Here is a 56,209-nt window from a genome sequence, read left to right as displayed (position 1 = left end):
TTGCGTCGGCTTCAAGGTCGCCGCGTTGATGGCGGAGAGCAGGGCGGTCGCGGCGATCACCAGCGCGAATTGCGAATAGATGCGCCCGGTCAGTCCGGCGAGGAACGAAGCCGGCAGGAACACCGAGATCAGCACCAGCGTGATGCCGACGATCGGCGCGAACAGCTGGTCCATCGCGCGGATCGCGGCGTCGTGGCCGTTCATGCCCTGCTCGATGTTGTGGGCGGCGCCCTCGACCACGACGATGGCGTCGTCGACCACGATGCCGATCGCGAGCACGATCGCGAACAGCGTCGACATGTTGATGGTGAAGCCGAGCGCCGCCATCGCGGCGAAGGCGCCGATGATGGTCACGGGCACGGTCGTCGCCGGCACCAGCATCGCGCGCCAGTCCTGCAGGAAGATGAGGATCACGACCAGCACCAGCAGGCCGGCCTCGATCAAGGTCATGTAGACCTCGTGCACCGAGGCCTCGACGAACTTGGTGGTGTCGAACGGCGTGTCGTACTTGATGCCTTCGGGGAAGCGCTTGGCGAGCTCCGCCATCTTCTTCTCGACGGCCTGCTCGACCTGCAGCGCGTTGGCGCCCGGCGACTGGAACACGCCGATGCCGACCGCGGGTTGCTTGTTGAGCGAGAAGATTTGGCTGTAGGTCTGCGCGCCGAGTTCGACCCAGCCGACGTCGCGCACCCGCGTGACGTCGCCGCTCGTGCCCGTCTTGACGATGATGTTCTCGAACTGGCCGGAATCGTCGAGCCGTCCGTTGACGTTCAGCGTGTACTGGAACGCTTGTCCCGGCGGCGTCGGCGGCGCGCCGACCTGACCGGCGGCGACCTGCTGGCTCTGCTGCTGGATTGCCTGGATCACGTCCTGCGGCACCAGGCCACGCACCTGCAGCTTGTTGGGATCGAGCCAGATCCGCATCGAGTATTGCCCGGCGCCGAATACGGTGACGTTGCCGACGCCGGGCAGGCGCGAGAGCTCGTCGCGGATGTTGATGGTGGCGTAGTTGCTCAAGTAGAGGCTGTCGTATCGCGAATCGGGCGAGGTCAGCGTCACGAACAACAGGATCGAGGTCGACCGCTTCTGCACGGTGACGCCCTGGTTCTGCACCGCTTGCGGCAATTGCGACAATGCGCTGGAGACGCGGTTCTGCACCAGCACCTGCGCGAAGTTGAGGTCGGTGCCGATCTTGAAGGTCACGGTCAGCGTGTAGGTGCCGTCGGAGCCGCTGTAGGACTGCATGTAGAGCATGTCCTCGACGCCGTTGACCTGCTGCTCGATCGGCAGCGCCACGGTGTCGATCACGGTCTTGGCGCTGGCGCCGGGATAGCGCGTGGTGACCTGCACGGTCGGCGGCACCACGTCGGGGTATTGCGCGATGGCGAGATTGAACAGCGCGACGCCGCCGATCAGGATCATCAGCAGCGCAATGACGTTCGAGAGGACCGGCCGCTCGATGAAGAACCGTGAGATCATGGCTGGCAGCCCCTACTTGCTCGAGGCCTGCGTCTGCTCGATCTTCGTCACCTGCGGGTCGATCTTCTGGCCCGGGATGACGCGCAAGAGCCCCGCGGTCACGACGCGATCCTCTGGCTTCAGGCCGCTCTCGATCACGCGCAGGCCGTTGTCGACCGGGCCGATCTGTACCTTGCGCTGCTCGACGACGTTGTCGCTGTTGACGACGAGGAGATAGCGGCCGCCCTGGTCGCTGCCGAGCGCGGTGTCGGGAACGAGCAGGGCGCTCTTCTCCTGGTCGAAGGGCACGCGGACCCGGACGAAATAGCCAGGCAGCAGCACCCGCTTGTCGTTGGGAACGAGGCCGCGCACGGCCAGCGTGCCGGTCGACTGGTTGAGGGTCGGCGAGACGTAGTCGAGCTTGCCCTCATGAGGGTAGCCGGTATCGGTCTGCAGCCCCACTTGAATCGGGAAGTGCTTCATGTCCGCGGGCGTCAGTCCGCGACGGGTCGCCTCGGCGCGGATGCGCAGCACGTCCTGCTCGTTGACGGTGAAGTTCACATAGATCGGGTCCATCGCCACGATGGTGGCGAGCTGGGTCGGCGAGGAGACGCCGACGAGCTCGCCGATCGAGACCATGTGCGCGCTGACGATGCCGTCGAACGGTGCCGTGACCTTGGTGTAGCCGTAATTGACCTCGGCCAGCTTGGTGTTGGCCTGGGCCTGCTGCAGATTGGCCTGGGCGTTGTCGCGGTTCGAGGTCGAGGTGTCGAGCGTGGCTTGCGAGACGGCCTGGCGCTGCACCAGCTCGGCCTGCCGCTTGTAGTCGGCCTCCGCCTGCCGGAGCGAAGCCTGCGCGCCAACTTCGGCCGCCTGCGCCTGCTCGAGCTTGAGCTTGTAGGTCTCAGGCTCGATCGTGAACAGCTGGGTGCCCTGCTTCACGAACGTGCCGTCCTGATAATCGATCGTTTGCAGAAAGCCCTGCACGCGCGCGACGAGATCGACGCTCTTGATCGGCGCCGTGTTGCCGGTGGCCTCGATGTAGCGCGTCACCGGACGCTGCACCGGCGTCGCGACGTCGACCTTGGGCGGCGGCGGCGCCACGAACGTGTTCTTGTCCTCGCAGCCGGCGAGCGCAGCCAATGCCGCGGTTGCGGCGAGTGCCCGACCGATATGTTTCCTCGCTGCTCCATTGCGTTGTGCGGGAGATGCGGGATTGGCGCGCGTCATTCGGTGGTCCCCGATTGCTGTCTGTCGGTGCGGCAGGCTACCAACAAACGGGCAGTCGTGGAACACCATAGCCATGGCGGTCACGGGTCTTGCACCGAAAACGGCAGTGTGGCCTTTGACAGATTTGTCACGACAAGGCGCTTTTCACCGGCGAACGATTGGCCCGTCCGCACCTAGAGCTGGCGCGCATGCCACGCCGCGAGCACATCCTTCTCGTCTTCGGCAGTGAGACCGACGACGGGCCCGTTGACGGCGTTGAGCCAATCAAGCGTATCGCGCGCGGTGTCTCCCGGCGGTCGCGAGGTCAGGCCGGCCGCGCGTGCCGGCGAGGTATCGCGCGTCAGGAAGCCGGCGTAATCAGGCAATGGCAGCCACGTCGGTAAGGACCGCGGGCCCGCCCAACGCCTGACGTCATGCGCTTCCAGAAAGGCGCGATCGATCCAGGTGAAGGTGCAGGACGCGTTCAGCGCGGATGCGCATTCGCTCAGGAATCCGCCGCGCGTGCGGATCGGCCCAATCCCATCATAGATGCCCGTGAGATCGGTCTCTGCCGCATGCACGATCCATTGCGCGAGATCGCGTACGTCGATGAACTGGACCGCATCCTCCGGCGATCCCGGCGCCAGCACCTCGCCGCCGCGCGCAAGCCGTGCCGGCCAGTAGGCGAACCGTCCGGTCGGGTCCTCGGGACCAGCGATCAGTCCGGCGCGGCAGATGAAGGCATCATCGCCGACGGCCTGCTCGCAGGCCACCTTGGCGGCGCCGTAGATCGCGTCGGTGCTGTGCTCGACATCTGCCCCAATGGGCTCGCGCAGCGGCGCCGTGTCGGCCCGTTGGCCCGGCACGCGGTTGTCCGCATAGACACTGACGGTGGACACGAAGGTCCAATGCACGCCCGGCCGCTTCAGCGCGGCGACCGCACGGCGGACCTGGCCGGGATGACGCGAGACGTCGACCACGGCGTCGAACGTCTCACCCGTGAGTGGCCCAAGTCCGTCGGCCAGGTCGCGGTCGATCTGCATGAAGCGCGCACCCGTAGCGATCGGCCCCGCGAGTCCGCGCGCGGCGCAGGTCACGTCGTGACCGACCGCGCAAGCATGGCTTGCTATCGCGCGCCCAAGAAACTGGCTGCCGCCGAGGATGAGAATGCGCATGAAACAGTCCAGTGTTGCCGATGAGGCCGCGAGACTACAACCTCCACCGGCGGTTGCAACGATCCCTCAGCGCGGCTTGATCTCGGCGTATTTCGCTATCGCTTTCTCGAACTTCCGGTTGAACAGCCACATCGCGGCGAAGATCTCGCGGTAGCTCGCCGAGGTCTTTGCCCGGTCGGCCTGTCCGAAGGCAAAAATGCTGTTGTTGCGCAGGTACCTCATGATTCTGGGGCTCGACACCCGATAGTTCAGGAGATCGCCCGATTTGAGCGCGGACCGCGTCGGGGTAGGAACGATCTGGATCAGCTGGAAAAGCTTCATCTGGTCGATCGTATCAGGCAGCGTCTTGACGATTCCCGGAATCTCGCGGAACAGATCGGCGTGCGCGTTCATCAACCCGTTGCGGACGTTGGTCCAATGGTTGAAGCGCTGGTCGGTGCCACGGGCGCGCGCCTCTTCCCTGTCGTTGCGCGCGCTCAGGTGCGGATCGATCGCAGCGACGTCGGCCTTGATCTTCTCCCATTTCCGACGGCCGTTGCGGTCCTCGGAGGGGCCGGTCTGGAAGCTGCCCATATAGGTGTTGGAGCGCGCATTGCGGACATTCTGCTTGCCGTTGGTCTCGGCAAAGAAGAGCCCGAGGCTGATGCGCCCCGCCGTCTCGGCATGTTCAGGCGCGAGCCCCTTGGCGCGCGCGATCGCAACCGCGAGGTCGACGACGTCCTTGAACGGCGTCGGCGAGCTCTGCGCGCCGGCAGGCGGCGCCTCCATGATGTCGAACAGCCTGCCGTATTCCTCGACCAGCGGCTCGATGTCGGCGTCGAAATAGGCCGGGGGAATCTCGAACTTGTTGGGCCGGCCGATCCGCGACGGCGTGACGTCGGTCAAGTCCTTGTAGCTGCTGATGACGGCGACGCGTGCGAGATACAGCGCCTGCCCCGGCAGGTTCGGCAGCGGCTGCTTCGCCTCGATCTGGCGCCGCCGCTCGGCGAGCACGGATTTGAAGTCGCCGAGCGCGCGCTCGTAAGTGGCGAGCGCCGCCGATTGCTGCGGCGACGGTGCCTTCTGCGCATCGACCGGCGCCGCCACGAAGAAGGCAACGGCCGCAAGCGCCGCGGCGGCAAGTCGTCTCGATCCCATGACCGATCCTGTGGCTGGTTCCCGTCGATTCGATGGCCAGCGAGATCGTAGACTCCGGAGGCGAGCTGCCGCAATTCTCCTCTCACGCCGCCCGATAGTCCGGCGCCGTCGCGAGGAATTTGCCGTAAGCATCCGCATCCGGAGGTTGGAAGCGTCCTTTGAGCCCGCCGGTCTTCTGGTTCTTCGCGCCGATATCGGCCATCAGCTCGTCGAAATGGCGGTAGTGATAGGGTGCGACGCACAGCCCGCCATAGACGCCTGCGGCCGGCCGTTCGACGCGCTTGAAGTGCAGCATCATCTCGATGTTGTCGCGCATCGCCTGTGCCGTCGGCTGGTTGGCGAGTTGGCCGTCGGCATAGCGCACCAGCCAGTTGGCGGCGAGGTCGGCACAGAGCACGGTGCAGAACGACGAGTTGAATCCGACGAAGCCCATGTCGGGCAGGTCGGGGTTGGCGATCAGGCGATAGAGCCGGTATTGCCCGTCGGCGTCGACCAATTTCGCTTGATAGGCCTCGGGCAGGAACGGCACGCCGAGCTTGTAGCCGATCGCGAGCACCGCGACGTCGGCGCCGACGCGCTCGCCGCCGCTCATCACGATGCTGTCGCCTTCATAATGGTCGAAGGTGCCGAACACTGCCTTGATGCGGCCGTCGGCGACCATCGGATAGAAGCCGGGCGTTGCGATCGGCACCGAGCAATTGACGCCGTCTTCGATCCGCTCGTTCGGCACCATCCTGCATTGCTTCAGCTTCAGCTGGGCCTTCAACAGGCTCTCCAGCCCGCGCCAGTTCGCCCAGATGAGAGGTGCGGCCACGCGCTGGGCGAGCCGCGCCATCGCACTCGCGCCCCAGCCGGGAAACATCTCCTCCTGCGCGCGGATGTAGAGGATGCGCTTGAAGTTGACGAGCCCGCCGATGAAATAGGGAATGCGCCAGACCGGCTCGCGCATCACGATCGTGACTTGGCGCGCGCCCGACTTCACCGCGTTCACCGCGATGTCGGTCGCCGATTTCGATCCGCCGAGCACGACGACGCGGCGCCCTTTCGCCAGCGCGGGATCGCCGTATGTCGACGAGTGCAGGATCTGGCCGCCCTGCGCCAGGAACGCGTCCTCGCCGGGGCAGTGCAGCTCGCGCGGCTCGTTGAATTGCCCGGTGCAGACCGCGACGAAATCGAAATCCTCGCTGGTCGTCGCACCGTCCCTGGTCTTCAGCGCGAGCGTCCATCCCGGCCTGCCGTCAGCACGGCGCGCCATGCCGGCGACCTCGGTGTTGAGCCGCAGCATGCGCTCGAGGCCAAAACTCTTGGCATAGTCGGCGAGGTAGGCGTGGACCTGCGGCCCGGTCGGCCATTCCGGATAGGCATCCGGCATGGCGCGGTCGATGTAGCGGTAGAGCTCCTTCGGGCTCTGGGTCTGCACCTCGGGGTAGGAGCGCGCCGGCTCCCAGACGCCGCCGAGATCTGAGCTGCGCTCGACGATCGTGACGCGGTGGCCTCGGGTGGAGAATGCTTTCGCGGCGGCAAGGCCGGAGACGCCGGCGCCGATCACGCAGACATGTTTTGGGCTGACCATGGGATTGCTCGATGTGTTTGGCGCAAGCGGCCGCGTTCGGCCACAAGGCGCGGCCGGCCGGGGCTGCAAGCAGATGCAAGCGGAGGAAGCGGCGACGGCTAGTCGTTGGCCTCAGGCGGCAGGAAGTCGACCTCATGCAGCGCCGAGATGCGCACGACCTCGGCCGGGTCGGTCAGATTGTGCAGCTGGTTGAACAGCGCCTCCAGCTTCTGCATCGGTGAGACCCAGAACAGCGCGCGGCACGGCTTGTCGGACTTGTTGAAATAGCCGTGCGGGATGCCGCGTGGCATGCGCACGAGGTCGCCGGCATTGGCCTTGACCCATTGACCGTCGAGCTTGAGATCGAGCGTGCCTTCCTGCACCAGGATGAACTCGTCCTGGGTCGGATGGATATGCACCGGCACGAACTGGCCGGGATCGCTGTTGGTCTCGAACGCGAAAGTGGAGTCGGTGACGGCCTTGGGGAAATAGACCTGGCCAAGGATGTTCCAGCTCTTGCCGCCGTAGCCTGTGCCGTTCGCGGTGATGCCTTTTTCGAGTGCAGTCATGGCTTGCTCCTCATGGATTCCGGCGGGGACGGAGCATCGGCCGAGGACGGGCAGCCTGTCTATCCGCTAAACGAATCCGGATGAACCTATTGCCATGCAGCACGACGAATTTGCGAGCTCCGGCCCTTTTCGCCCCCGCGGAACTATTATAGGCTTAAAGGAATTCCGGGCGCGAAGCATGGTCGACGATGTCCGCAGCCGAGCTGGAAATGAGCGCAACAGCCTCTGCAGCCGAACGGCTTGCGGCCTTCGCCCGCGTCACCACTGATGACGTCGACGAGGCGGCCGAGCAGATCGGGCGCATCTTCTGCCCGCATGATCTCAAGCCGACACAGGCGCGCGCGGCCGGCTTCTCGGCCCGGCACAATTGCGCGGCGTTCGAGGGTTTCTCCATCAACTACGTCGCCTATGGTGGAGCGGTCAGCATCGATCCGGGCTGCCTCGAGCGCTTCTTCCTGGTGCAGGTCCCGCTTGCTGGCAGCGCCCGCATTCGTGCCGGTCGTCGTGAGCTCGATGCGGCCCCGGACCGGATCGCGTCGCTGCTGTCGCCGACAATTCCGACCCGGATGATGTGGAGCGATTGTGCGCAGGCGATCCTGCTGCTCGATCGCCGCATGGTCGAGCAGCGCGCCGCGGCCTTGTCGGGCAGGGCGACCGGGGTGGTCGAGTTCGATCCGGTGATCGAGCTGGATGCGCCCTCGGGGCGGGCCCTGCAGACGAGGCTCGCCGAGCTGATGACACTCGCCGAGCGTCTCGGACCATCAGGCCGGCTGTCGCCGGCCGCAATGGCCGATTGGCGCGAAGCGCTGCTCGATCATCTGCTCAACCGGCAGCGGCATGGCCTGTCGGATGCGATTGAAACTTTCTCAGGACAGGCCGAGCGTTTGCCGCGTGCCCTTCGCGCCGCGCGCGACCACCTTGCCGACCATGCCGGCGAGCCGCTCGACCTCGCGCAGCTCGCCTGCGCCTCCGGCATCGGCATCCGCGCGCTGCAGCTCGGCTTCCGCCGTCACTTCGGCGTGTCGATCTCGCAGATGCTGCTCGACATGCGCCTCGCCGGCCTCAATGCGCGCCTCGCGCAAGCCGCACCCGATGTCTCCATCACCGAGATGGCCTTCGATCTCGGCTTCACCCATCTCGGCCGCATGGCCGGCGCCTACCGCGAGAAATTCGGCGAGACGCCGTCAGCCACGCTGCGGCGAAGGATGAGCTAGATCCGTCTCGCCAGACCTTGATGCCGGACTCAACCCGCCGGCAAGTCGGTCTGGCGCAGCGTCGTCACCCAGATCACGCGCGCCACCTGCTGGGTCGGATTGTCGAACATGTGCGGCACGATGCTCGGAAAACGAAAGCTGTCGCCGGCTTCCAGCACATGGGCCTTGTTGTCGAGCCACAGCCGCAGGCTGCCCGAGAGAATGTAGCCCGCCTTCTCGCCGGTGTGCTGCAGGAAGTCGGTGCCGGAGGAGGCGCCGGGGTTGAGCGTGAGCTCGTAGAGCTCGAGCTGGCCTTTGCCTTCCGGCGTCAGCGCTTCCTTGACGACGCCGCTGGCGGTGAGCCGCAGCAGCCGCCTGGCGTTCTTGCGCACGGTGTAGCGCGGCGCTTCGGCAGGATCGCTGCTCTCGAAGAAATAGGAGATGGGAACGTCGAGCGCGATGCTGAGCAGGCGCAGCGTGCGGATCGACGGCATCGCGCGCGCACGTTCGAGCTGGCTGATCATGCCGGTCGACAGGCCGGTCTTGTTGGCGACGTCCTGGATCGAGAGGCCGGCGCGCTGACGCAGCAGCCGCACTGTTTCACCCAGGCGCTGGTCGACCGCATCTTCGGCCTCGGTCGTCGGAGCGTCCTTCAGACTGTTCGTGTCGCCGCGACCATCCATGTCGCTCTCCCATGCATCATCTCAGCGTCGGGGATCGAGCCCCGCGCCTTCAGTCAGAGTGAAAAGCTGGCGCATTCTAGCAATGCGATTGACAGCTGTATTTAGTCGTGATGAACTTTTGGGAGAAAAATTTAGAAGCACTAAAGCCCACTCCTGTCCCTTTGCCGGGGTCTCGGGGGCGCGGGAGACGGTGCCGCGTGCGGAAACGGAGAGTGGGTCATGGCGGACGACACCGGCAAGTTCGGCGTTGGGGCAGGACATCTCGGCATTCCGAATCGCCGTCAATTCTTCCAGCTCGGCGCGGGCGCGGCCGCAGGCTGGACGCTTTCAGGGAACGCTTCCGCGCAGACCGAACGTCCCACCAATCCGCCGGGCAAGCCGCGTGGCCAAGTGATTGCGGCGCTGTCGCAAGAGCCGACCGTCTTTCATCCCTTGATGCCGGGCATCGAGGTCGATCAGGGCATCTGGTGGCAGGTGTTCTCGCCGCTCTGGTACATCGAGCCCGATGGCAAGTTCGTCCCCGACCTCGCCCGCGAAGTCCCGACCATCGAGAATGGCGGCCTCTCCGCCGATGGCCTGACCTGGAAGATCAAGCTGCGCAATAACGTGAAGTGGCACGACGGCACGCCGTTCACGGCGGAGGATGTCAAATTCTCCATCGAGCTGATCAACAATCCCGCATTCCGTGCGCGCAGCCGGGTCGGCCATAGCCTCGTCAAGGACATCACCGTCGTGGCGTCCGACGAGATCCACTGGCGAATGGAAGCGCCCTATTCGCCCTATATGTCGATCCTGGCGTCGTTCACCTTCATCGTGCCCAAGCACATCCTGGAGAAGGTGTCCGATCCGAATGCCTCACCGTTCCACAATGCGCCTGTCGGGACCGGCCCGTTTCGCTGGGGCGAGCGCGTGCCCGGCGACCATATCCAGCTGAACGCCCACACCGGCTATCATGGCAAGGGGCCGTACCTCGAACGCGTGGTCTTCAAATACATCCCTGATCTCACCGTGCTCTACACCCAGTTCCGCACCGGTCAGGTCGACTACACCGGCCTGCAAGGCATCCTGCCGAACTTCGTGCAGGAGGCAAAGACGCTGAAGGGCCGCAAGATCTTCGTCTCTTCGACCTCCTCGGTAGAGCATATCGCGCCGAACCTGGATTTTGGCCCTTTCACTGATCGTGCCGTGCGCGAGGCGCTCTATCTCGGCATCAACAAGCAGGCGATCATCGACGCGCTCTATTACGGTCTGCCGACGCAGACCGAGAGCTTCGTGCCGCAGCAGGCCTGGTCGTTCCAGCAGGGTCTGCCGCAGCACAAATACGATCCTGCCAAGGCCAACGCGCTGCTCGACGCCGCGGGCTGGGTTCGCGGCTCCGGCGGCATTCGCGAGAAGGGCGGCGTCAAGCTCGAATTCACCAACTCGACGACGGCGGGCAGTGCCGTGCGCGAACAGTGCCAGCAGCTCCTGATCCAGGACTGGCGGGCCATTGGCGCGGCGATGCGCGTCAGCAACATGCCGGCGGCCGTGATCTGGGGCGACTTCTGGCAGCAATCGAAGTTCAATTCAGTGATCGTCGGCGTGAACTTCATGCTAGGCAGCGACCCCGACGTGACGCCGCGCTTCGGCTCCGGCGCCATTCCCGCCAAGGGCGGCCGCGGCTTCAACACTTATCAATATCAAAGCGCGCAGGCCGACCGGCTGTTGTCTGAAGGCGCCAAGCAATTCGACCTGGCGCAACGCAAGGCCACCTATGGCGAGCTGCAAAAGCTGATCCGCAACGACCTCGCCATCCTGCCGCTGTTCCAGGGCTTCATCGCCGAGGGCATCAAGGAGGGGCTGCAAGGCTTCCGTCCCAACATCAACATGTCGATCAACAGCTGGAACATGCGCGAATGGTATTGGGCCTGATGTCTCGGGCTGGTCGGATCGCCTGAGATGGCCCGCTACGTCGTCAATCGCCTGGCGCAGGCGATCATGCTGCTCGTGATCGTCTCGGGGATCGGCTTCGCCATCCTGCATCTGGCGCCCGGCGGGCCGCTGTCGCAGTTTGCCGTCTCAAGCCAGATGACGCAGGAGGATCTCGACCGCGTCACCAGGCAGCTCGGCCTCGATCGTCCGCTGCCGGTCCAATATCTCGACTGGTTCGGCCGCATGGTGCGGGGTGATTGGGGCAAGTCGTATCGCGACGGCGAGGCGGTGCTGTCGGTGATCTCCTCGCATCTCGGCGCCACGCTGGAGCTGATGGCGACGGCGACCATCATCGCGGTGCTGCTCGGCTGCTGGATCGGCATCCTTGGCGCGCTACGCCGCTACTCGCTGTTCGATACGCTCGCCACCGTCGGTGCCATGATCGCGCTGTCGATCCCGACCTTCTGGTTCGGCCTCGTCACCATCTACGTCTTCTCGGTCAAGCTCGGCTGGCTGCCGGCGGGCAACCGGCATACCATTGGCGACGGCTCCTTCCTCGACCTGCTGCATCATCTGATCGCGCCGGCCATGGTGCTGGCGCTGGTCGAGACCGCGATGTGGGGCCGTTTCATGCGCTCCTCGATGCTCGAGGTCATCAACCAGGACTACATCCGCACTGCACGCGCCAAGGGCATGCCGGAATGGCGCATTCTCACGGTGCACGCGCTTCGCAACGCGCTGCTGCCGATGATCACGGTCGCCGGCCTGCAGTTTCCGACGCTGCTGGGCGGTGCGCTGGTGGCGGAGACCGTGTTCACCTGGCCGGGCATGGGCCGCCTGTTCCTGGATTCGATTGGTTACCGCGACTATCCCGTGGTGATGGGCATCCTGATGTTCTCGGCGACGATGGTGCTGATCGGCTCGCTGCTGGCAGACATCCTCTATGCCGTCGTCGATCCGCGCATCCGGGTGGGCTGAAGCGATGGCGACCGCAGCCCTCTCCACCGTTCAGCTCGCGCCCGGCCAGGCCGCGTGGCGGCGCTTTCGCCGGCATCGGTTGGCGCTCGCGGGCGCCTTGATCATCCTCGTGCTCGTGCTCGGTTCGGCGTTCGGCCCCTACCTGCTGCCGTTTGACGACACCTACATCGACATCATGAAGCGGTTCGCGCCGCCGCTCTCCGGCGCGCATATTCTCGGCACCGACGAGCTCGGCCGCGACGTGCTGGCACGGTTGATGATGGGCGGGCGGGTCTCGCTCTCGATCGGCATCGTCGCGATGGTGATCGCGATGGCGGTCGGGATCGTCGTCGGCGCCTTTGCCGGGTTCTACGGCGGCGCGGTCGGCGCGGTGCTGATGCGGCTGGTCGACGCCGTGCTGTGCTTTCCGACCATCTTCCTGCTGCTGGCCCTCGCAGCGCTGACCGAGCCCGGTCTCGTCACCACCACCATATTGATCGCCGCCACGGCCTGGATGGCGGTCGCGCGCGTCGTCGAAGCCCAGGTGCGCTCGTTGCGCGAGCGGGAATTCGCGGTGGCCGCGCTCGCGTTCGGCTCCTCGAACCTGCGCATCATGTTCCGCGAGCTCGTGCCCAACGCGATCGCGCCGATCGTGGTTGCCGCGACGCTCAACGTCGCCAAGGCGATCCTGCTCGAATCCTATGTCAGCTATCTCGGCTACGGCATCCAGCCGCCGGCGGCGAGCTGGGGCAACATGCTCAACAATGCGCAGATCTATCTCACCAGCGCGCCCTGGCTCGCGATCGCGCCGGGCGTCGCCATCACGCTCGCGGTGACCAGCTTCAACTTTCTCGGTGACGGCCTGCGCGATGCGCTCGATCCGCGAATGAACATCCCGTGACGCGCAAGACCTCTGACGCGCAAGAGCTCGAACTGAACTCCAGGAGTGCCCCATGTCCCCGCCGCTCAACCGCATCAACAGCGACGAACGCCTGCCGGCGCAGGTAGATGTCGTCGTCATCGGCGGCGGCGTCATCGGCGTCTCGGCCGCCTATCATCTGGCGAAGAAGGGGCACTCCGTCGCGCTGGTCGAGAAGGGCCATGTCGGCGGCGAGCAGTCGAGCCGCAATTGGGGCTGGTGCCGCCAGCAAGGCCGCGCACGCGAGGAGATCCCGCTCGCGCGCGAGGCGCTGCTTCTGTGGGAGGACATGCAGAACGATGCCGGCGTCGATGCCGGCTTCCGGCGAACCGGGGTGTTGTTCCTGACCAAGAGCAAGGACGAACTCGCCAGCTGGGAGCGCTGGGCCGCGGTCGCGCGCGAGATGCAGGTTCACTCCACCGTGCTGACGCCGGCCGAGGTCGCCGAGCGCATGCCCGGCAACGCCGACACATGGGTCGGCGGCCTGCACACGCCGAGCGATGGCCGCGCCGAGCCGTCGATGGCCGTCCCTGCGCTCGCCACCGCCGCACGCAAGCACGGCGTCACCATCCACCAGGGCTGCGCCGCGCGCGGGCTGGAGACGACAGGCGGGCGCGTCAGCGCCGTCGTCACCGAGAAGGGCACCATCCGCACGCAATCCGTGCTTCTGGCGGGCGGCGCGTGGTCGTCGCTGTTCTGCCGCCGCCACGGTATCGAGCTGCCGATCGGCCTCGTCAACGCCACGGCGTGCCGGACCACGCCGGGGCCGGAGATCACCTCCGGCGCGCTCGGCACCGATTTCTACTGCATCCGCCGCCGCCTCGACGGCGGCTTCACGCTGGCACTGCGCAACCGCGGTACGGTCGAGCTGTCGCCGGACCTGTTCCGTTACGCGCGCACGTTCTGGCCGACCTATCAGCATCGCAAGAACGGATTGAAGCTCTCGTTCGGCAAGTCGTTCTTCGATCAGCTCATGCGCGGCACCAGCTGGAGTTTCGACAAGCCATCGCCGTTCGAGGCCGAGCGCGTGCGCGATCCCGCGCCCGACATGTCGCTGGTCAATGCGGCGCTGGCGGCGCTGATCAAGTCGAATCCGGAATTGAAGGACATCGAGATCGCCGAAGCCTGGGGCGGCACCATCGACTGCACGCCCGATACGATTCCGGTGATCTCACCGGTCGATGCGCTGCCGGGATTCTACCTCGCGACCGGCTTCTCGGGCCACGGTTTCGGCATCGGTCCCGCCGCTGGCAAGCTTGCGGCCGACCTCGTGACGGGCGCGACGCCGCTTGTCGATCCCGCCGCCTACAGCCACAAGCGCATGATCGACGGCCGTCGTCTCGTGCCGGTCAGCCCGTTCTGAGGCCGGCATGACGGTTCTCTACAAGGCCAATATGGTGCGCGGCGCCGAGTGGGCGCGCTTCTTCGCGGAGCGCGCGCCTGATGTGCCGTTCCGGCTCTGGCCCGACATCGGCGATCCGGCCGCGGTGCGCTATCTCGTGGCCTGGGTGCCGCCGGATGACATCGCGACGACCTTTCCCAATCTCGAGCTGGTCTTCTCGGTGGGCGCGGGCGTCGATCAGTTCGACACCACGACAGTCCCGGCGCACATCCCGCTGGTCCGCATGCTGGAGCCCGGCATTGCCGAGACCATGGTCGAATACGTCACCATGGCCGTGCTTGCCCTGCACCGTGATCTCCTCGATTTCGTCAGTCAGCAGAGGCAGCAGGTCTGGCGCGAGATCCGGATCACGCCGGCCAGGCGCCGGCACGTCGGCGTGATGGGGCTCGGCCAGCTCGGCCAGGCCGTGCTGGAACGGCTCAAGACGTTCGGCTTTCCGCTTCTTGGGTGGAATCGTTCGCCGCGCGAGATCGAAGGCGTCACCTGTTACGCGGGGGCCGATGCCTTGCCAGAATTTCTGGCGCAGGCCGACATTCTCGTCTGCCTGCTGCCGCTGACGGATCAAACGCGCGGCATTCTCAATGCCGAGATGTTCGCGCGCCTGCCGCGCGGGGCAGGGCTCGTCAATGTCGGACGCGGCCCGCATCTCGTCGAGGCCGATCTCCTCGCAGCCCTCGACAGCGGCGCGCTATCAGGTGCGGTGCTCGACGTCACCGATCCCGAGCCGCTGCCGGCAGGCCACCCGTTCTGGAGCCATCCGCGCATCCTGCTGACGCCGCACAACGCCAGCATGACCACGCCCGATACGGCCGTCGATGTCGTGCTCGACGTGATCGCGCGGCATCGTCGGGGCGAGGAGCTGCCGGGTCTGGTCGATCGCAGGCGGGGCTATTAGGGCAATCGCATGAGCATCGGCACAAAAAGATCTGATCAGGCCGTTGCCGAAGCACAGGCAGCGGTACTCTCCGTCTCCAGCCTCACCACCTCCTTCATGCTCGAGCGGCAATGGATTCCCGTCGTTCGCAAGGTCTCGTTCGACATCGCAGCCCGCGAAACCGTCGCGATCGTCGGCGAGTCCGGTTCGGGCAAGAGCGTCACCGCGCTGTCGATCATGCGGCTCATTCCGAGCGAGATCGGCCGGGTCGAGGGCCGCGTCATGCTGGCGGGGCGCGATCTGCTCGCGCTGCCCGAGGCTGATATGAAGGATATCCGCGGCAATGACGTCGCCATGATCTTCCAGGAGCCGATGACGAGCCTCAATCCGGTGCTCACCATCGGCTTCCAGATCGCGGAGGCGCTGATCCAGCATCGCGGCCTGTCGCGCGCGACAGCGGAGGCGGAGACCATCCGCCTGCTCGATCGCGTCCGCATCCCTGCGGCGGCGTCGCGCTTCCACGAGCACCCGCATCGCTTCTCCGGCGGCATGCGCCAGCGCGTGATGATCGCGATGGCGCTGGCCTGCAAGCCGAAGCTTCTGATCGCGGACGAGCCGACCACCGCGCTCGACGTCACCATCCAAGCCCAGATCCTCGAGCTCTTGAAGGAGCTTCAGCAGGAGGAGGGCATGTCGATCCTCTTCATCACCCACGACATGGGCGTGGTCGCCGAGATCGCGGACCGCACCGTGGTGATGTATGGCGGGCAGGCGGTGGAGACGGACGCCACGGCGCGCATTTTCGCCGCGCCTGCGGATCCCTATACGCGCGCGCTGCTCGCGGCCGTGCCGCGGCTCGGCTCGATGGACGGGCGGATGCGGCCGATGCGGTTTCCGATCGTCGACAAGGTGACGGGCACGTCGGACGAGCCGGCCGAGACGCCCGATACGGTCTCGCCCGCCGAGCGGCCTCTGCTGGAAGTCTCAAACCTCACGACGCGCTTTCCGATCCGCTCGGGCCTGTTCGGCAAGGTCTCGGGCCGCGTCCATGCGGTCGAGAACGTCTCCTTCACCTTGCGCGCCGGCGAGACACTGGCGCTGGTCGGCGAATCCGGCTGCGGCAAGTCGACCACCGGACGCTCCATCCTGAAGCTGACGCAGCCGGACAGCGGTACGGTCCTGATCGATGGCCAGGATGTGCTGGCCATGAACGGCCGGGCTTTGCGCGATGTCCGCAAGCACATGCAAATCGTGTTTCAGGATCCGTTCGCGAGCCTCAATCCGCGCATGTCGGTGGGAACGGCGATCGCTGCGCCACTGCTCGCCAACGGGCTCGCGACGGCGTCGCAGGCGCGCGACAAGGTCGCCGACCTGCTCGTCCGCGTCGGCCTCTCCGCCGACATGGCGGCGCGTTTCCCGCACGAATTCTCCGGTGGCCAGCGCCAGCGCATCTGCATCGCGCGCGCGCTCGCACTCGGCCCGAAACTGATCGTCGCGGACGAAGCAGTCTCCGCGCTCGACGTCTCGGTCAAGGCGCAGGTCGTCAACCTGATGCTCGACCTCCAGGCCAGCATGGGCCTTGCCTATCTCTTCATTTCCCACGACATCGCCGTGGTCGAGCGCATGAGCCACCGCGTCGCCGTGATGTATCTCGGCGAGATCGTCGAGATCGGCCCGCGCGCGTCGGTGTTCGGCAATCCGCAGCATCCCTACACCAGGAAGCTGATGGCCGCCGTGCCGGTGCCCGATCCGTCGCGCCGCGGCACGCAGCGACCAGCCTCCAACGACGAGATCAGAAGCCCGGTCCGCGCGCCGGATTATCAGCCGCCGGTGCGGCACTATCGCGAAGTGTCGCCCGGCCACGTCGTGCAGGTCTGGGGCGAGGAGTGGTCGGGCTGAGGCTGCGAGCTTCACGAAACCATGCGCGTATCTTTGATTTCGGCCAGACGCGGGCAGCGCGCTGACCAACCGCGCGTTGCAGATCCAGCATGTTCGCCGTCCGTTATCGCGAAATGAGATGCGTCCTTCGGAAATTGTGACCGAATAGAGCGACAGGCAGGACCGTGTGTGAACCGCTTCATACGCGCTCGCTCTCTTTCTGAATTACCACTCTCGCAACGAAAATTGCCGCACCCGGATCATTTGAAACACGGGTGAGATGCAATGCCTGCGCAGCCACATGCTCGCAGCTTTGGATTGGTTCCGTCTCGCTCACGAGCAAAACCAGTCCCATCACTCAGCAAAGATTCTTCAGAAATTGGAATGAAAGGGCATCGCGCAACTCACGCAGCTTCTGTTCGGGGTCGGCCGGTAGGCTGCTACTTACTCAGAAGGAGCTCCTATGAAGATAAGCAGCGCAATTTCCAGCGCCTTTTCTGCAACAAGGCGCGTCGGCAATCTTCGGATCGCCCGTTCCAGTCTGATCAAATCGGCCCATCTTCTTGAAAGAATCGGGCTGGCCTCCGTCGGGGCCTCTGGCGGGCTCTATGTTGGAGCAACCCTGTTACGTCAGAAAGCCGGTCTGTTTGAAAGCGGCTGGATCGTCCTAATAACGATGGCCTACGGAGCTCTTGGCTATTACGTGGGAATTGATCTGTCCGGCAATGTCGCACCGAGGGCGACATCGAACATCTCGGAGGAATGGAACGGTTCCGAGCCGGTCGAGATCATGAGTGCGGCCGGAACGTTCGGCGCGGCAATCGCCGCAACTCTGTCCGTCAGCATCCTTGTCCTTGATCAAAATCTGCCGAACGGCCTGATCGGCTTTGTTGCGGGCTGCTGGGTGGTCGGTTCTTCGCTTCAGGTTGCGGCGGGCACGATGGCTCGCAACTACGAAGCGCCTGTCAGCGAGCAATGAAGGAGCTCCGGTCGCGGAAAACATCCGCTCGGCACAAGCCGCAGTGTTGGTTCGGTTCCGGTTCAAAACGAGCGCGACGACTCCTCGCAACCTCTGCCGTCCAATGCTGCGTGCGAACGACGTTTGGTAGCAAAGCCGTTCGCATCGAGCAGCGTCACCGCTTGAAACCGATATCGGCATTGAGAAAACCTAGTTTATCGCGCGACAAACAAGGCGTGCCATCATGGTGGTGTTGGTATATTGTCCCCTCGCGCCGTGGTCCAAAATTTCTGCTAACCGCTAACCACACGATCGGTGGAGCCAATGCAGATTGCGGAGTGGCTCGAGAAGCTGGGGCTTGCGCAATACGCGGAGCGCTTTGCCCAAAATGGGATCGACATAGGCGTCCTTCCCGAACTGATGGACGAGGACTTCGATAAGCTCGGAGTCCTGCTCGGCCATCGCCGCAAGATGCTGCGTGCTATCGCTGACCTCGATCCGGCCGCGTTGATCGCATCTCCCGCTCCTCCTCAGGACGCCGAGCGGCGTCATCTCACGGTCATGTTTTGCGATCTGGTCGGCTCGACTGCGCTCTCGGCGCGTCTCGATCCCGAGGATATGTGGGAGGTGATCCGGGTCTATCGCGCTGCCTGCGCGAGCGTGGTTGCTGCTTATGATGGCAGGATAGCCAGATTTGTCGGTGACGGAATACTCGTCTATTTCGGCTATCCGCGCGCCCACGAAGATGATGCCGAGCGCGCGGTGCGCGCCGGCCTCGACATGATCTCCGCGATACGCCAGCTCAAGACAGGGACCGACGAACGAGCTGAACTGCGGATCGCAATTGCGACCGGACTTGTGGTGGTCGGCGACCTCATCAGCGGAGATGCGTCGGAGGAGCACGCAACCATCGGCGACACACCAAACCTCGCCGCCCGGCTCCAGAGTCTGGCGGAGCCGGGGGTCGTCGTCGTTGCTTCATCGACGCGCCGGCTGCTTGGCGATCTGTTCTCCCTGCGCAATCTCGGCCGTCGGGAGGTCAAGGGAATGGCAGACCCCATCGCGGTCTGGGCGGTGGAAGGCGCGACTGCATCCGAGAGTCGCTTCGAGGCAGTTCGTGCCGCGCGCTCGATCGGTTTTGTCGGCCGCAAGAACGAGATCGAGTTCATCCTCTCGCGCCAGCGGGAGGCATGGCAGGGGCGGGGCCAGTTCGTATTGATTTCCGGCGAAGCGGGCATCGGCAAGTCCCGTATTGTGGCAACGCTGTCGGAAAGCCCCTCGTTGGGGTTGCACCGTCGCGTGCGATATCAGTGTTCGCCTTACCACACCAATAGTGCGCTTCATCCCTTCGTCGCGCAGCTCGAGCGCGCCGCCGGAATTCGCTCGCACGACACGGCGGACCAAAAACTCGACAAGCTCGAGGCAATGCTCGCAATAGGAACCCAGCAGGCCGCCCGGGCAACACCGCTCATTGCGGCTCTGCTTTCGATTCCCACCGGCGACCATTGCCCGCCCCTCGGCTTGAGCCCGGCGCAGCAGCGGCGGCAGACATTTGCTGCCCTTCTCGATCAACTTGAGGGACTGGCGCGAGGCCAGCCGCTGCTGATCATCTGCGAGGATATGCATTGGGCCGATGCCACGACACTTGAACTGTTCGATCTCGCGGTCGATCGGATCAGGGGACTGCCGATACTCGTGCTCTTGACGTCCCGGCCGGAGTTCGAGCCCTCCTGGTCGGGCCTTGCCAACGTCAGTCTGTTGCGGCTCGATCGGCTCGATCGGCAGGACACGCGCGCGCTCGTCGAGCAGATTGTCGTCGGTCGCCAGCTGCCACGCGAGATGATGGAGCAGATCATCGACAAGACCGATGGCATTCCGCTATTCGTCGAGGAATTGACCAAGATGGTGCTAGAGTCCGGGCTGCTCGTTGAGGATGCCGGGCGCTACCGCCTGAATAATCCGCTGCCACCGCTTGCTATCCCTGCGACGCTGCAGGATTCGCTGATGGCGCGGCTCGATCGGCTCGCTCCGGTCAAGGAGGTGGCCCAGATAGGAGCCGCCATTGGCCGCGACTTCTCGTACGCGCTGCTGAAAACCGTGGCGGGACGCGACGATCTGACGCTGGGCGCGGCGCTGGGACAACTTGAAGAGGCCGAACTGCTGCTGCGTCGTGGGACACCGCCCGAAGCAAATTACAGTTTCAAGCATGCCCTTGTTCAAGAAGCGGCCTACGAGAGCCTGCTCAAGAGCAAACGGCAGGTGCTTCACACACGGATTGGCGATGTCCTGCGCGACAAGTTTCCAATCGTCGCCGAGACCGAGCCGGAAGTTCTCGCGCACCACTTCACCGAGGCGGGGCTGAGCGAGATCGCCCTCGAATGGTGGCGCAAGGCGGGCCAGCAGGCGTTGAAACGCTCGGCCTATTCCGAGGCGATCGCGCATCTCGGCAAGGCCATCGCGATCGCCGATCAATTGCCTGGCGAGCCCCACCGGATGATGAGCAGGCTGCATCTTCAAATCGCATATGGCCGTGCCTTGCGGGGCAGCCTCGGCCACAGCGCTCCGGAAACGGTCGCCGCATGGACGCGCGCGCGACAATTCGCAGCCGGTATCGATGATCCCGTTGAACTTGCGCCGGTCCATTCCGGCCTCTTCAATGCCTGCCTGACCCATGGCGAACTTGCTCCGATGCGGGAGCTGGCGGATGCCATCAGGAGCGCCGCTGAGCGACGGCCGGACTCGCCGGTGGCCGCCGTCGTGGCCCATTGGACTGGGGGCGTGACCTGCTGGTTCGCCGGCGAGTATTTGAACGCGCGTACGCATCTTGAGCGGGCGCTGGCGATCTATCGGGCCGAACCGGATCCCGCGACCTTCAGGGCTTCGGCGCTGGATCTCCCGTTCGTGATCATGCGATTTCTCGCCTTGGTGCTCTGGCCGCTCGGCGACATCGCTCGTGCGCGCAAACTCGCCGCGGAAGCGGTGGGGACTCCGGCAGAAAAACGAGCGCTGTCCCAGGCCAATGCGCTGGTTCATCGCGCTGTCTTCGACGGAGTATGCGGGGGCATGTTGCAGCAGACAGAGACGATCGTGGCGCTCGGTCTCGCACGCGACCACACGATGCCGCTGTACGTGGCCGCTGGCACCTACCTGAACGGCCTTGCCAAGTGGCGTGCCGGCGATCGAATGGCCGGACTGGCAGACATGCGTCACGGCTGGACCTTCCTGCACGAGAACGATTGCTACCTCTGCGAGCCGTTCTGGGGGATGCATGTCGCCCTGGCGATTGCAGATGTAGGCGAAGTCGAGACCGGGCTGGAAATCCTGGACGAATTGATCGCCGGGACGGGACAATCCGGGCAGCATTGGCTTGATGCCGAGCTGCATCGTGTCCGCGGTAAACTCTTATCGCGCCATAATCCTTCGGACGAATCCAGTGCCGAAGACGCCCTCAGGCGAGCGCTGGACATCGCACGACATCAGCAGACCAAGACTTTTGAGCTGCGCAGCGCCCTTGAACTTGCACGTCTGTACAAGACAAATGGCCGAGCGCGTACGCTATCCGAAGTGCTTGCGCCCGTGGTCGCTCAATTCGAGGCGGAGCATGGTCTTCCCGAATTCGCGGAAGCGAAAGAGCTGCTTAGGAATGGGCGTTAGCCGCGCCGCCATTCGATCAGTACAAGCGCCGCGCCGACTTCAAGCCAGAATAGGTCGGCATCTTGTTCTCGATTCCCGAGCCGTAGTTCTCCGGTTTTGACACGTCTTAACCTGCTGTGGTGAAAGCTAGATATGCTTCTCGTGGTTGCGAGGGGGAGTCTGCTGCGGCGGCGAATCCTGATTTCGGCAAGCAGCTGTTGTCGGATTGCTCATTGTCTCAAGGCGCAGGCTTCATGCCAACACCTGGGCCATGCGGTGATAGGCTTGCCTTCGCAAGGGCAGGCGGAGCGACCAAAGCCCATTTGGAGATCCAGTCGTGGTTCGCCTGCATGTCGAACGTTTCATTCGCAGCCGGATCGCTCGGCGGTCCCTGGCGCTCGGGATCATCGCTCTCAGCGGATGGGCCCTGTTGCCGTATGTGACCTACCGAATCGCGCCCTCCGCTTATGTCAATGCCGAGCTCATGCGGGTGACTGCGCCGATGGCGGGTCAGCTCTCGTCAGATCTTCCACGCAAGGGCGAATATTTCGAGCACACCCGGATGGTGCCGCTGGTCGAGGCGCGTTCGCCGGATCGCCGGCACCTCATGGACCTTGATCAGCAGCTGGCCATGTCCACCAAACGCGCCGAGCTCGCACGCCGGCAACTCGAGGAAATCGCCGAGCTCGATCGCAAGCTCCGCGAGCGAAGCGAGGACTATCGTTCGGGGATGGTAGCGCGTCTGCGCCACGAGATAGGTGAAACGGAAGTTGAAAAAGGCGGTTGTCTCGCTGAGGCGCGGCAGCGGAACGATGTCGCGGGCCGGATGGAGAGGCTCGTGAAGCTCGGCATCAGTTCGCAGATCCGCTCCGGTGAGGCCCAGGCCTCGCAGGAGGCAACCGCAACGCGGTGCCAGATGGCCGATGAACGCCTGCGGCGCCTCAAGACGGAATTGGGGGCGGCCGACAAGGGCATTTATCTTCGTGGCGATGCCAACGACGTGCCCTATTCTCAGCAGCAGCGCGAGCGGCTTGTCCTCCGCCGCCAGGAGCTCGAGACAGACCTGTTGCAGAACAGCTCACGTGCCGCGCAGTTGGCCGCGGAAATTGCAGAGGAACGCACTCGACTTGATCGTCTCGATCACTACGATCTGTCCTTGCCCGCAGCCCATGTGGTCTGGTCGGTCGCGGCCAGCCCCGGCTCGATGGTCACGGAAGGGCAGTCGGTCTTCGATTTCGCAGATTGCAAACGCCGGTTTATCGTCGTTGAACTACCCGAGCGCGATTTCGAGAAGATCAAGGCCGGAGATGCGGCTACCGTCCGTCTGATTGGGAGTCGCGAATGGAAGAGCGGCCAGATCCGGCAGGTCCGCGGATCGGCCGCGTACGGCGATGATCGGCTGCTTGCGGCTCGGGTGCCGCGGCCTGATCCGGGCAACATTACCATTGAGATATCGCTTCCGCCCAATGAGATGTCGGCCGACCGCAACGGCTCCTGCGATATCGGACGATTGGCTGAGGTGCGCTTCGAGCGCAGAGCCGACGGCCTGCTACGATTGGTCAGCTCGAAGTTGAAATGGCTGACCGCTCGCCTGGAACTCGACCAATCGCTCCTGTGAGCGAGATGTTCCATGCAAGCCATGACTCTGCCTCTCTCTCAGCTGTTCGCGCCGATGCTGGGCATCTTTGCTGCGATGTATCTGTTGGCGCCGACCTTTCCGGTCGCGCGCCCTTGGGCGCGTCTTGCGGTCTTTGTTGTGGTTTGGCTTGTGGTGGCCCACTATCTCGAATGGCGTATTTTCACCACAGTGCTGCCGGCAAGCGGGACCTGGTATCAGGTCGGCTGGATCTGGTTCTGTCTGTTCGTCGAGCTTCTGACTTTCACAGATCAGTTCATTCTCTATCTGACGTTCCTTCGCAGGACCGATCGCCGAAGCGAAGCAGATCAGCACGAGCGTCGGCTTCGCAGCCTGCCGGATGATGAGCTGCCCTCGGTCGACGTCTTTATTCCGACCTACGACGAGCCATTCGAGGTGCTGGAAAAGACGATCACCGGCGCGCTGTGCCTGGACTATCCGAACGTCCAGGTGTGGGTCTTGGATGATGGTCGCAGGCCTTGGCTCAGGGCACTCTGCACGCAAAAGGGCGCCGGCTATCTCACGCGCGCCGACAATTTGAATGCCAAGGCCGGCAATATCAATCATGCCCTGACCAAGACGAGCGGCGAGTTCTTCGCGATCTTTGATGCGGATTTCGTGCCGCAGCGCAATTTCCTGATGCGCACGATGGGCTTCTTCGCTGATCCAAAGGTCGGAATCGTTCAGATCCCGCACGCCTTCTACAATGAGGACCCGATGCAGGCGAATCTCGGCCTGCACAGGGGACTGCCGGACGAGCAACGGTTCTTCTTCGATTCCATCATGCCCGCGCGCGACGGCTGGGATGGTGCCTTTTGTTGCGGGTCCAACTCCGTCACGCGTCGCGCAGCACTCCGCGCGGTAGGCGATGCCTTGCCGACCCAGTCCATTACGGAAGACATCCTGCTGACGCTCGTCCTGCTGCGCAAGGGATACGTCACCCGCTATCTCTGCGAACCGCTGGCGATTGGACTGGCGCCGGAAAGCCTTGATGCCTTTTTCGTGCAGCGGCAACGCTGGGCGCGTGGCGCGATTCAGACGCTGTACCTCGCCGCCGGTCCGCTCGGCCCCGGACTGGGCTTGATGCATCGGCTCCTCTTCTTTCCGACGCATTGGCTCTCATTGGGCTTGCGGGCGCTCATGGTCGTGGTGGTTCCGATCGTGTTCATGTGGACCGGCTTGGCGCCTGTCGTCGATGTCACCCCCGAATCGGTGTTCTACTACTTGTTCCCCGCGATCCTGGCGCTCAACGGCGGCATCTCCTGGTTCGCGCCGCACGTGCATTTTCCGCTCGCCGCTCAGGTGTCGGCGACGATCCAGAGCTTCAAGATATTGCCGACGGTGCTGGGGACTCTCGTCAAGCCGGCGGGACATGCGTTCAGGGTGACGCCGAAGGGCGCTGCCGCGCGGCGCGCAAGTTACGCTGCGGAGATATTCTGGCCGTCGGCGGTCTTGATGGCGTTGACGGTTGTCGGTGTGGTTCTGAACACGATCCCGGAATGGCGCATCATCGATCATCCGGCCGCTCTACCGATGGTCGCCTTCTGGTCGGTCGTGAACATCGTCGTGCTTTTCTTCGTCTGCATGACCTCGCTGCAGGCGCGGATGGGACGTACCGAGGAGCGTTTCGACATCGACGAAACTATCTTGATCCAGACCGTGACCGGCGAGCAGCTTTCTGGACGCGTGAGCAACATCTCCCTCTCTGGCGCCGGCGTTCTGCTTGGCTCCGGTATTGACTGTCCTCGCGCCGGAGAACCGCTGCGCGTGCACATCATGCAGGTCGGATGGGTCGATGCGGTGATTGCGCAACAAAGGGGCCGGCTCATCGGGGTGCAGTTCAAATTGCCGCAGTCGCTTGAACGAGACCTGCTGATCCGCAAGCTCTTTACCGTCGCTTGTCTGAAGCGGAAAGGTGTCGTCGCGTGCTCGGTGAATAGGGCGATGCTTAAGAACATCTGGTTGATGGCCGCACCGTTGCCCCACATTGTTGCAGGCGGCGCGAAGCCCGCGTCGGTCTCGCCGACCGAGCGTCTGCCGGCAGAGAGCATGGTCATTCGGCCTCAACCGCGGACAGACGATTTTGCAGTTCTTGCCGGAGCTCGAAGCCTGCATCCGACGAGTTTTACTGAACCTGGCTTTGGCCGAGTGGCCGGCACAGTAATCGAAGCCGTCGCGCCGAGTTGATTGCTGTGTTGTCCTTCTCGCCGGACCAGTCCATGCGCTATCGATCGACGGTCAAGCCGCTCATCGATGCCGTCAATCTCCTTCCGGTGTTCTCCAAAAAATCACAAGCGGAACGAGCAACCATCCTTTAGCCCAAGGCGTTTACGGGGTTGAGGGTGCAGGGAGCATCTCTTGATCGATCACCGCAGCGATCTTCGGAAGGGGCGTCTGACGCTCTGGGCCTCCGCATTCGTGGCGGTCGCTTGCTTGGCGATTGTCGCGCTCAGCGGCTGGCGGGAGTGGTCCCAGCGACAGACGCTGCTGAAGGGCTCCGAAACAGACGTGGCCAATCTGGCCCGGTCGGTGACGCAACACGCGGACGATACGTTCGAACTCGCGGACACCGTTCTCAATGTGTTGGTCGGCCAACTCGAACTCGAGGGGACCAGCCCGGCGGCGATCGCGAAGATTCAGACCTTTCTTTCCCGGCGCAAAGCCGCGAACCGGATTCGAGCTGTGTTCGTCTATGACGAGACCGGCCGCTGGCTCGCAACCAGCGAGCCCGTGGATTTCGCCGGCCTCAACAACAGCGACCGCGAGTATTTCCAGCATCATCGCGCCGTGGCTGAGCGAGGAACCTTCATTGGGGGCCCAGTGAGGAGCAGATCGGGGGGGCAATGGATCATCACAGCGTCAAGGCGCTTCGATCATCCTGACGGCAGTTTTGCCGGAGTGGCTCTTACCACGATCGATGTCGACTATTTTTTGCAATTCTATCGCGGATTCGACGTTGGCCAGAACGGCTCAATTGCACTGGCGACCGCGAAGGGCGTTGTCCTCGCGCGTAGCCCGGACAACGGATATACGGGTCGCGATCTGTCGAATGCACCGCTTTTTAGGAATTTCCGCGATCGGCCAAGTGCGGACGTCTACTACTTCACGTCGCCTCTCGACGGCGTTCGGCGTCTGAGCTTTTATCAACTCAGCAGTCGCTACCCTGTTGTCGTGGTTGCGACGGAATCGGAAGACGACGTCTTGGCCCCCTGGCGCAAAGCGGCGCTGACGCGCGTGGTTGCGGTGCTGGGACTGATAGGAGGGCTCGCTGTTGCGGGGGGTTGGCTGGTGCGCCAGTTGCACATGCGGCAGAAGATGGCCGCTGCTCTGATCGCCAAGGAGGCGGATTTTCGTCTCCTCGCGGAGCAGTCGGGAGACATGGTCATGCGTATAGCGGTCGATGGACGGATTCTCTATACGTCGCCGTCCAGCGCGCGAGTCCTCGGCTGGGCTCCGAACGAATTGGTGGATACGTCGGCCCTCGCCGGCATAAATCCGGCGGATCTGGCGCGGCTTGAGGAGACGATCTCCGCGTTGATGAACGGCGAAGCCGAGGAGGCGAGAATCACTTATCGCACTCGGCATCGCGAGAAAGGCGAGGTCTGGATCGAAACCGCGCTGCGCGTCGCCAGGAGTGCGCAGAGTGGAGACATCAACGGCGTGGTGGCGATCTCGCGCGACATGACCGAACGTAAGGACCTGGAGGATAAGCTGGCGGCTCTCGCCAGTTCGGATGGCCTGACGGACTTGGCAAACCGCAGACACTTCGACGAGCGGCTAGAGGCGGAATGGGACCGAGCCAGGCGCGAAGGAAGGCCTCTGTCACTGTTGCTGATGGATGTCGATCATTTCAAGAGTTTCAATGATCAGTACGGGCATCAGGCGGGCGATGCATGTCTCCGCTCGGTCGCCGGGGTCCTGGCAGAACAGGCCCGGCGGCCAGCAGACTTGGCCGCTCGGTATGGTGGTGAGGAATTCGCCTTGCTGCTACCAGATACGGACACGGGAGGGTGCGAGCAGGTCGGCGAGCGAATCCGGCAAGCGATTCAAGACCTCGGCATCCTGCACGCGCTCAACCCGCCATCCAAGCAGGTCACCCTCAGTATTGGTGGCGCCACACATATGTCGTTCGGCGATAATGCTGATTTCACGTCGTTGATAGCGGCCGCGGATAAGGCGCTCTACGCCGCCAAGGAGAGCGGGCGCAACCGCCTTGTGATGTCAGGGCAAATCATCGCGTGGCCCAGCGCGATACGAGCTTGAAGAGTAGCTCTCGTGCGCCCCGGCGTGCGCCTCACGAATTCACGTGCACGAAATCCCGCAGCAGCGGATAGATCTCGTTGTTCCAGCGCTTGCCGGAGAACACGCCGTAATGGCCGACGCCGGCCTGCATGTGGTGGACGCGGCGATAGGCGCGTACGCCGGTGCAGAGGTCCTGGGCGGCGAGCGTCTGGCCGATCGAGCAGATGTCGTCCTTCTCGCCCTCGACCGTCATCAGCCCCATGCGGCTGACCGCCCTGGTGTTCACCGGACGGCCGCGATGCATCAGCTTGCCTTGCGGCAGGAGATGCTCCTGGAACACGTCGCGCACGGTCTCGATGTAGAATTCGGCCGGCAGATCCATCACGGCGAAATATTCGTCGTAGAAGGTCTTGATGGTCGCGGCCTTCTCCTTCTCGCCCTTGGCGATGTGGTTGGCGAGGTCGAGATGCTGCTTGATGTGGCGCTCGAGATTCATCGAGACGAAGGCGGTGAGCTGCACGAAGCCGGGATAGACCTTGCGCAGAGCGCCGCGGCACTGCACCGGCACGTAGTTGATCAGATTGCGCTCGAACCATTCGATCGGCTTGCTCTTGGCGAATTCGTTGACCCTGGTCGGCTGGATCCGCGTGTCGATCGGGCCGGCCATCAGCGTCAGCGTCGCCGGGCGCGAGGGATGGTTGTCCTCGCACATGATCGCGGCGGCCGCGAGCGCGGAGACGGACGGTTGGCAGATCGCCACCATGTGCGGGCGCGGCCCGAGCTGCCCGAGGAAGTCGATCAGGTGCTCGGTGTAGTCGTCGAGCCCGAAGCGGCCCTCGCTGCGCGGGATGTCGCGCGGATTGTGCCAGTCGGTGATGTAGACGTCGTGGTCCTGCAGCAGCGTCTTCACGGTGCCGCGCAGGAGCGTGGCGAAGTGTCCGGACATCGGCGCAACCAGCAGCATGCGCGGCTGCTCGGCCACGCCGTGTTTCCTGAAGTGCAGCAGCGAGCCGAACGGCGTCGCGTAGGCGATCTCCTCGCTGACCGCGACGTCGCGGTTGCCCACCATGACGCTGTCGATGCCGTAGGCGGGACGGTCATAGGTGAGGGTGGAGCGCGAGATCAGCTCCAGCGCGGCCGAAAGCCGGCCGACCACTTGGTCCGATGAGCCCTGAGGCACCAGATTGAGGAATTTGAGTGCGGACGAAGCCCCCGCGCGCCATGGCGCCGTCAGGTCCATGTGGTTCTGAAAAGCCTGATAATACATCGACATCATACTGAAGCGCCCACTTGCCTCCTGTCGTGATGCAATATCGAAGCCAGACGGGAGCCGGACCGCCCGGAAAATTGGCACGTCGCTTGCTGCGCCCCGGTCGGGTAGGCACAGATCACGGGCACGCACGCGCGGCGGTGCGTTGCCCAGGCGTGAGGGAAGGGCTCTATGGCGAAGGCGACACTGACCATCAGCAGCAAGAACTACTCGTCCTGGTCGCTGCGTGGCTGGCTGCTGACGAAATTCTCCGGGCTCGATTTCGAGGAGATCGTCACCGCGCCGGACGATCCGTCGGCGCGTGCGGAGATCCTGCTGCTGTCGTCCTCGATCCTGGTGCCGTGCCTGCGGCACGAGAGCGCCGTGGTCTGGGACACGCTGGCGATTGCCGAATATCTCAACGAGGTCATGCCGGACGCCGACCTGTTGCCGGCCGACCGCATCCAGCGCGCCCATTGCCGCTCGATCTCGGGCGAAATCCATTCCGGCTTCACCACGCTGCGCGCCTCGCTGCCGGTCAACCTGAAGGGGCACTTTCCCGGCTTCAAGATCTGGTCGCGGGCGCAGGCCGATATCGACCGGGTCTGGTTCATCTGGCGCGACTGCCTGGAGAAATCGGGCGGTCCCTTCCTGTTTGGCGAGAAGCGCACCATGGCGGATGCGATGTACGCTCCCGTCGTAACGCGCTTCGTGACCTATGACGTCAAGCTCGCACCGCCGCTCAAGGCCTATGCCGACACCATCATGTCCATGCCCGAGATGCAGGAATGGATCGCGGCGGCGAAGGAGGAGCCGGCCGAGATCGAGGAGCTCGAGGTCGAATATTAGGCAGGCGTTGCACGGCTGTGCCTGTTTCGAGGGCGGCGGCCCTCCGCTGCGGACCGCGGCGCTATGCCCTTGCAACAATTAACCTTTGGACCCGGCGACAGGCGCCTGCGATCCGGCCGGCTGCGCAGATATTGTGCGCGCCTGCCGAACCGCAGCGAGATCTAGCCGTGAACAGGTGCGTACAAGGCGCTTCGGCTGATTCGGACGTGATTCGTTCGGGCCGCGTTCCGAAGGTTAAAGCGCAGCGCGGCCCCGTCGCATTTTGAAACAGACACCGCCTTCAGGCGGCCCCGCGCTGCTTCAGGCGCGGCAGGCGCCAGCCGATCACGGTTGCTTCCACCGCAATCCCGGCCTCGTGGTTTTGCCAGCGTCCCTCGACATAGCGGCAGGCGAACGGCAGTTGATATGTCCCGCTGTGATCCTCGCACAGCACTTCGAGTGGCAGGCCCGGCGGTGGTTCTCCGGCGCCGTCGAATTCCGCCAAACGTCTATCGCGCGTTGCCATTCCAACAATCTCCCCTAAACAAAGCCGCGGAGAGCGCCCACTTCTCCCGCAAGCGGTCCACTGCTCCCCGTCCCAGGGGAACGGGCCCAAGCTCAACGCGAGAATGCGGTGCGAGTGTGGTAGCCTCACGCTGCAGCGCGCAAACAGCGCACATTGATGTGATCGACTGGCCGAGGAACTTTCATGCTGCTTCGAAACGCCGGAATTTGTTTCGCAATGTTGCTGCTCGCCACGCTGGCGCCTCTGCCGGTGCTCGCGCAGGACGTGCCCGGCATCGAGATCTGCACGGTCGAGAAAACCATGGAGCGCCGTACCAGCTGCCTCCAGAGCAATGTCGACTTCCTGCAGAAGACGATCACCAAGCTCAGCCTCGACCACCAGCAAAAGCTGGATGCGGCGGGTCGTCAGATCGACGCGTTGAAGACGACCATCGCCGGCCTGCAGAAGACGCTTCTCGATCTCCAGGCCGCGCACGCAAAGACCACTGAGGATCTGAAGAAGAAGCAGGACGCGCCGCCGGCGAAGGATGCTGCGAAATAGGCGCGTCGATCACGCGACGCGATATCGCTCCATCACGCCACGATCGGGCTCGTAGCCGAGCCCGGGACCCGCCGGCACCGCGACATGGCCGCTTGCATCGACATCGGCGCGGCCGCCCCAGAGGCAGGCTTCGCGCTTTAAATAGAACATCTCGACCAGCCCGTCGTCGCGCGTCGCGAGCAGATGCAGCGTCGCCAGCAGGCCCGGGCCAAAGTAAGGCGAGTGCGGCACGATCCTGATGCCGAGCCGATCGGCCAAGCCTGCGACCTTCAGGAATTCCGTGATGCCGCCGACCTTGATGACTGACGGCTGGGCGTGGCTGACCGCGCCCGCTTCCATCATCTGGCGGAATTGATATTCGGTGCAGGCATTCTCGCCGGCGGCAATTCCGAGCCCGCTCTTGCTGCGCACCTCGGCAAGCGTGGCGAAGTCTTCCGGCGGCCAGACCGGCTCTTCCAGGAACATCGGCTGCGCGTCGCGGCATGTCGCCGCGAAAGCGATCGCCTGCTCCCCGGTGAGCGGGCAGTTCATGTCGACCATCAGTGGAATGTTGGGACCGATCGCTTCGCGCGCGGCAAGCACCGCAGGCGTCGTGGTCTCGTGCAGCTTGATCGCGCCATAGCCGAGCGCGAGTGCCTTCCTGCATTCGGCGGCGATGTTGTCGGGCGAGCCGATCCGGAGCAGGCTCGCGTAAGCCGGGATCGCCGGGCGCCTGATCTCGCCCAGCAGGCGGTGCAGCGGCACGCCCTTGATCTTTGCGGCGAGGTCCCACAGCGCGATATCGAGCCCGGAGATCGCGAACATGGTGATGCCGTAGCGGCCGAACAGATGCAAATTGCGCTGGATCTGCTCCATCACGGCGGGGATGCCGGCCGCATCGGGCACCTCCAGCCCGCGGGCCTGCGGTGCGATCATCTCCTCGACGGCGCTGCGCGTCGTGCGCGGGCAGATATAGGCGAAAGCATCGCCCCAGCCGGTCAGCCCGGCATCGGTCGTGACCTCGACGAGGACCATGTCGAGTGCGGTGATGGCGGACGCGCCCTGGCGGAAGCTCGCGACACCGGCATCATAGGGGATGCGGATATGGTGCGCCCGCACATCGGTGATTTCCATGACCCGGTTCCTCTTTCTCGTGAGCGGTTTCGGCGAGTGTAGCCACGAACACCGGGGCGTTGCCAGCTTCCATTGACCGGCTATCCTCATGCAAACGACAGCAATGCCGATCAAGCAAAGTGATGCCGATCGGCGCATCATCGCCGCGCTTCGAACGAGGGCCTGAACCGCCATGAATCCAGCCCAGCGCGCGCTCTGGTATATCGAGAGCCATCTGGCCGAGCCGATGACGCTCGACGAGATCGCTGCGATCTCGGGCGTGTCGCGGTTCCACATCGTGCGTGCGTTCGCCGCAGCCGTCGGTCTGCCGGTGATGCGCTACGTGCGCGCGCGGCGGCTGACGGAGGCGGCGCACAGCCTGGCAAAGGGCGCACCCGACATCCTGTCACTGGCGCTGGAGGCGGATTACGGCTCGCACGAAGCTTTCACCCGCGCGTTCCGCGACCAATTCGGCACCACGCCCGAAGCGGTGAGGGCGGCAGCGTGCGTCAACCAGCTCAGGCTACAGGAGCCGATTCTCATGGATTCCACCATGCTCGATACTCTCGCCCCACCGCGCTTCGAGACGGCAAAGGCCTTCCTCGTCGCCGGCCCCGCCGAGCGCATCTCCTGCGACAACGGTGCCATGATCCCCGGTCTATGGCAGCGCTTCAATCGGGAGGTCGCCGACATTCCCGCGCGCGTCGGCCAAGGAAAAGATCAAGTCGCCTACGGCGTCTGCTGCAACGGCGATGATGCCGGCAATTTCGATTACATTGCCGGCGTCGAGGTCGCCGATTTCTCCGACCTGCCGCGCCGCTTCGGTCGCATCCGCATTCCGGAGCAGCGCTATGCGGTGTTCACGCACAAGGATCACGTCGCCTCGATCCGGCGCACCGTCAACACGATCTGGAATCAATGGCTGCCGGCGTCTGGCCTGAAAGCCGCGGACGCGCCGAACTTCGAGCGCTATGACGAAAAATTCGATCCGGCGACCGGCCATGGCGGCTTTGAAATCTGGGTACCGGTGAGAGAGTAACACGCAACGCTGGCATACCGTCCCGCTTGCTTGGCAAGCTCCGGCGACTTTGCCATAACCGCAGGCAAATCTTGCCTGCGGGGGCCCGTGCCGGACATCCCGTGCAAGCCATAACAAGCAGCCGGGAGGGTCTCCAATGTCCAACGTCCGCGTTCTCGCCACCGACCTCGAATTTCCCGAAGGGCCGGTCGTGATGCCGGACGGTTCGGTGGTGCTGGTGGAGATCCGCGGCCAGCGGCTGACGCGCGTCTATCCCGACGGCCGCAAGGAGATCGTGGCGAAGATTCCCGGCGGCCCGAATGGCGCCGCGCTCGGGCCCGACGACAAGATCTACATCTGCAACAATGGCGGCTTCTCCTGGATTCCGGCCGGCAAGATGATCATGCCGGGTCCGCAGCCGGACGATTATCTCGGCGGCGCGATCCAGCGCGTCGATCTGCAATCCGGCAAGGTCGAGACCGTCGTGACCAAATGTGGCGCGCACGATCTGCGCGGGCCGAACGACCTCGTCTTCGACAAGCACGGCGGCCTCTGGTTTTCCGACCTCGGCAAGCGGCGCGCGCGCGAGATGGATGTCGGCGGCATGTATTACCTCAAGCCCGGCATGAGCGAGATCGTCGAAATCGTGCATGGCGTATTGCCGGCGAACGGCATCGGCCTGTCGCCGGACGAGAACATTGTCTACATCGCGGAGACGCCGACCGGGCGGCTCTGGGCCTATGAGCTCGCGGCGCCGGGCACGCTCAAGCCGCGCGATCCGATCTATCGCGGCGAGCGCGGCCAGCCGATCTGCGGCCTCGGCGGCTACCAGATGTTCGACTCGCTTGCGGTGGAAGCTGGCGGCAATGTCTGTGTCGCCACCCTCGTCTCCGGCTGCATCTCGGTAATCGCGCCCGACGGCACCCTGGTGGAACAGGTCCCGACCGGCGACCGCGTGACCACCAATATCGCCTTCGGCGGCCCCGAGCTGAAGACCGCCTACATCACGCTGTCGGGCAAGGGCGAGCTTATTGCCATGGACTGGCCGCGCGGCGGATTGCCGCTCAATTTCCTAAACACGTAAACGGTGCTAGTGACCGTCATTGCGAGCGAAGCGAAGCAATCCAGGAATGCGTCCGCGGTGACAGTCTGGATTGCTTCGTCGCTTCGCTCCTCGCAATGACAACGGAGAATAACATCAATGCCCTGGCCCGATCCCATCACCCTGCGCGGACAGCACGCCCGTCTCGAGCCGCTGGCGCATGATCACGGCGAGGGGCTGGTCGAGGCCGTCAAGGACGGCGAGCTGTCGAAGCTGTGGTACACTGCGATCCCGCTGCCGGAGAACATGGGCAAGGAGATCGACCGTCGGCTCGGCCTGCAGGCCGCGGGCTCGATGCTGCCCTTCACCGTGTTCGATGCCGGCGGCACCATCGTCGGCATGACCACCTACATGAACATCGACGCCGCCAATCGCCGCGTCGAGATCGGCTCGACCTGGTATGGCAAGAGCGCGCAGCGCGGCCCGCTCAACACGCAGTGCAAGTTGCTGCTGCTGCGCCACGCCTTCGAGACGCTGAACTGCATTGCGGTCGAGTTCCGCACCCACTTCTTCAACCACCAGAGCCGCCGCGCCATCGAGCGCCTGGGCGCCAAGCAGGACGGCATCCTGCGCAGCCATCAGATCGCGCCGAACGGCACGCTGCGCGATACTGTCGTCTACAGCATCACCGCCGCCGAATGGCCGACGGTGCAGGCGCATCTGGAATTCCAACTCAACGACAAGCCGCGCTAGGGGCGGCCGAGGGACCATGGATAGATTTGATTATGTGATCGTCGGCGCGGGCTCCGCCGGTTGCGTGCTCACCAGCCGGCTCAGCGAGGACCCCAACACCTCCGTTTGCGTGCTCGAGGCGGGCCCGTCCGACTGGCATCCCTACATCCATCTGCCGGCGGGCTTCATCAAGACCTTCCACATGAAGAGCATCAACTGGGCCTACCAGCAGGAGCCCGGTCCGTGGACCGGCGGGCGCAGCATCTACGCGCCGCGCGGCAAGACGCTCGGCGGCTCGTCCTCGATCAACGGCCACATCTACAATCGCGGCCAGCGCATGGATTTCGACACCTGGGCGCAGATGGGCAATCGCGGCTGGGGCTATGCCGACGTGCTGCCCTACTTCCGGCGGCTGGAGAAGCGGATCGGCGAGGGCGAGGACACCTATCGCGGCCGCGACGGCAACCTCATCGTCACCACCATGAACTGGCGCGATCCGCTCTGCGAGGCCTTCATGGAAGGCGCGGTCTCGCTCGGCATTCCCCGCAACCCCGATTACAACGGCAAGACCCAGGAAGGCGTCTCCTACTGCCAGCGCACCATCAACAACGGCCTGCGCGTCTCCGGCGCGACCGCGTTCCTCAAGCCGGCGATGAAGCGGCCCAACGTGCATGTGCATACGCATGCGCACGCGACCGAGATCATCTTCGAGGGCAAGCGCGCGGTCGGCGTGCGCTACATGAAGGGCGGCCGCGGCGGCCAGCCGGTCGAGGTGCGCGCCAACAAGGAGGTGATCCTGTCCGGCGGCAGCTATAATTCGCCGCAGCTGCTGCAGCTCTCCGGTATCGGTTCGCCCGACCTGTTGCAGCAGCACGGCATCGCCGTGCGTCACGCGCTGCCTGTCGGCGAGGGCCTGCAAGACCATTACGCCCCGCGCACGGTGGCGCGCGTCAAGGACATCAAGACCATCAACGAGCTCCGCCGCGGCTTCTCGCTGTGGATCGAGGCGTTGAAATGGGCGACCCAGCGCAAGGGCCTGCTGTCGCTGTCGCCGACCATGGTCTATTGCTTCTGGCATTCCGGCGAGAGCGCCGAGAGCTCCGACCTGCAGCTCACCTTCACGCCGGCTTCTTACAAAGAAGGCGTGCAGGGCCAGCTCGAGGACGAGCCCGGCATGACCGTGGCGTCCTGGCAGCAGCGTCCCGAGAGCCGCGGCTATGTCCGGATCCGCTCCAGCGATCCGTTCGCGCCGCCGATCATCCAGACCAATTATCTCGACGCCGAGCTCGACCGCCGCGTCATCGTCGGCGGCATGAAGCTGGCGCGGCGCCTCTTGAAGAGTGCGCCGCTCTCGCCCTATTACGCCTACGAGGATTTCCCCGGCCCCAACGTCAACACCGACGACGAATTCCTAGCCGCCGCCACCCAACGCGGCACCACCACCTTCCACCCCGGCTGCACCTGCCGCATGGGCCCGGCGGATTCCACCTGGGCCGTCGTCGACGACCACCTCCGCGTCCACGGCCTCGAAGGCCTCCGCGTCATCGACGCCTCCGTCATGCCGCGCATGATCTCGGCGAATTTGAATGCGTCGACGATGATGATCGCCGACCGCGCCTCCGACCTCATCCGCGGTAAGCAGCCGCTGGAAGCCGCAAGGATTCCGGACGCAGCGGTGGCGTGATATCTTCGTAGGGTGGGTTAGCCAGCGGCGGCGCGAAGCGCGGCCGTAGGCGTAACCCACCGTTTCTTTCGATGTGAAAACGAGCCGTGGCGGTTACGCCTTCGGCCAATCCGCCCTACGCGCTTCACCCATAGGCAAAACGCCAAATGCCCCAATCCGGTGCTGAGCGGCAATCCGTTGGCCAGATTGCCATCTGCGGCATCGTCTTTCTCTGCACCGCTATTCCGCTCGGTCTGCTGCTCCGCGTGGGCTGGCGCGATTGGACCCTCCTTGCCGGCCTCTGGGCGATAATGTACTTCATGGGCGGAATAGGATGGTTTCCTCGGCCCACACCAGTTCAAAAGGCCTTCTCATATGGTCTGCTCGTAGGCACGGTGCTGCCGGCGCTGGAGTGGGCGGCGACGCTTCACGGCCCGTAGCCCGTCGGGCAAAACACCCCGTCACCCCGTCAACCCCTCTCCATAAAAATATTCCGCTTTACCGAAATTCGGAATTGCGGCATAGATCGAACCAGCCCGGCTCACGAAAGAGGGGCGGTTCGCGAGTCGTTCGAAACGCGGGCCGGGTTGCGGTGGACGCGGCAGCGTCGGCACGATGGGTGCGGGTAGGGCGGGTAGTCCCTGTGAGCCCGAGGCCGCGTGCAGACGAACGGCGCTGAAGTCCGGCGAAGCCTCTTGGCGAAGCCGGATGAGCTGCGTACGGCAAAACCGTGTGGTCCTGGCCGTCGTTGCTACGGTCAAGCCCTTTGCGGAGATGCGCGCGAGCCCAACCGGGCAGACGGCATCGTCAATTCGCGGGGCGAGGGAGGCCAGAAGGAATTCGGCTCCCGGGAGAGCACGGCATAAGCCGTCCGACCATCGCGCAGGGAAGGCCGAGTGATCGGCGACACCTGTATGCTGCTGTGCGGTTTCTCTGCGTGTGCTTTTCGCGCAGCGGACCGCGGGTGCCCGTCGGCACCCGGTCTTCCCTGCGCCCTCTTTGTTCGGAAGAGGCGATGGAATGAAGCAAAGCTCGGGCGAGATGAGCCGCGAGGCTGCGAAGCTGTGTCTGCAATAGAGATGCGAGTCGGAGAACGACGCCGTTGCCCCTTGCTCCGTCATTGCGAGCGCAGCGAAGCAATCCAGACTACTGCGGTGGAGGGATACTGGATTGCTTCGCTGCGCTCGCAATGACGGGATCGGGAGGCTGCTCGCGACACACTCGATATCGTAGGGTGGGCAAAGCGAAGCGTGCCCACGATCTGCATCCATCACGGAGGAATGGTGGGCACGGCGCTATGCGCCTTTGCCCACCCTACGGCACCGTGCGAGGCGTTACGGCGTGCCTACACTTCCCTTCGGCTCAAGAACGCCAGCCGCTCGAACAGATGCACGTCCTGCTCGTTCTTGAGCAGCGCGCCGTGCAGCGGTGGAATCAGCTTGCGCGGGTCGCGTTCGCGCAGCTGCTCGGCGCTCATGTCCTCGTTGAGCAGCAGCTTGAGCCAGTCGAGCAGCTCCGAGGTCGACGGCTTCTTCTTCAGGCCCGGGACCTCGCGCACCTCAAAGAAGATGCGCAGCGCTTCCTCGACCAGGCGCTTCTTGATGCCGGGGAAGTGCACGTCGATGATGCGGCCCATCGTGTCGGCGTCGGGGAACTTGATGTAGTGGAAGAAGCAGCGGCGCAGGAACGCGTCGGGCAGCTCCTTCTCGTTGTTGGAGGTGATCATCATGATCGGGCGCTGCTTCGCCTTGATCGTCTCGCCGGTCTCGTAGACATGGAATTCCATGCGGTCGAGCTCGAGCAGCAGATCGTTGGGGAATTCGATGTCGGCCTTGTCGATCTCGTCGATCAGGAGCACCGGGCGCTGCTCGCTGGTGAAGGCGTCCCACAGCTTGCCGCGCTTGATGTAGTTCCGGATGTCGGATACGCGCGCATCGCCGAGCTGGCTGTCGCGCAGGCGCGACACCGCGTCGTATTCGTAGAGGCCCTGCTGCGCCTTGGTGGTGGACTTGATGTGCCAGGTCAGCAGCGGCGCGTTCAGCGCCTTCGCCACTTCCTCCGCCAGCACCGTCTTGCCGGTGCCGGGCTCGCCCTTCACCAGGAGCGGGCGCTCGAGCACGATCGAAGCGTTGACGGCGACCTTGAGGTCATCGGTCGCAACGTAGTCCTTGGTGCCGGTAAATTTCATTGCGCGTCCTTGTTGGTCGTCGTCGCGAGGCATTGTCAGTATCAATGGCCTCGGTCACGACAAGCGAACGGCCGCTCGCGGCGGCCGTTCCTGGTTCGGTCAGGCTTTCAGACCCGTTTTATCAGCGAAAGGATGACGAGCACAATCACCGCGCCAATCGTGGCGTTGACGATGGCGCCGATTGTGCCCGTTGCCAGCTGGATGTGCAGCTGTGGCAGAACCCAGCTCGCCACCAGCGCGCCGATGATGCCGACGACGATGTTGCCGACCAGCCCAAATCCCGCCCCGTGGACAATCTTGCCCGCAAGCCAGCCGGCGATGGCGCCGATGATCAGCGCTGCGAGAATTCCCATTGCAAACGTCCCCCAAACAACCCCTTGAGGCCGGCAATTCTAGAGCAAAATGCCTGCCGGTCCAGCGTCCCGCAGCGGCCTCCGCCCCTTGACGTTCGCCACCCGACGGGCAATCTGTCACCCATGTTCCTGCAATTCTTCACCTCTCTGCGCGATGCGCAGGTCCCCGTGACGCTGCGCGAATACCTCACGCTGATGGAGGCGCTCGACGCCGACCTTGCGGACTATACGGTCGAGAATTTCTACTATCTGTCCCGCGCCTCGCTGGTGAAGGACGAGCGCAATCTCGACAAGTTCGACCGCGTCTTCGGCACGGTGTTCAAGGGGCTGGAAAGCCTGCTCGACGCCATGGAGAAGGCGGAGATCCCCGAGGAGTGGCTGAAGAAGCTCGCCGAAAAGTACCTGACGGAGGAAGAGAAGAAGCAGATCGAGGCCATGGGCTGGGACAAGCTCATGGAGACCTTGAAGAAGCGCCTCGAGGAGCAGAAGGGGCGGCACCAGGGCGGCTCGAAATGGATCGGCACCGCCGGCACCTCGCCGTTCGGCGCGCACGGCTATAACCCCGAGGGCGTGCGGATCGGCCAGGAGAAGAACCGCAACAACCGCGCCGTGAAGGTGTGGGACAAGCGCGAGTTCAAGGATTTGGACGGCAATGTCGAGCTCGGCATCCGCAACATCAAGGTGGCGCTGCGGCGCCTCCGCAAATTCGCCCGCACCGGCGCGCCCGACGAGCTCGATCTCGACACCACCATCCGCGAGACCGCCAATCACGGCTATCTCGACGTGCACATGCGACCCGAGCGGCGCAACGCGGTGAAGCTCTTGGTGTTCTTCGACATTGGCGGCTCGATGGATGCGCATATCGAGCAGGTCGAGGAGCTGTTCTCGGCGGCGAAGAGCGAGTTCAAGCACATGGAGTATTTCTACTTCCACAATTGCCTCTATGAGGGCGTGTGGAAGCAGAACAAGCGCCGCTTCACCGACCGCACGCCGACCTGGGACGTGCTGCACAAATACCCGCACGACTACAAGGTCGTGTTCGTCGGCGATGCCTCGATGTCGCCTTACGAGATCATGGTGCCCGGCGGCTCGGTCGAACACGTCAACGAGGAGCCCGGCTCGGTCTGGCTCGACCGCATCATCCGCACCTATCCGCATACGGTGTGGCTGAACCCGGTGCAGCAGAAGCACTGGGACTATTCGGAATCCACCACCATCATCAAGCGCATCTTCGCCAATCGGATGTATCCGATCACGATCGAGGGGCTGGAAGCCGCGATGAAGGAATTGACGCATTGATGCCTCCCGTCGTCATTCCGGGCGCCCGAAGGGCGAACCCGGAATCCATCGGGCCGCAGTGCATGTAGAGGAATAGATTCCGGGCTCGCGCTACGCGCGCCCCGGAATGACAACAAGAGGGAGAAGCACGTGCCCCAGACCATCACCCGCGGCATCAAGGCGCTGATCGACGAGGCCAATGCCGAGATCGAGACGCTCACCGCCAAGGACGCCATCGAGATATCCAGGAACGGCGACGTCGTCATCGTCGACATCCGCGATCCCCGCGAGATCGAGCGCGACGGCCGCATCCCCGGCGCCTTCGCCTGCACCCGCGGCATGCTCGAATTTTGGATCGACCCGCAGAGCCCGTACGCAAAACCGATCTTCCAGGAAGACAAGAAGTTCGTGTTCCACTGCGCCGGGGGCTTACGCTCCGCGCTCGCCGCCAAGACCGCGCAGGACATGGGCCTCAAGCCCGTCGCCCACATCGCCGGCGGCTACGCAGCCTGGCGCGATGCCGGCGGGCCCACGGAGAAGTGGGAGCCGAAGAAGAAGGGGTGAGGGCCTTGCCCTCTCCACCCGTCATTCCGGGGCACGCGAAGCGTGAGCCCGGAATCCATTGATCCACAGAGTCTGAGGCACGATGGATTCCGGGCTCGTGCTTCGCACGCCCCGGAATGACCAACGGAGAATGCTTCAATGACCACCGCCACCGACCCCCTCGTCTCCACCGAATGGCTCGCCGCTCACATCGGCGATGCCAACGTCAAGATCCTCGACGCCAGCTTCAAGCTGCCGGGCGTGCTGCCGCTGCCGAAGGACGACTATCTCGCCGCGCATCTGCCGGGCGCCGTGTTCTTCGACGTCGATGCGGTGTCGGATCATTCCAACCCGCTGCCGCACATGTTTCCGAGCGCCGAGCAGTTCGGCCGCGACGTCGGCAATCTCGGCATCTCCAACGCGGACACCGTCGTGCTCTATGATGCCGGCGGCTGGGTCGCAGCGCCGCGTGCGTGGTGGATGTTCCTGTCCTATGGCCACAGCAACGTGCGCATTCTCAATGGCGGTCTGAAGAAGTGGCGCACTGAGGGACGCGCGACCGAGAGCGGCGAGGTCAAGCCGAAGCCGACGACCTTCACGGCGAGCTATGACGCAAACCGCGTGCGCAGCATGCAGCAACTGATCGCCAATGTCGAAAGCCGCAACGAGCAGGTGATCGACGCGCGCGCCGCCGATCGCTTCGAAGGCCGCGCGCCCGAGCCGCGCCCGGGCATCCGCTCCGGTCACATCCCCGGCGCCCGCAACGTGCCCTACAATCTGCTGTTCGACGCCGCGACCGGCGAGATGAAGCCGCTCGACGAGCTCCGTGCCGCCTTCACCAATGCCGGCGTCAAGCTGGATGCGCCGATCGTGACGAGCTGCGGCTCCGGCGTCTCGGCCGGCGTGCTGACGCTCGCGCTCTACCGCCTCGGCATCACCGACACCGCGCTTTATGACGGCTCGTGGTCGGAATGGGGCCAGGCCGGCGGCCCGGCCATCGCGACCGGCCCGGCTTGAGGTTGCAGCCACGATGACGGTGCGCTCCCTCGCCCCGTTCTTGCGGGGAGAGGGTTGGGGTGAGGGGCCTCTCTCCACACGATGAGACTATCGACGGACCTGTACCCCCTCACCCGGAATCCGCGCGACGCGCGTATTCCGACCTCTCCCCGCAAGCGGGGAGAGGTGAAGAAGTAAGATCACCGCGTGCGTGCGGTCGTCGTTGTCGCGAAGGCCGGCTGCTGCTGACCGAACGGATCGAGCTGCTGCTGCAACTGCTGAGGCGGCGGGCGCCGCACCACGCGGGCTCGCTTCTTGGCTTTCGCCTTGCGCTTGGTCGCCTTGCTGTCCGACTTGGTGCTCTCGGCCTTGCTGCTCTCGGCCTTGACCTTCGCCGGCGCGTCCGTCGCCGCTGTGGCGGCGTTCAGCGCAGCGAGCCTTGCGGAGGCGACATCGAGCGCCGCGGCGGCGAGGGCCGGGTCAGCTGGTTCCGGCTCGCTGGCGATTGCGGCAGGCTGGGCCTCGGGAATCCCGGCCGTGGTGTCGGCGGGGGTCAGCGTATCGATGGAAGCCGGCGCTGCGGCCGTCGCGGTCGGTTCGGGCTTGGCTGCTTCGATGGCCGGCACTTCAGCCAGGGGCGCGGCGGCCTCGGGCTGGACGTCGGTCTCGGTCGTCAGTGCAGCAACCTGTTCGGGCTCGCTCAGGGGCAGAGCGATGGTCGGCACCTGGTCGCGCAGCGATGGCGTGGTCTCGGCAGGTGGCTCCGGCTCGGTCCGCAGCACCGCGAGCACCGGCTGGGCCGGCTCGGGCGCCTGCGCAAACATTTGCTCCTGCGGCCCGTTCCGCCAGCCGGGGTTGTTGACATATTGCTGATGGGTCGCCCGGAGCAGAGCGGCGGCCCCTAGGCCGAACACCAGGATGGAGGTTGACAGCAGGATCGCGGCAAACAGGAAGCGAAAGCCGGGAAGCATTGAGCGATTGCGAATTTCCGCCCCGGCGGCGGAGTGGCCGGGGCTCAAGAGCCATCTGAACGCGGTGACGGTACTGCTTGCCGCGTTCGCCACGCGGGATCGGAGCTCAAAAAGGTGGCGAATCAGGCTGATTCGACCATATCGCAACGTCTCCGCATCGTTCCGTTAAAATCGCGGTCGACCATCGCGCCAATCGAAGGCGCGATACGATTTCAGCCCCGTGATGCAACGGGGCAACGGTAGTCTTGCGGATCACAAATCGGCAAATCCGGCGCAAATACGCCTGATATGTCTTGAATGTGCCGCTATCTTCCGTCATCTGGCCGTTAACGGTCCGGTCGGGCTTGGGGACTATACAAGAGCGATGATGATCAAACACTTTCTGACGATATGCGCTGCCGCAACAGTCGCTGCGGCGGGAACCTCGCTCGCTCAGGCTCAGAGCTATCCGATCCAGCAGGTGCCAAGCTATGGCGCACCGGCCGAATATCGGCCCGGTGACCGCATGCCGAATTTCGACGCGCTCGACGAAGACGACGAGGCGATGCCGCATGCCTCGCTGCCCCCGCCCGGTCCGGCCGACGATCCGCGCTACGGTCGTCCGATGGGCGCGCCTCCGGTCTATTCGGCCGCCCCGCCGCAAGGTCCGGTGATGTCGCCGGATGATCCGCGCTATGGGCGCCCGGCTGGCGCCCCGCCGGTCTATTCGGCCGCGCCGCAGGGCCCCGTGATGTCGCCCGACGATCCCCGCTACGGCCGCCCCGCCGGTCCGCCGGCGGTGATCTACGCCGACCGTCCGCCTCAGCAATCGCCCGCCAACGATGGCCTGCGTCCGCCCGAGTCTGTGGGCGGTCCCTCCGCGACTGGGACGGTCCAGGCCGGACAGCCGCCCGTGGGCACGGATGGCCGCCCGGTGACCCTGGCCGCGCTGCCGCCCGAGGAGCAGCCCGATGCCGCGCCGGTGCAGCTGCCGCCGAACCTGCGCCGTCAGGAGGTCGCGTTCCAGACCAAGGAGCCGGCCGGCACGCTCGTGGTCGATACGCCCAACACCTACCTCTATTACGTGCTCGGAGGCGGCCGTGCGATCCGCTACGGCGTCCGAGTCGGCCGCGACGGCTTCACCTGGACGGGCGTGCAGAAGATCACCCGCAAGGCCGAGTGGCCGGATTGGCATCCGCCGACCGAGATGATCGAGCGTCAGCCCTATCTGCCGCGCTTCATGGCCGGCGGCCCGGGTAATCCGCTCGGCGCCCGCGCGATGTATCTAGGTTCGACCGTCTACCGCATCCACGGCACCAACCAGCCCTCGACCATCGGCAAGTTCGTCTCCTCCGGCTGCATCGGCATGCTGAACGAGGACGTCTCCGACCTGTTCGAGCGCGTCAAGGTCGGCACCCGCGTTGTCGTGATGCCGGGTGGTCCGCCGCCGGGAACGGCGACGGCCTCCGCCGCGCCGACGCAGAGCGCTGCCGGGCCGGCTCCGATGTCCGCCCAGGCGGGCCCGGTCCCGGGGACGCAGCCCACCGTTGTGCCGCCGCTGCCCGCGCCGGTCACCGTGCGCTGAGGGCCTCAACTCGATGAGATTGCGAAGGGCGTGCCGTCGGCACGCCCTTTTCGTTTTAGGCCAGCTTCCGCGGCAGCTCGCCGCCTTTGGTGAAGGCGTCGATCGCCTCGACCATCTGGCCGTAATGGATGCGCAGACCATCCGTGGTGGCGTAGCCCAGATGCGGCGTCAGCACGAGATTGTCGAGCTTGCGGAAGGGATGGTCGACCGGCAGCGGCTCGACCGAGAACACGTCCAGGCCGGCGCCTGCGATCTTGCGCTGCTGCAAAGCGTCCAGCAGCGCTTGCTCATCCACGATCGGCCCGCGCGCGGTATTGACCAGGAAGGCCGTCGGTTTCATCCGCGCAAGATCCGCGCGGCTGACGAGGCCACGCGAGCGCTCGCTCAGCACCACGTGGATGGTGACGATGTCGGCCTTGGCGAACAGCTCCTCCTTGGAGGCGTAGCCGACGCCGGCCGCCGCACATTTCTCCGCGGTGAGGTTCGGGCTCCAGGCGATCACGTTCATGCCGAACGCCTTCGCAATGCCCGCCATCTTGCTGCCGAGCTTGCCGAGCCCGACGACGCCGAGCGTCAGCCCTTCGATCTCGACTCCGGCAAATGTCTGCCAGGACTCGCCCGCATGCATGCGCGCGTTCTCTCGGCCGATGCCGCGGGTCAATTCCAGGATCAGGCCCATCGTGAGCGGCGCCGTCGGATCGCGGGAATATTGCGTGCCGCCGATGGCGATGCCGCGCGCTTTCGCGGCCTCGATGTCGATCGCAGCGTTGCGCATGCCCGAGGTCAGCAGCAGCTTCAGCTTCGGCAGGCGATCGAACAGGCTCTTGGGAAACGCCGTGCGCTCGCGCATCGCGCAGATGATTTCGAAGTCGGTGAGCGCACTGGCTGCGGCCTGCTCGGAGGCGAAGGGATGGCTGAACACGGTGACGTCGACGCGATCCGACAATTTCGGCCAGTCGGCGACGTCGAGAGCGAGATTGAAATAGTCGTCGAGGATTGCGCAGCGCAGCCGGCTCATCAGCGTTCATCCATGGCGAGAGGTGAAGGCGCCAGGCGGGCGCCGTCATCGGAACCTGGCCATGGTTTGCGCGCAATCGCGCCGGCGCGCAAGCAGCCTGCGTCTTCAAAAGTCCGATACGCTCAGACGTCGCGGGGCTTCAGGCGGAACGGTGCATCCATGCCGTGCTTGGCGCGCCAGGCGGGGCCGGGGCCGCGCATGTAATGCAGTTCGGGCCGGTAGGGATTGAAGGCGGTGACGAAGAAGCGCTTCCAGAAGGCCTTGATCTCCGAGGCGAACCCGGAGTCGCGCCCGGCTCCTGCCGGAACAGGAAGAGAATGGGTCTCGATCAGAGCCATGATGCGGCCTCGCTGTGCTCCCCGTTCGTTCTGAGCGGGTGGCGCTGTTTCCGCGCGAAACCGAGCTTTGGCCTGATTTATTAAAAGATGGTTTCAATTGTCCGGATCGGTGGCCGGATGGTTTCCTGACCGTATTCATCCGTGGTGAACGGACGGAAAACGTTGCCCTTTGGGGGCGGGATCGCTACATCGCTGGCGAAGCAAATTTCCTCAAATCGAAGGTTTCACGGGACCGATGGCGCGCCAGTTCATCTATTTCATGCAGGGCCTGACCAAGAGCTACCCGACCCGGAAGGTGCTCGATAACATCCATCTGAGCTTCTACCCGGACGCCAAGATCGGCGTGCTCGGCGTCAACGGCTCGGGTAAGTCGACCCTGCTCAAGATCATGGCCGGTCTCGACAAGGAATACACCGGCGAGGCCTGGGTCGCCGAGGGCGCCCGCGTCGGCTATCTCGAGCAGGAGCCGCAGCTCGATTCCAAGCTGACCGTGCGCGAAAACGTCATGCAGGGCGTCGCCAAGCAGAAGGCGATCCTGGACCGTTACAACGAGCTCGCGGTCAACTATTCGGACGAGACCGCCGACGAGATGACCAAGCTGCAGGACGAGATCGAGGCCCAGGGCCTGTGGGATCTCGACAGCAAGGTCGACCAGGCCATGGACGCGCTGCGCTGTCCGCCCGACGATGCCGACGTGACGAAACTCTCGGGCGGTGAGCGCCGCCGCGTCGCGCTGTGCCGCCTGCTGCTCGACCAGCCCGAACTCTTGCTGCTGGACGAGCCGACCAACCATCTCGACGCGGAATCCGTGTCGTGGCTGGAAGGGCACCTGCGCAACTATCCCGGTGCGATCCTGATCGTCACCCACGACCGCTACTTCCTCGACAACGTCACGGGCTGGATCCTCGAGCTCGATCGCGGCCGCGGCATCCCGTACGAGGGCAATTACTCGTCCTGGCTGGTGCAGAAGCAGAAGCGTCTGGAGCAGGAGGGCCGCGAGGATGCGGCGCACCAGAAGACGCTCGCGCGCGAGCAGGAATGGGTCGCCTCGTCGCCGAAGGCCCGCCAGGCCAAGTCGAAGGCGCGCTACCAGCGCTATGAGGAGCTGCTGAAGAAGGCGAGCGAGAAGCAGACCCAGACCGCGCAAATCATCATTCCAGTGGCCGAGCGGCTCGGCGCCAACGTGGTCGATTTCGAGGGGCTCAGCAAAGGCTTTGGCGATCGTCTCCTGATCGACAACCTCACCTTCAAGCTGCCGCCCGGCGGCATCGTCGGCGTGATCGGTCCCAACGGCGCCGGCAAGACCACGTTGTTCAGGATGATCACCGCTCAGGAGAAGCCGGACTCCGGCACGATCACGGTCGGCGAGACCGTGCATCTCGGCTACGTCGACCAGTCGCGCGACGCGCTCGACGGCAAGAAGACCGTGTGGGAGGAGATCTCTGGCGGCAACGAACTGATCCTGCTCGGCAAGAAGGAAGTCAACTCGCGCGGCTATTGCTCGTCCTTCAACTTCAAGGGCGCGGACCAGCAGAAGAAGGTCGGCGCGCTCTCGGGCGGTGAACGCAACCGCGTCCATCTCGCAAAAATGCTGAAGTCCGGCGCCAACGTCCTGCTGCTCGACGAGCCGACCAACGACCTCGACGTCGACACGCTGCGCGCGCTCGAAGAGGCGCTGGAGGACTTCGCCGGCTGCGCCGTCATCATCAGCCACGATCGCTGGTTCCTCGACCGCATCGCGACGCACATCCTCGCCTTCGAGGGCGAGAGCCACGTCGAATGGTTCGAAGGCAATTTCCAGGAGTACGAGAAGGACAAGATGCGCCGGCTCGGGCAGGACAGCATCATCCCGCACCGCGTGAAGTACAAGAAGCTGACGCGGTGATGGCGGCATGATGCGACGGGCGCTCATCGCTGCGGGGATCGTCATCGCCTGCAGCTGGTCGGCCGTCCGTGCTGCCGACGCCGCCTTCACCCAGTTCATCGCCTCGTTGTGGCCGGAGGCCCAACAGGCCGGCGTTTCGCGTGCAACGTTCGATGCGCAAACGCGCGGGCTGGAGCCCGATTACAAGCTGCCCGATCTGCTCTTGCCCGGGCGGCCGGCAACGGGTGCGCCGTCGCAGGCCGAGTTCGTGCAGGTGCCGGCCGACTACGTCAAGGAAGCCTCGATCGCGCGGCTTGCAGGCGAGGGACAGCGGCTGCTCCAAAAGCATCGGACCTCGCTGGACGAGATCGAGAAGAAGTCCGGGGTGCCGGCGACCGTCATGCTCGCCATCTGGGGCCGCGAGACAGACTATGGCCGGCACACGTTGCCCCACGATCTGGTGCGCGTACTGGCGACGCAGGCCTATGTCGGACGCCGAAAGGATCAGTATCGCAACGAGTTCATTGCCGCGCTCAAGATCCTCGATGAAGGCGTCGTCACGCGCAAGGACATGCGCTCGTCCTGGGCCGGCGCGACCGGCCTCACCCAGTTCCTGCCATCCGAATATTACAAGCATGGCGTCGATTTCGACGGCGATGGCCGCATCGACATCTGGCACTCGGTGCCGGATGCGCTGGCCTCGGCTGCGCAGCAGCTCGTCAACAAGGGCTGGCAGAGCGGCGTGCGCTGGGCTTACGAGGTGCAGGCGCCGGCGAAGGTCGATTGCACGACGGGCGTGCCGGAGGTGACGAAGCCGATTGGCCAATGGCTGCGCGAGGGTTTTGTCCCGGTACGCGGCCAAAAGCTCAGCGCCGCCGAGCAGGCGCAGCCGGCCTCGCTGCTCCAGCCCGAAGGCATCTACGGCCCGTCATTCCTGACCACGAAGAATTACTTCGTCATCAAGGAATACAATTTCTCCGATCTCTACGTGCTGTTCGTCGGCCATCTCAGCGACCGCATGACGAGCCCGCTGCCGTTCGCAACGCCCTGGTCCGCCTCGAAGCAATTGCGCACCAAGAACGTCGAGACCATGCAGCGCGGATTGATGCGGACCGGACTCTACAAGGACAAGATCGACGGCAAGGCCGGCATGCAGACGCGTGCGGCGCTTGGCGCCTATCAGAAGTCGGCGGGCCTCAAGGTCGATTGCTGGCCGAGCGAAGAGGTGCTGCGTTCGATCCAGGCGGCGCGATAGAGCATGATCCGGAAAAGTGTGAAGCGGTTTTCCGAAAAGATCATGCTCAAACAATAACCTAAAGCGCGGTGACGCTTCATCCTAACCGCATCGCGCTTTAGCGTGCGCAAACAAAAAGCCCGGCCGATGCTCTCGGCCGGGCTTTCCGATCGCGGCGCGCATGCGCCAGGCAATCAGATCAGTAGCAGACGCGAACCGGGCGGCTGACCCAGCCGTAGCCGTCCCAATAGCGCTCGCGGCGCCAGTAGCAGGGCGCGGGCGGCGGGGGCTCGGCGATGTAAACGGGGCCGCCATAGGCCGGACGGCTGGAGGCGATTGCGCCGCCGACGATGGCGCCGCCGATCAGGCCGGCTGCGATACCGGCGCCGACGCCGTCATGGGCCTTCGCGGACGGAGCGGCGGTCACCAGCGAACCGGCGACCGTCGCGACCGTGAGGGCGGCAACTAAAGTCTTGTTCATGCTCTTGGCTCTCCTGGGAGATGGGTTCCTCCTGCTAGAGGCCCCGGGTTTCAAAGGTTCACGCACACTCTGATGGAATTGGCCTTGCAGCTAGGAAGCGCGCAAATGGTCAATCCACGGTAAACGCACACGGAGCTGTGACGAGAAAAAGCGGTCTTTTTCAGGCCCTGAGATGAACGGCGCATCCGTAGTGAACCGGCTTGGCGCGCCTCAGCCGCAGACTCGGACGCGACGGACGCGCCAGGCATAGCCATCCCAGAAGCGCTGCTTCTGCCAGACGCAGCCGCCGTAATAGTCGTCGGCAACATAGCCTGGACCCGGGGCGTAGTAGCGCGGCGGGTAGTAGCCCGGCCCATAGTAGCCATAGCTAGGCCCGTAATAATACGGAGAAGCCAGCGCGCCGCCGACAAGGGCGCCGCCGATGATCCCGGCGGCCACGCCTGCCGCGACACCGCGCTGGGCATGGGCCGGCGTTCCGGCCGTCAGGGCCAGAATGGCGACGGCAGCGACCGCCAGGAGCGACTTCTTCATTGCTTGACCTTTCAGACGAACACGCGGGAACCTTTGGACCGCAAGGTTCCATATTTCGCTTGAATGATCAATGAACGGCACCTTTGCCGGAGACGACCAATTGGTATGGGTCCCACCGGGAGACGATGATGGGCAACGCGATGGTTAATGCTTTGATTGCGGCCGGGATCGTTTTCGCGATCGGCTACGGCTGGATCGCACATCTCCAGAACCGCGCACGGCGCTCCCGCACCGCCGGCAGCCACGGAGGGAGTAGCGGGGACAGCACCTATTCCGGGACGAATGACGGCTTTTCGCTGGGAAGCTGGTTTTCCGGCGGCAGTTCGGGGAACTCTAGCGACAGCGCAAGCTGTTCGAGCAGCGATAGCGGCAGCAGCAGCGGCGGCGACTGCGGAGGGGGTGGCGACGGCGGAGGAGGAGGCGGTGGCGGCGACTAGTCCGGCTACAATCTTGATCCAGCGCAAGAGCTTGATTTAGAGCCGTTCTAGGCTTTGATCAGGCCAGTTTGGAATAGCTTCAAATACCTGTTTTTCCTTTTGCATCCGGCCGGCCTGTTAAATATCGATGATGGCGCATCACCGAAGGGCCTGCCGCTTCCATGATCGTTTGTTCCTGTAATGTGCTGAGCGATGATGATATCCGCGCCGCCGTCGCCGAGTCCGACGACGCCGTGCGGCATGCCAAGCAGGTCTATGGCTGTCTCGGCTGCAGCGCCGAATGCGGGCGCTGCGCCCGGACGATCAAGAGTATCATCGACGAAGCGCTCGGCCCCTGTGCGCAGTCCTGCTGCGCCGGCTGCCCGCATAGCCACACCGTGGCCGCCAACGACGAGACCGCCGAACCCGCCGAGTTCGCCCTCGCGGCCTGTTGAAAACTTCCGCAACTCCGGCTGAGCTTTTCCCCGGCTGGGTTCCCGTAGCCGGTTGCTCTCGCTCGCAAAGTGATTTAGAAGCGTTCTAAACTCGGTTTGGGACCGATTTGGACTGCAAAGCTGGAGTGAACCATGCAGGGCGACGCAAAAGTCATCGACTATCTCAACAAGGCGCTGCGTCATGAGCTGACTGCGATCAATCAGTACTGGCTGCATTACCGCTTCCTCGACAATTGGGGCCTGCTGGACATGGCCAAGGTCTGGCGCAAGGAATCCATCGAGGAGATGGAGCACGCCGACAAGCTCACCGAGCGGATCCTGTTCTTCGACGGCTTTCCGAACATGCAGGTGCTCGATCCCCTGCGCATCGGCCAGAACGTCAAGGAGATCATCGAGTGCGATCTCGCCGCCGAGATGAGCGCGCGGGCGCTCTATCAGGAGGCGGCGACCTACTGTCACAGCGCCAAGGACTATGTCACACGCGACCTGTTCGAGAAGCTGATGAGCGACGAGGAGCACCACATCGACTTCCTCGAGACCCAGCTCGATCTGATCGGCCGCATCGGCCTCGAGCTCTACACCCAGAAGCATGTCGGCGGGCTCGAGGGCGAGGGGCACTAAGCTCGGGCCCGGCTCCCTCCATCGTCATGGCCGGGCTTGACCCCGGCCATCCACGTGTTGCCGCACGACGCTTCGTTTTGCGGAACCGCTCTTGGCTACAGCTGCGTCTTGTAGAGCTCTTCCACGGCCTCCTGGCTCGCCGGTTCGCCGAGGCCGGTCTGCTCGTGAATGACCGTGACGATGCTCGGCATCACCGAGCGCTGCACCTTCTCCGACCCCCACAGCTTCGAGCGCATCAGCGCCTTGCCGCAATGGAAATAGACCTCGCTGACCGCGACGTTCAGCACCGCGCGCGGCGGCTTGCCGAATTCCACCATCGAGGCGAGCAGATCCGGGTCGGCCGACAGCGTGCCGCGGCCGCCGACGCGCAGCGTCTCCTCGATGCCCGGCACGAAGAACAGCAAATGCACGAAGCCTGAGCCTTCGACGACGTTGCGGAAACTGTCGATGCGGTTGTTGCCGGAGCGGTCGGGCATCAGCAGCTGGTTGGGGCCGGCGACGCGGACGAAGCCGATGCCGCCGCCGCGCGGCGAAGCGTCGACGCTGCCGTCCGCTCCCGATGTCGCGAGCACGCAGAATGGCGACATCTCGATGAATTTCTTCGCATGCGCATCGATCGCGGGCCGTGCCTTCGCGATCACGCGCGGGCTCGGCTTGGCATAGATGGTGGCGAGGTCTTCGGCGCTAAGATTGGTCAACGGCGTGCCTCTGCTTCAGCTGGGCTTCAAGCTACCCGATCGGGCCGTCGCCAGCCAATGGAAATCACCAAGGCGCGTTACACCGCATCCGCCGGCACGAAGCAGCTGATGATGATGGAGCCGCGGTGGTGGACGTACCACACCACGGCCTGGCCGATCGGATTGCCCTGGTCGCGGATGATGGCGCGTCCGGGCACCTCGATCCATTGTCCCTCGATCGGCACCCAATAAGCGCCATTGCGCACGTCATACTCGGTGCGATGGCCATCGGAGATGTCGCAGCAGGGAACCCCGTTCGGCGCGATCACGCTCTTGAACCAGGCGCGGATGTCGGGCGGAACGTGGTCGTATTGGCCATTGTCGCGCGCGAACGCAACGTTTGCCAGCGCTGTCGTCGCAACCAACCAAACGCACAGTGCGAGCCTGTGCATGCGATCCTCCTCGTCGCGTATCGTGCCATGGGCGCGCGATTGTCCTGCGCGTCTTTCCCTATCGTTGGCACGGATTAAGCCTGAGCCGTCACTGCAATGCATGCTCAAATAATATGCGATGCCGGCGCCCCCGCTTATGATGCGCTGCGAGATCAGCTTGTGGCGCATCCACCAAGTCGGTCGCAGAAGCGAGAAGGCGGATGTAGGATTTCGGCTCGGACCTTCGTCTTAAGGAAAACGCCGGGAGAAAGTGCATGTGCCGCAACATCAAGACGCTGTTCAACTTCGAGCCGCCGGCGACGGAGGATGAGATCCACGCCAGCGCGCTGCAATTCGTGCGAAAGCTGTCGGGTTTCAACAAGCCGTCGCAGGCCAACGAGGCGGCGTTCGATCGTGCGGTGGCCGAGGTCTCCGAGGCGGCGCGAAAACTCCTGACCTCGCTGCATACGAACGCGCCGGCGCGCGACCGCGAGGTTGAGGCGGAGAAGGCGAAAGAGCGTTCGCGGCTGCGCTTCGGTACGTGAGGTCAGGCAGCGTGCTCCGTGATCTGGCTCACGGTATCTGCTGCCTCGGCTTGCGATGGTGGCGGCCGGGGTTTTGATCGCCCGGAGCACGACATGAGCCACCCCCTTCTTCCTTTGAAAGCAGGTGCCATCGTCTTCACGCTGCTGTGGACCGCGTGGATGATGTGGTGGAGCGGCTCGTTCTCGAGCGCGAACGTGATCATCCTCGCCCTGTGCGGCGCGGCGGTCGGCTATTTCTGGTATCGCGCCATGCGCTGGCAATTCGAGCGCATGGGCATGCTGCCGCGGCGCGAGGATCGGCCCGACTAGACCCGTCGGCTATCCTTGCCCTGCTTCTTCTTTTTCTTTTTCTTCCTGTGATCGTCGACGTCATCGCCCTCGTCATCGACGATTGCCTCGTCGGTCTCCTGGACGGCGGCTTCGAGCGCTTCGCGCTCGGCGGCTTCGCGCTCGCGTTGGCGGCGGCGTTCGTCCCAGGCATCGAAGAGCTGGTCGAGCCAGGGCAGCACCTGCTCGATCGACGGCAATTGGCCGGGCGGACCCGGCTCGCCGCGCGGGCCTTGCGGCCCCGCCGGTCCCTGCGGCCCGGCAGGTCCCGGTGCGCCGGCTGGCCCACGCGGACCGGCTTCGCCCTGTTTGCCTTGCGGACCGGGCTTGCCGGGCGGCCCGGCCTTTCCGACCGGGCCCGGCTTGCCCTGCGGCCCGGGCTTGCCGCGTGCGCCGTCGGGGCCGCGCCGGCCCGGATGCCCCTGTGGCCCCGGCCGTCCCGGCTCGCCTTGCCGCCCGCGAGGCCCCTGAGGCCCCGGCCGTCGTCCCTGGTCGTCTGCCACGCCACCGCTCCCTTCACCTGGAGCAAGCTACTTAGCGGCGTTTGACGACAGCAGCAATTCCGCCCGCGCTTCGTGCCGGGCTTGATCAACATCAATCGGCGGCGCGAGCGCCCGCCTCATCGATCGCGCGTGGCTGCGCAGCGCGTCGTCGCTGGCCGATTGATGTCGTGCGCTAATCCTGACATGCGGGCACCTCGATGCCGGAGGCGGCATAGAGCCTGATCTTGTTGCGCAGCGTGCGTACGGAAAGGCCGAGCACGCGCGAGGCGCGCGTGCGGTTGCCGTCACAGCGCGCCAGCGTCTGGATCACGAGCTCACGCTCGACCTCGTCGACGGTGGCACCGATCAGAAGCGGAACGATCTGGTTCGGGGCAAGGAATTGTGCGTCCGGCCCGGACGCGGCGACATGAACAGTGGTCATCAAAACACCTCCCGATCAACGCCCGCTTCCATCGTCGGAAGCGGATCGAGAACCAACGACCCCCAAGCCGTGAATCTACGGTGGTCCGGTTTGGTTAATGAAAGGTTAATTGGAGGGGCTGCACCGAATTGATCTTGAGAATGCCCAGATGCCGCCGCGATTGGTGCGAGCCTCGCGTCCCTCACACCGTGCGATAGCCGCCGTCCACCATCACGATGGTTCCGGTGACATAGGCCGACAGATCGGAGGCGAGGAACACCGCGGGGCCGACGATGTCCTCGGGCTTGCCGGTGCGCGCCAGTGGGGTGTGATCGATGAAGGCCTGCACCAGCGCCGGATTGGTCGCGCGCACGTTGGCGTTGATGTTGGTCTCGATGAAGCCGGGGCCGATCGCGTTGACGCGCACGCCTTCCTTGCCGAGCTCGACCGCGAGCGCCTTGGTGAAGCCGAGCACGCCGTGTTTCGAGGTGGTGTAGGCCGCCGAGCTCGGCGTGCGCAGATGCACGAAGGACTGGATCGAGCCGATATTGACGATGCGGCCTTTGCTGGCGCGCAAGGGCGCGAGGAACGCCTGCGTCACGTTGAAGACGCCGGTGAGGTTGAGCGAGATGATGTCGTTCCAGTCCTTCGCCACCGTCTCGGTCTCCGCGGTGAAGGCGTTGCGGCGGGTGATGCCGGCATTGTTGACGAGGATCGAGACCTGCCCGATTTTGTCCGCGATCTGCCTGGCGAGCGCGAAGCAATCCTCGCGCCTGACGACGTCGAGCGCAAAGCTCTCGGCCTTGCCGCCCGCTGTCCGGATCTCCTGCGCGGCCTCCGCCGCCGTCTCGGCGTTGACGTCGAGCAGCACGACCTGCGCGCCGTCCCGCGCATAGCCGGTGGCGATCGCCCGGCCGATTCCGGAACCGGCGCCGGTGACGACAGCGATGTGGTTTGCGAGCAGCGCCATGGCAGTTTCCTCCCGTTTTCGTTTCGAAGTTTCACGAAACGCTAACGCGAAATTAAGGGGTCGGAAACGGCGGCCTTGGCATACTGATCCTGATTGCTAAACGTTGCGCGCATGATGGAACGGCTCGAAACCTGGAAACTCGCTCTGGAGCGGCTGCGGTCGGCGCAAGCGCCTGACTGGGCCGAGGCCGGCCGGCTGGTGGCCGAGATCGCGCGGATGAGCAGCGACGTCACGCTGCGCCAGGCTGCCGAGCAGGCGCTGCCGGTGCTGCGCCAGGCCGTCGACAACGACGATCATAGCGTGACGCTGGCGGCCCAGCGCCGCGTCGGTGTCGTGCTCGAGGTCGTGCACGATCTGACCGCGCCGCGCTTCGGCCGCCGCAACGCCGCGCCGAAGAAGCTTTCCAGCGAGGATCGCGCCCGCAAGGTGCTCGGCCTGCCGCTCGCGGTGCAGCTCACTTGCGAGGACATCAACCAGGCCTATCGCCGTGCCGCCAAGGGCCTGCATCCCGACCAGGGCGGCAGCGCCGAAGCCTTCATCGACCTCGCCGCCGCGCGCGACATCCTGATCCATCCGGGCGCGCACAAGGACGCGTGAGCGTCTCGGGCCTTCGAAAAGCAAACCGGGCAAGGACGCCCTCGTCCTTGCCCGGTTCGTCGTCCGCCGATCGATTATCTTACCACTTGCAGCTGCCGCTCTTGAGCGCGGCGTCCTTGACCATGAGTGCATCGACGAAGGTCGGCACGCTGGCGCTGGCGCGGTGATAGCCGGCCGGCCACGGCGTGGTCGGGATGCTCTCGTCCCAGATCTGGCAGAAGCCGGTGTCCTGCCAGCGGATCAGATGATAGCTGGCTTCGGCCGGGCTCGCGGCGACGAACGCGGTGACGGCAAGACCGGCGGCAGCGCACAGCATGGAAATACGACGCATGATCAGCTCCTCAAATGAATAATGTGATGCGCCTCCCGACAATGACGGGGAGGGGTGGTGCGGGACGCGCTTGGCACGCGCCCCGGACAAGATGTGAGTAGTTCCACCCGCAGCCGAGGTTCAAAAAATGTGCGTGGGACAGGTCTGATTGCGGCCGGGGAAGCGCTTCAGGCCACGCAAAGCAAAAGGGCGGATCGCCCGCGCGACCCGCCCTCCAAGCGCTACTCTCGCGCCCGGCTCAGAGCGTGCACTTCCGCTCGGTGCGCATCTTGATCTGCAAGTCCGAGGCCTGCTGGAAGGTCGGGAACGGCTTGCTGACGACCTTGTAGGTAGAGACCCCGAACTGGAACGGCTTGTACTGCAGGTCCTCGTTCCAGACCTGGCAGATGCCGGTGTTGTCCCAGCGGATCACGTAATAGCCGACCTTCGCGGAGGCGGGCACGGCGAACACGGAACTAGCGATGCCGGCAACGGCACTGAGCGCGAGAAGGCGACGCATGA

At 64.5% G+C, this 56,209-nt stretch carries 53 protein-coding genes (1 of these 53 cut by a window edge); 29 read left to right on the top strand and 24 right to left on the bottom strand.

Annotated features, from left to right (window positions below; genetic code table 11):
• The 6 genes from I6F31_RS03140 to I6F31_RS03115 form a co-directional block, all read right to left on the bottom strand.
• A protein-coding gene (locus I6F31_RS03140; protein ID WP_225184672.1) for a multidrug efflux RND transporter permease subunit crosses the window boundary here: on the bottom strand, positions 1-1,479 show its 5' portion. Its footprint begins 1,674 nt before the window's first position; only the first 1,479 of its 3,153 coding nucleotides appear in the window; it begins with the start codon at positions 1,477-1,479; the stop codon falls past the left edge of the window.
• Positions 1,480-1,491: 12 nt separating this feature from the next.
• Positions 1,492-2,688: an efflux RND transporter periplasmic adaptor subunit gene (locus I6F31_RS03135; RefSeq protein ID WP_036015683.1), complete on the bottom strand. Its 1,197-nt coding sequence runs from the start codon at positions 2,686-2,688 to the stop codon at positions 1,492-1,494.
• A gap of 173 nt (positions 2,689-2,861) precedes the next feature.
• A complete protein-coding gene (locus I6F31_RS03130; protein WP_225182715.1) occupies positions 2,862-3,842 on the bottom strand; it encodes an NAD-dependent epimerase/dehydratase family protein in 981 nt (326 codons plus the stop codon).
• 66 nt (positions 3,843-3,908) lie between these two features.
• Positions 3,909-4,979, bottom strand: coding sequence for a hypothetical protein (locus I6F31_RS03125; RefSeq protein WP_225182714.1), 1,071 nt, complete (start codon positions 4,977-4,979; stop codon positions 3,909-3,911).
• A gap of 82 nt (positions 4,980-5,061) precedes the next feature.
• Positions 5,062-6,552 carry an NAD(P)/FAD-dependent oxidoreductase gene (locus I6F31_RS03120; protein ID WP_225184671.1) on the bottom strand — a complete coding sequence of 497 codons (1,491 nt, stop codon included), beginning with the start codon at positions 6,550-6,552 and terminating at the stop codon, positions 5,062-5,064.
• A gap of 98 nt (positions 6,553-6,650) precedes the next feature.
• Entirely contained in the window at positions 6,651-7,100 is a 450-nt protein-coding gene (locus I6F31_RS03115) for a cupin domain-containing protein (RefSeq protein ID WP_036042217.1), read from the bottom strand.
• Between the two features lie 188 nt (positions 7,101-7,288).
• On the opposite strand from I6F31_RS03115, the gene I6F31_RS03110 reads away from it, so the two are divergent.
• Positions 7,289-8,314, top strand: a complete 1,026-nt coding sequence (locus tag I6F31_RS03110) for an AraC family transcriptional regulator (RefSeq protein ID WP_109144736.1) — start codon at positions 7,289-7,291, stop codon at positions 8,312-8,314.
• Between the two features lie 29 nt (positions 8,315-8,343).
• Here the strand turns inward: I6F31_RS03110 and I6F31_RS03105 are convergent, their stop codons facing one another.
• Positions 8,344-8,976, bottom strand: a complete 633-nt coding sequence (locus tag I6F31_RS03105; RefSeq protein WP_225184670.1) for a cupin domain-containing protein — start codon at positions 8,974-8,976, stop codon at positions 8,344-8,346.
• Between the two features lie 219 nt (positions 8,977-9,195).
• Here I6F31_RS03105 and I6F31_RS03100 point away from each other — a divergent pair, with 219 nt between their 5' ends.
• From I6F31_RS03100 to I6F31_RS03050, 11 genes are all read left to right on the top strand, one after another.
• Positions 9,196-10,887: a peptide ABC transporter substrate-binding protein gene (locus I6F31_RS03100; protein WP_225134525.1), complete on the top strand. Its 1,692-nt coding sequence runs from the start codon at positions 9,196-9,198 to the stop codon at positions 10,885-10,887.
• A gap of 27 nt (positions 10,888-10,914) precedes the next feature.
• Positions 10,915-11,865 (top strand): ABC transporter permease, encoded by a 951-nt coding sequence (locus I6F31_RS03095; RefSeq protein ID WP_036028549.1) that lies wholly within the window; start codon positions 10,915-10,917, stop codon positions 11,863-11,865.
• A 4-nt stretch (positions 11,866-11,869) separates the two neighbouring features.
• Positions 11,870-12,745 (top strand): ABC transporter permease, encoded by an 876-nt coding sequence (locus I6F31_RS03090; protein ID WP_036042168.1) that lies wholly within the window; start codon positions 11,870-11,872, stop codon positions 12,743-12,745.
• A gap of 52 nt (positions 12,746-12,797) precedes the next feature.
• Complete coding sequence (locus I6F31_RS03085; RefSeq protein WP_225184669.1) at positions 12,798-14,126, top strand: FAD-binding oxidoreductase; 1,329 nt, start codon at positions 12,798-12,800, stop codon at positions 14,124-14,126.
• Positions 14,127-14,133: 7 nt separating this feature from the next.
• Complete coding sequence (locus I6F31_RS03080; protein ID WP_225184668.1) at positions 14,134-15,060, top strand: glyoxylate/hydroxypyruvate reductase A; 927 nt, start codon at positions 14,134-14,136, stop codon at positions 15,058-15,060.
• A 9-nt stretch (positions 15,061-15,069) separates the two neighbouring features.
• Complete coding sequence (locus I6F31_RS03075) at positions 15,070-16,938, top strand: ABC transporter ATP-binding protein (RefSeq protein WP_225184667.1); 1,869 nt, start codon at positions 15,070-15,072, stop codon at positions 16,936-16,938.
• 442 nt (positions 16,939-17,380) lie between these two features.
• Positions 17,381-17,896, top strand: coding sequence for a hypothetical protein (locus tag I6F31_RS03070; protein WP_225134530.1), 516 nt, complete (start codon positions 17,381-17,383; stop codon positions 17,894-17,896).
• 303 nt (positions 17,897-18,199) lie between these two features.
• Positions 18,200-21,529, top strand: a complete 3,330-nt coding sequence (locus I6F31_RS03065) for an adenylate/guanylate cyclase domain-containing protein (RefSeq protein ID WP_225184666.1) — start codon at positions 18,200-18,202, stop codon at positions 21,527-21,529.
• Positions 21,530-21,845: 316 nt separating this feature from the next.
• Positions 21,846-23,126 (top strand): HlyD family secretion protein, encoded by a 1,281-nt coding sequence (locus I6F31_RS03060; protein ID WP_225184665.1) that lies wholly within the window; start codon positions 21,846-21,848, stop codon positions 23,124-23,126.
• A gap of 12 nt (positions 23,127-23,138) precedes the next feature.
• Complete coding sequence (locus I6F31_RS03055) at positions 23,139-25,331, top strand: glycosyltransferase (protein ID WP_225184664.1); 2,193 nt, start codon at positions 23,139-23,141, stop codon at positions 25,329-25,331.
• Positions 25,332-25,502: 171 nt separating this feature from the next.
• Positions 25,503-27,407, top strand: coding sequence for a diguanylate cyclase (locus tag I6F31_RS03050; RefSeq protein ID WP_225184663.1), 1,905 nt, complete (start codon positions 25,503-25,505; stop codon positions 27,405-27,407).
• A 31-nt stretch (positions 27,408-27,438) separates the two neighbouring features.
• On the opposite strand, the gene phaZ is transcribed toward I6F31_RS03050, so the two are convergent.
• Entirely contained in the window at positions 27,439-28,662 is a 1,224-nt protein-coding gene (phaZ, locus tag I6F31_RS03045; RefSeq protein WP_081492994.1) for a polyhydroxyalkanoate depolymerase, read from the bottom strand.
• Between the two features lie 165 nt (positions 28,663-28,827).
• Between phaZ and I6F31_RS03040 the strand changes: the two genes are divergently transcribed.
• Positions 28,828-29,484 (top strand): glutathione S-transferase family protein, encoded by a 657-nt coding sequence (locus I6F31_RS03040; protein WP_225184662.1) that lies wholly within the window; start codon positions 28,828-28,830, stop codon positions 29,482-29,484.
• 280 nt (positions 29,485-29,764) lie between these two features.
• Here the strand turns inward: I6F31_RS03040 and I6F31_RS03035 are convergent, their stop codons facing one another.
• On the bottom strand, positions 29,765-29,989 hold the full coding sequence (locus tag I6F31_RS03035) for a hypothetical protein (RefSeq protein WP_036028537.1): 225 nt from the start codon (positions 29,987-29,989) through the stop codon (positions 29,765-29,767).
• A gap of 183 nt (positions 29,990-30,172) precedes the next feature.
• Between I6F31_RS03035 and I6F31_RS03030 the strand changes: the two genes are divergently transcribed.
• On the top strand, positions 30,173-30,529 hold the full coding sequence (locus tag I6F31_RS03030) for a hypothetical protein (RefSeq protein WP_225139123.1): 357 nt from the start codon (positions 30,173-30,175) through the stop codon (positions 30,527-30,529).
• Between the two features lie 9 nt (positions 30,530-30,538).
• On the opposite strand, the gene I6F31_RS03025 is transcribed toward I6F31_RS03030, so the two are convergent.
• Positions 30,539-31,642, bottom strand: a complete 1,104-nt coding sequence (locus I6F31_RS03025) for a mandelate racemase/muconate lactonizing enzyme family protein (protein WP_225184661.1) — start codon at positions 31,640-31,642, stop codon at positions 30,539-30,541.
• A 172-nt stretch (positions 31,643-31,814) separates the two neighbouring features.
• Here I6F31_RS03025 and I6F31_RS03020 point away from each other — a divergent pair, with 172 nt between their 5' ends.
• From I6F31_RS03020 to I6F31_RS03005, 4 genes are all read left to right on the top strand, one after another.
• Positions 31,815-32,660, top strand: a complete 846-nt coding sequence (locus I6F31_RS03020; RefSeq protein WP_057026982.1) for an AraC family transcriptional regulator — start codon at positions 31,815-31,817, stop codon at positions 32,658-32,660.
• Between the two features lie 136 nt (positions 32,661-32,796).
• Entirely contained in the window at positions 32,797-33,723 is a 927-nt protein-coding gene (locus tag I6F31_RS03015; protein ID WP_225184660.1) for an SMP-30/gluconolactonase/LRE family protein, read from the top strand.
• Between the two features lie 117 nt (positions 33,724-33,840).
• Positions 33,841-34,434, top strand: coding sequence for a GNAT family protein (locus I6F31_RS03010; protein WP_225173630.1), 594 nt, complete (start codon positions 33,841-33,843; stop codon positions 34,432-34,434).
• Positions 34,435-34,450: 16 nt separating this feature from the next.
• A complete protein-coding gene (locus I6F31_RS03005; protein ID WP_225126041.1) occupies positions 34,451-36,097 on the top strand; it encodes a GMC family oxidoreductase N-terminal domain-containing protein in 1,647 nt (548 codons plus the stop codon).
• 1,324 nt (positions 36,098-37,421) lie between these two features.
• Here I6F31_RS03005 and I6F31_RS03000 read toward each other — a convergent pair.
• Entirely contained in the window at positions 37,422-38,264 is an 843-nt protein-coding gene (locus I6F31_RS03000) for a MoxR family ATPase (protein ID WP_036013181.1), read from the bottom strand.
• Between the two features lie 107 nt (positions 38,265-38,371).
• On the bottom strand, positions 38,372-38,617 hold the full coding sequence (locus tag I6F31_RS02995) for a GlsB/YeaQ/YmgE family stress response membrane protein (RefSeq protein ID WP_036013183.1): 246 nt from the start codon (positions 38,615-38,617) through the stop codon (positions 38,372-38,374).
• A gap of 123 nt (positions 38,618-38,740) precedes the next feature.
• Between I6F31_RS02995 and I6F31_RS02990 the strand changes: the two genes are divergently transcribed.
• The 3 genes from I6F31_RS02990 to sseA all read left to right on the top strand — a co-directional run bounded on the left by I6F31_RS02990 (position 38,741) and on the right by sseA (position 41,455).
• On the top strand, positions 38,741-39,916 hold the full coding sequence (locus tag I6F31_RS02990; protein ID WP_036013185.1) for a VWA domain-containing protein: 1,176 nt from the start codon (positions 38,741-38,743) through the stop codon (positions 39,914-39,916).
• A 129-nt stretch (positions 39,917-40,045) separates the two neighbouring features.
• Positions 40,046-40,459 (top strand): rhodanese-like domain-containing protein, encoded by a 414-nt coding sequence (locus I6F31_RS02985; protein WP_036013188.1) that lies wholly within the window; start codon positions 40,046-40,048, stop codon positions 40,457-40,459.
• Positions 40,460-40,597: 138 nt separating this feature from the next.
• Complete coding sequence (sseA, locus tag I6F31_RS02980) at positions 40,598-41,455, top strand: 3-mercaptopyruvate sulfurtransferase (protein WP_036013189.1); 858 nt, start codon at positions 40,598-40,600, stop codon at positions 41,453-41,455.
• A 179-nt stretch (positions 41,456-41,634) separates the two neighbouring features.
• Here sseA and I6F31_RS02975 read toward each other — a convergent pair whose 3' ends face one another.
• The gene (locus I6F31_RS02975; RefSeq protein WP_225151379.1) at positions 41,635-42,405 is read right to left on the bottom strand and encodes a hypothetical protein; all 771 of its coding nucleotides are present in this window, start codon (positions 42,403-42,405) and stop codon (positions 41,635-41,637) included.
• Between the two features lie 367 nt (positions 42,406-42,772).
• Here I6F31_RS02975 and I6F31_RS02970 point away from each other — a divergent pair, with 367 nt between their 5' ends.
• A complete protein-coding gene (locus tag I6F31_RS02970; protein ID WP_036013287.1) occupies positions 42,773-43,969 on the top strand; it encodes a L,D-transpeptidase in 1,197 nt (398 codons plus the stop codon).
• Between the two features lie 55 nt (positions 43,970-44,024).
• On the opposite strand, the gene I6F31_RS02965 is transcribed toward I6F31_RS02970, so the two are convergent.
• Positions 44,025-44,987 (bottom strand): D-2-hydroxyacid dehydrogenase family protein, encoded by a 963-nt coding sequence (locus I6F31_RS02965; RefSeq protein WP_036013192.1) that lies wholly within the window; start codon positions 44,985-44,987, stop codon positions 44,025-44,027.
• 122 nt (positions 44,988-45,109) lie between these two features.
• On the bottom strand, positions 45,110-45,325 hold the full coding sequence (locus tag I6F31_RS02960; RefSeq protein ID WP_036013194.1) for a hypothetical protein: 216 nt from the start codon (positions 45,323-45,325) through the stop codon (positions 45,110-45,112).
• A 235-nt stretch (positions 45,326-45,560) separates the two neighbouring features.
• On the opposite strand from I6F31_RS02960, the gene ettA reads away from it, so the two are divergent.
• Together ettA and I6F31_RS02950 are read left to right on the top strand one after the other, a co-directional pair.
• Positions 45,561-47,210: an energy-dependent translational throttle protein EttA gene (gene ettA / locus I6F31_RS02955; RefSeq protein ID WP_036013197.1), complete on the top strand. Its 1,650-nt coding sequence runs from the start codon at positions 45,561-45,563 to the stop codon at positions 47,208-47,210.
• Positions 47,211-47,217: 7 nt separating this feature from the next.
• Positions 47,218-48,444 carry a lytic murein transglycosylase gene (locus tag I6F31_RS02950; protein WP_225184659.1) on the top strand — a complete coding sequence of 409 codons (1,227 nt, stop codon included), beginning with the start codon at positions 47,218-47,220 and terminating at the stop codon, positions 48,442-48,444.
• A gap of 178 nt (positions 48,445-48,622) precedes the next feature.
• Here I6F31_RS02950 and I6F31_RS02945 read toward each other — a convergent pair whose 3' ends face one another.
• Both I6F31_RS02945 and I6F31_RS02940 read right to left on the bottom strand, forming a co-directional pair.
• Positions 48,623-48,904 carry a hypothetical protein gene (locus I6F31_RS02945; RefSeq protein ID WP_036013199.1) on the bottom strand — a complete coding sequence of 94 codons (282 nt, stop codon included), beginning with the start codon at positions 48,902-48,904 and terminating at the stop codon, positions 48,623-48,625.
• Positions 48,905-49,114: 210 nt separating this feature from the next.
• Positions 49,115-49,435 (bottom strand): hypothetical protein, encoded by a 321-nt coding sequence (locus tag I6F31_RS02940; protein ID WP_036013200.1) that lies wholly within the window; start codon positions 49,433-49,435, stop codon positions 49,115-49,117.
• A gap of 598 nt (positions 49,436-50,033) precedes the next feature.
• Between I6F31_RS02940 and I6F31_RS02930 the strand changes: the two genes are divergently transcribed.
• Together I6F31_RS02930 and bfr are read left to right on the top strand one after the other, a co-directional pair.
• Positions 50,034-50,306: a (2Fe-2S)-binding protein gene (locus I6F31_RS02930; RefSeq protein WP_036013202.1), complete on the top strand. Its 273-nt coding sequence runs from the start codon at positions 50,034-50,036 to the stop codon at positions 50,304-50,306.
• Between the two features lie 132 nt (positions 50,307-50,438).
• Positions 50,439-50,927, top strand: a complete 489-nt coding sequence (gene bfr / locus I6F31_RS02925) for a bacterioferritin (RefSeq protein WP_036013205.1) — start codon at positions 50,439-50,441, stop codon at positions 50,925-50,927.
• Positions 50,928-51,022: 95 nt separating this feature from the next.
• Here bfr and I6F31_RS02920 read toward each other — a convergent pair whose 3' ends face one another.
• Positions 51,023-51,625 carry an MSMEG_1061 family FMN-dependent PPOX-type flavoprotein gene (locus I6F31_RS02920; RefSeq protein ID WP_225139114.1) on the bottom strand — a complete coding sequence of 201 codons (603 nt, stop codon included), beginning with the start codon at positions 51,623-51,625 and terminating at the stop codon, positions 51,023-51,025.
• Between the two features lie 77 nt (positions 51,626-51,702).
• Positions 51,703-52,056, bottom strand: coding sequence for a hypothetical protein (locus I6F31_RS02915; protein WP_036013289.1), 354 nt, complete (start codon positions 52,054-52,056; stop codon positions 51,703-51,705).
• Between the two features lie 254 nt (positions 52,057-52,310).
• On the opposite strand from I6F31_RS02915, the gene I6F31_RS02910 reads away from it, so the two are divergent.
• Positions 52,311-52,580: a DUF2277 domain-containing protein gene (locus I6F31_RS02910; RefSeq protein WP_036013210.1), complete on the top strand. Its 270-nt coding sequence runs from the start codon at positions 52,311-52,313 to the stop codon at positions 52,578-52,580.
• A 93-nt stretch (positions 52,581-52,673) separates the two neighbouring features.
• Positions 52,674-52,889 carry a hypothetical protein gene (locus I6F31_RS02905; protein ID WP_036013212.1) on the top strand — a complete coding sequence of 72 codons (216 nt, stop codon included), beginning with the start codon at positions 52,674-52,676 and terminating at the stop codon, positions 52,887-52,889.
• Here the strand turns inward: I6F31_RS02905 and I6F31_RS02900 are convergent.
• The 3 genes from I6F31_RS02900 to fabG all read right to left on the bottom strand — a co-directional run bounded on the left by I6F31_RS02900 (position 52,886) and on the right by fabG (position 54,780).
• Positions 52,886-53,410, bottom strand: a complete 525-nt coding sequence (locus I6F31_RS02900; RefSeq protein WP_036013214.1) for a collagen-like protein — start codon at positions 53,408-53,410, stop codon at positions 52,886-52,888. The two genes, I6F31_RS02905 and I6F31_RS02900, sit on opposite strands and share 4 nt — an antisense overlap.
• A gap of 172 nt (positions 53,411-53,582) precedes the next feature.
• The gene (locus I6F31_RS02895) at positions 53,583-53,831 is read right to left on the bottom strand and encodes a helix-turn-helix domain-containing protein (protein WP_225115104.1); all 249 of its coding nucleotides are present in this window, start codon (positions 53,829-53,831) and stop codon (positions 53,583-53,585) included.
• A gap of 181 nt (positions 53,832-54,012) precedes the next feature.
• The gene (gene fabG, locus I6F31_RS02890) at positions 54,013-54,780 is read right to left on the bottom strand and encodes a 3-oxoacyl-ACP reductase FabG (protein ID WP_225184658.1); all 768 of its coding nucleotides are present in this window, start codon (positions 54,778-54,780) and stop codon (positions 54,013-54,015) included.
• Positions 54,781-54,891: 111 nt separating this feature from the next.
• Between fabG and I6F31_RS02885 the strand changes: the two genes are divergently transcribed.
• Complete coding sequence (locus I6F31_RS02885) at positions 54,892-55,377, top strand: J domain-containing protein (RefSeq protein WP_225184657.1); 486 nt, start codon at positions 54,892-54,894, stop codon at positions 55,375-55,377.
• 79 nt (positions 55,378-55,456) lie between these two features.
• Here the strand turns inward: I6F31_RS02885 and I6F31_RS02880 are convergent, their stop codons facing one another.
• Positions 55,457-55,708 carry a hypothetical protein gene (locus I6F31_RS02880; protein ID WP_036013225.1) on the bottom strand — a complete coding sequence of 84 codons (252 nt, stop codon included), beginning with the start codon at positions 55,706-55,708 and terminating at the stop codon, positions 55,457-55,459.
• Positions 55,709-55,946: 238 nt separating this feature from the next.
• Positions 55,947-56,207: a hypothetical protein gene (locus I6F31_RS02875; protein WP_036013227.1), complete on the bottom strand. Its 261-nt coding sequence runs from the start codon at positions 56,205-56,207 to the stop codon at positions 55,947-55,949.
• Between the last annotated feature and the right edge of the window lie 2 nt (positions 56,208-56,209).

Source organism: Bradyrhizobium sp. NBAIM01 (genome assembly GCF_020194115.1).
GTDB lineage: Bacteria > Pseudomonadota > Alphaproteobacteria > Rhizobiales > Xanthobacteraceae > Bradyrhizobium > Bradyrhizobium yuanmingense.
The sequence above is the reverse complement of the archived record's forward strand: the minus strand, read 5'-3'. Positions and strand labels throughout refer to the sequence as shown.

Excerpts from the sequence above, each read along its gene's own strand:
- I6F31_RS03115 (WP_036042217.1), bottom strand. The coding sequence starts at position 7,100 with ATGACTGCACTCGAAAAAGGCATCACCGCGAACGGCACAGGCTACGGC.
- I6F31_RS03055 (WP_225184664.1), top strand. The coding sequence starts at position 23,139 with ATGCAAGCCATGACTCTGCCTCTCTCTCAGCTGTTCGCGCCGATGCTG.
- I6F31_RS03020 (WP_057026982.1), top strand. The coding sequence starts at position 31,815 with ATGAATCCAGCCCAGCGCGCGCTCTGGTATATCGAGAGCCATCTGGCC.
- I6F31_RS03035 (WP_036028537.1), bottom strand. The coding sequence starts at position 29,989 with ATGGCAACGCGCGATAGACGTTTGGCGGAATTCGACGGCGCCGGAGAA.
- I6F31_RS02975 (WP_225151379.1), bottom strand. The coding sequence starts at position 42,405 with ATGCTTCCCGGCTTTCGCTTCCTGTTTGCCGCGATCCTGCTGTCAACC.
- I6F31_RS02905 (WP_036013212.1), top strand. The coding sequence starts at position 52,674 with ATGAGCCACCCCCTTCTTCCTTTGAAAGCAGGTGCCATCGTCTTCACG.
- I6F31_RS03075 (WP_225184667.1), top strand. The coding sequence starts at position 15,070 with ATGAGCATCGGCACAAAAAGATCTGATCAGGCCGTTGCCGAAGCACAG.
- I6F31_RS02950 (WP_225184659.1), top strand. The coding sequence starts at position 47,218 with ATGATGCGACGGGCGCTCATCGCTGCGGGGATCGTCATCGCCTGCAGC.
- I6F31_RS03085 (WP_225184669.1), top strand. The coding sequence starts at position 12,798 with ATGTCCCCGCCGCTCAACCGCATCAACAGCGACGAACGCCTGCCGGCG.
- I6F31_RS02965 (WP_036013192.1), bottom strand. The coding sequence starts at position 44,987 with ATGAGCCGGCTGCGCTGCGCAATCCTCGACGACTATTTCAATCTCGCT.
- I6F31_RS03025 (WP_225184661.1), bottom strand. The coding sequence starts at position 31,642 with ATGGAAATCACCGATGTGCGGGCGCACCATATCCGCATCCCCTATGAT.
- I6F31_RS03125 (WP_225182714.1), bottom strand. The coding sequence starts at position 4,979 with ATGGGATCGAGACGACTTGCCGCCGCGGCGCTTGCGGCCGTTGCCTTC.
- I6F31_RS03135 (WP_036015683.1), bottom strand. The coding sequence starts at position 2,688 with ATGACGCGCGCCAATCCCGCATCTCCCGCACAACGCAATGGAGCAGCG.
- I6F31_RS03010 (WP_225173630.1), top strand. The coding sequence starts at position 33,841 with ATGCCCTGGCCCGATCCCATCACCCTGCGCGGACAGCACGCCCGTCTC.
- I6F31_RS02915 (WP_036013289.1), bottom strand. The coding sequence starts at position 52,056 with ATGCACAGGCTCGCACTGTGCGTTTGGTTGGTTGCGACGACAGCGCTG.
- sseA (WP_036013189.1), top strand. The coding sequence starts at position 40,598 with ATGACCACCGCCACCGACCCCCTCGTCTCCACCGAATGGCTCGCCGCT.
- fabG (WP_225184658.1), bottom strand. The coding sequence starts at position 54,780 with ATGGCGCTGCTCGCAAACCACATCGCTGTCGTCACCGGCGCCGGTTCC.
- I6F31_RS02885 (WP_225184657.1), top strand. The coding sequence starts at position 54,892 with ATGATGGAACGGCTCGAAACCTGGAAACTCGCTCTGGAGCGGCTGCGG.
- I6F31_RS03015 (WP_225184660.1), top strand. The coding sequence starts at position 32,797 with ATGTCCAACGTCCGCGTTCTCGCCACCGACCTCGAATTTCCCGAAGGG.
- ettA (WP_036013197.1), top strand. The coding sequence starts at position 45,561 with ATGGCGCGCCAGTTCATCTATTTCATGCAGGGCCTGACCAAGAGCTAC.
- I6F31_RS02990 (WP_036013185.1), top strand. The coding sequence starts at position 38,741 with ATGTTCCTGCAATTCTTCACCTCTCTGCGCGATGCGCAGGTCCCCGTG.
- I6F31_RS02970 (WP_036013287.1), top strand. The coding sequence starts at position 42,773 with ATGATCAAACACTTTCTGACGATATGCGCTGCCGCAACAGTCGCTGCG.
- bfr (WP_036013205.1), top strand. The coding sequence starts at position 50,439 with ATGCAGGGCGACGCAAAAGTCATCGACTATCTCAACAAGGCGCTGCGT.
- I6F31_RS02960 (WP_036013194.1), bottom strand. The coding sequence starts at position 45,325 with ATGGCTCTGATCGAGACCCATTCTCTTCCTGTTCCGGCAGGAGCCGGG.
- I6F31_RS02880 (WP_036013225.1), bottom strand. The coding sequence starts at position 55,708 with ATGCGTCGTATTTCCATGCTGTGCGCTGCCGCCGGTCTTGCCGTCACC.
- I6F31_RS03090 (WP_036042168.1), top strand. The coding sequence starts at position 11,870 with ATGGCGACCGCAGCCCTCTCCACCGTTCAGCTCGCGCCCGGCCAGGCC.
- I6F31_RS03040 (WP_225184662.1), top strand. The coding sequence starts at position 28,828 with ATGGCGAAGGCGACACTGACCATCAGCAGCAAGAACTACTCGTCCTGG.
- I6F31_RS03110 (WP_109144736.1), top strand. The coding sequence starts at position 7,289 with ATGTCCGCAGCCGAGCTGGAAATGAGCGCAACAGCCTCTGCAGCCGAA.
- I6F31_RS03000 (WP_036013181.1), bottom strand. The coding sequence starts at position 38,264 with ATGAAATTTACCGGCACCAAGGACTACGTTGCGACCGATGACCTCAAG.
- I6F31_RS02995 (WP_036013183.1), bottom strand. The coding sequence starts at position 38,617 with ATGGGAATTCTCGCAGCGCTGATCATCGGCGCCATCGCCGGCTGGCTT.
- I6F31_RS03120 (WP_225184671.1), bottom strand. The coding sequence starts at position 6,552 with ATGGTCAGCCCAAAACATGTCTGCGTGATCGGCGCCGGCGTCTCCGGC.
- I6F31_RS02910 (WP_036013210.1), top strand. The coding sequence starts at position 52,311 with ATGTGCCGCAACATCAAGACGCTGTTCAACTTCGAGCCGCCGGCGACG.
- I6F31_RS02875 (WP_036013227.1), bottom strand. The coding sequence starts at position 56,207 with ATGCGTCGCCTTCTCGCGCTCAGTGCCGTTGCCGGCATCGCTAGTTCC.
- I6F31_RS03005 (WP_225126041.1), top strand. The coding sequence starts at position 34,451 with ATGGATAGATTTGATTATGTGATCGTCGGCGCGGGCTCCGCCGGTTGC.
- I6F31_RS03080 (WP_225184668.1), top strand. The coding sequence starts at position 14,134 with ATGACGGTTCTCTACAAGGCCAATATGGTGCGCGGCGCCGAGTGGGCG.
- phaZ (WP_081492994.1), bottom strand. The coding sequence starts at position 28,662 with ATGATGTCGATGTATTATCAGGCTTTTCAGAACCACATGGACCTGACG.
- I6F31_RS02895 (WP_225115104.1), bottom strand. The coding sequence starts at position 53,831 with ATGACCACTGTTCATGTCGCCGCGTCCGGGCCGGACGCACAATTCCTT.
- I6F31_RS02930 (WP_036013202.1), top strand. The coding sequence starts at position 50,034 with ATGATCGTTTGTTCCTGTAATGTGCTGAGCGATGATGATATCCGCGCC.
- I6F31_RS02945 (WP_036013199.1), bottom strand. The coding sequence starts at position 48,904 with ATGAACAAGACTTTAGTTGCCGCCCTCACGGTCGCGACGGTCGCCGGT.
- I6F31_RS03070 (WP_225134530.1), top strand. The coding sequence starts at position 17,381 with ATGAAGATAAGCAGCGCAATTTCCAGCGCCTTTTCTGCAACAAGGCGC.
- I6F31_RS03095 (WP_036028549.1), top strand. The coding sequence starts at position 10,915 with ATGGCCCGCTACGTCGTCAATCGCCTGGCGCAGGCGATCATGCTGCTC.
- I6F31_RS03030 (WP_225139123.1), top strand. The coding sequence starts at position 30,173 with ATGCTGCTTCGAAACGCCGGAATTTGTTTCGCAATGTTGCTGCTCGCC.
- I6F31_RS03130 (WP_225182715.1), bottom strand. The coding sequence starts at position 3,842 with ATGCGCATTCTCATCCTCGGCGGCAGCCAGTTTCTTGGGCGCGCGATA.
- I6F31_RS03100 (WP_225134525.1), top strand. The coding sequence starts at position 9,196 with ATGGCGGACGACACCGGCAAGTTCGGCGTTGGGGCAGGACATCTCGGC.
- I6F31_RS03105 (WP_225184670.1), bottom strand. The coding sequence starts at position 8,976 with ATGGATGGTCGCGGCGACACGAACAGTCTGAAGGACGCTCCGACGACC.
- I6F31_RS02940 (WP_036013200.1), bottom strand. The coding sequence starts at position 49,435 with ATGAAGAAGTCGCTCCTGGCGGTCGCTGCCGTCGCCATTCTGGCCCTG.
- I6F31_RS03065 (WP_225184666.1), top strand. The coding sequence starts at position 18,200 with ATGCAGATTGCGGAGTGGCTCGAGAAGCTGGGGCTTGCGCAATACGCG.